General features: G+C 36.7%; 47 protein-coding genes and 3 tRNA genes (2 of these 50 running past the window's edge). 30 read left to right on the forward strand and 20 right to left on the reverse strand.

The window, feature by feature from the left end; genetic code table 11:
• Positions 1–535, forward strand: the 3' portion of a protein-coding gene (locus tag VUJ46_RS21245; protein ID WP_326982657.1) for an NAD(P)H-dependent flavin oxidoreductase. It extends 458 nt beyond the left edge of the window; the window shows 535 of its 993 coding nt (coding positions 459–993); the start codon falls outside the window, past its left edge; it ends in the stop codon at positions 533–535.
• Between the two features lie 11 nt (positions 536–546).
• Positions 547–1323 carry an alpha/beta fold hydrolase gene (locus VUJ46_RS21250; protein ID WP_326982658.1) on the forward strand — a complete coding sequence of 259 codons (777 nt, stop codon included), beginning with the start codon at positions 547–549 and terminating at the stop codon, positions 1321–1323.
• Positions 1324–1401: 78 nt separating this feature from the next.
• On the opposite strand, the gene VUJ46_RS21255 is transcribed toward VUJ46_RS21250, so the two are convergent.
• A complete protein-coding gene (locus VUJ46_RS21255) occupies positions 1402–2022 on the reverse strand; it encodes an HD domain-containing protein (protein WP_326982659.1) in 621 nt (206 codons plus the stop codon).
• A 28-nt stretch (positions 2023–2050) separates the two neighbouring features.
• Positions 2051–2350 carry a rhodanese-like domain-containing protein gene (locus VUJ46_RS21260; protein ID WP_267405190.1) on the reverse strand — a complete coding sequence of 100 codons (300 nt, stop codon included), beginning with the start codon at positions 2348–2350 and terminating at the stop codon, positions 2051–2053.
• Between the two features lie 121 nt (positions 2351–2471).
• Here VUJ46_RS21260 and queG point away from each other — a divergent pair, with 121 nt between their 5' ends.
• From queG to VUJ46_RS21345, 17 genes are all read left to right on the forward strand, one after another.
• Positions 2472–3431: a tRNA epoxyqueuosine(34) reductase QueG gene (gene queG, locus VUJ46_RS21265; protein ID WP_326982660.1), complete on the forward strand. Its 960-nt coding sequence runs from the start codon at positions 2472–2474 to the stop codon at positions 3429–3431.
• Positions 3432–3779: 348 nt separating this feature from the next.
• Positions 3780–4457, forward strand: coding sequence for a TIGR02117 family protein (locus tag VUJ46_RS21270; protein WP_326982661.1), 678 nt, complete (start codon positions 3780–3782; stop codon positions 4455–4457).
• A 104-nt stretch (positions 4458–4561) separates the two neighbouring features.
• Positions 4562–5020, forward strand: a complete 459-nt coding sequence (locus tag VUJ46_RS21275; protein ID WP_326982662.1) for an SRPBCC family protein — start codon at positions 4562–4564, stop codon at positions 5018–5020.
• 1 nt (position 5021) lies between these two features.
• On the forward strand, positions 5022–6317 hold the full coding sequence (locus tag VUJ46_RS21280) for a cryptochrome/photolyase family protein (protein ID WP_326982663.1): 1296 nt from the start codon (positions 5022–5024) through the stop codon (positions 6315–6317).
• A 211-nt stretch (positions 6318–6528) separates the two neighbouring features.
• The gene (locus VUJ46_RS21285) at positions 6529–6864 is read left to right on the forward strand and encodes a hypothetical protein (RefSeq protein WP_326982664.1); all 336 of its coding nucleotides are present in this window, start codon (positions 6529–6531) and stop codon (positions 6862–6864) included.
• Between the two features lie 105 nt (positions 6865–6969).
• The gene (locus VUJ46_RS21290; RefSeq protein ID WP_326982665.1) at positions 6970–8010 is read left to right on the forward strand and encodes an efflux RND transporter periplasmic adaptor subunit; all 1041 of its coding nucleotides are present in this window, start codon (positions 6970–6972) and stop codon (positions 8008–8010) included.
• 28 nt (positions 8011–8038) lie between these two features.
• The gene (locus tag VUJ46_RS21295; RefSeq protein WP_326982666.1) at positions 8039–11161 is read left to right on the forward strand and encodes an efflux RND transporter permease subunit; all 3123 of its coding nucleotides are present in this window, start codon (positions 8039–8041) and stop codon (positions 11159–11161) included.
• Positions 11142–12593 (forward strand): TolC family protein, encoded by a 1452-nt coding sequence (locus tag VUJ46_RS21300; protein ID WP_326982667.1) that lies wholly within the window; start codon positions 11142–11144, stop codon positions 12591–12593. The genes VUJ46_RS21295 and VUJ46_RS21300 overlap by 20 nt, the downstream gene beginning before the upstream one ends.
• Positions 12594–12724: 131 nt before the next feature.
• A complete protein-coding gene (locus tag VUJ46_RS21305) occupies positions 12725–13591 on the forward strand; it encodes an NAD(P)-dependent oxidoreductase (protein ID WP_326982668.1) in 867 nt (288 codons plus the stop codon).
• Between the two features lie 376 nt (positions 13592–13967).
• Entirely contained in the window at positions 13968–15308 is a 1341-nt protein-coding gene (locus VUJ46_RS21310; protein ID WP_326981209.1) for an IS5 family transposase, read from the forward strand.
• 283 nt (positions 15309–15591) lie between these two features.
• Complete coding sequence (locus VUJ46_RS21315; protein ID WP_326982669.1) at positions 15592–15876, forward strand: hypothetical protein; 285 nt, start codon at positions 15592–15594, stop codon at positions 15874–15876.
• A gap of 146 nt (positions 15877–16022) precedes the next feature.
• Entirely contained in the window at positions 16023–18341 is a 2319-nt protein-coding gene (locus VUJ46_RS21320; protein WP_326982670.1) for a TonB-dependent siderophore receptor, read from the forward strand.
• Positions 18342–18344: 3 nt separating this feature from the next.
• Complete coding sequence (locus VUJ46_RS21325; RefSeq protein WP_326982671.1) at positions 18345–19790, forward strand: ABC transporter permease; 1446 nt, start codon at positions 18345–18347, stop codon at positions 19788–19790.
• A complete protein-coding gene (locus tag VUJ46_RS21330) occupies positions 19791–21137 on the forward strand; it encodes a DUF3526 domain-containing protein (RefSeq protein WP_326982672.1) in 1347 nt (448 codons plus the stop codon).
• Positions 21131–21826, forward strand: coding sequence for an ABC transporter ATP-binding protein (locus tag VUJ46_RS21335; RefSeq protein ID WP_326982673.1), 696 nt, complete (start codon positions 21131–21133; stop codon positions 21824–21826). Before VUJ46_RS21330 ends, VUJ46_RS21335 begins: the two co-directional genes overlap by 7 nt.
• Before the next feature lie 153 nt (positions 21827–21979).
• Complete coding sequence (locus VUJ46_RS21340; RefSeq protein ID WP_326982674.1) at positions 21980–22159, forward strand: bacteriocin-like protein; 180 nt, start codon at positions 21980–21982, stop codon at positions 22157–22159.
• Between the two features lie 442 nt (positions 22160–22601).
• The gene (locus VUJ46_RS21345; protein ID WP_326982675.1) at positions 22602–24083 is read left to right on the forward strand and encodes a helix-turn-helix transcriptional regulator; all 1482 of its coding nucleotides are present in this window, start codon (positions 22602–22604) and stop codon (positions 24081–24083) included.
• Between the two features lie 290 nt (positions 24084–24373).
• Here the strand turns inward: VUJ46_RS21345 and VUJ46_RS21350 are convergent, their stop codons facing one another.
• On the reverse strand, positions 24374–24826 hold the full coding sequence (locus VUJ46_RS21350; protein WP_326982676.1) for a GAF domain-containing protein: 453 nt from the start codon (positions 24824–24826) through the stop codon (positions 24374–24376).
• Positions 24827–24841: 15 nt separating this feature from the next.
• The gene (locus VUJ46_RS21355) at positions 24842–26269 is read right to left on the reverse strand and encodes a TonB-dependent receptor (protein WP_326982677.1); all 1428 of its coding nucleotides are present in this window, start codon (positions 26267–26269) and stop codon (positions 24842–24844) included.
• 54 nt (positions 26270–26323) lie between these two features.
• Here VUJ46_RS21355 and VUJ46_RS21360 point away from each other — a divergent pair, with 54 nt between their 5' ends.
• Entirely contained in the window at positions 26324–27091 is a 768-nt protein-coding gene (locus VUJ46_RS21360) for an MBL fold metallo-hydrolase (protein ID WP_326982678.1), read from the forward strand.
• Between the two features lie 80 nt (positions 27092–27171).
• Positions 27172–27251 (forward strand) — tRNA-Leu (locus VUJ46_RS21365).
• A gap of 192 nt (positions 27252–27443) precedes the next feature.
• Here VUJ46_RS21365 and VUJ46_RS21370 read toward each other — a convergent pair.
• The 6 genes from VUJ46_RS21370 to VUJ46_RS21395 form a co-directional block, all read right to left on the reverse strand.
• Complete coding sequence (locus VUJ46_RS21370) at positions 27444–28382, reverse strand: ISAon1 family transposase (protein ID WP_442784961.1); 939 nt, start codon at positions 28380–28382, stop codon at positions 27444–27446.
• A gap of 1326 nt (positions 28383–29708) precedes the next feature.
• Positions 29709–29843 (reverse strand): hypothetical protein, encoded by a 135-nt coding sequence (locus tag VUJ46_RS21375; protein WP_326982679.1) that lies wholly within the window; start codon positions 29841–29843, stop codon positions 29709–29711.
• Positions 29844–29970: 127 nt separating this feature from the next.
• Positions 29971–30043: transfer RNA gene (locus tag VUJ46_RS21380), tRNA-Phe, on the reverse strand.
• Between the two features lie 118 nt (positions 30044–30161).
• Positions 30162–30234, reverse strand: a tRNA-Phe gene (locus VUJ46_RS21385).
• 97 nt (positions 30235–30331) lie between these two features.
• Positions 30332–32173, reverse strand: a complete 1842-nt coding sequence (locus tag VUJ46_RS21390) for a lysophospholipid acyltransferase family protein (RefSeq protein ID WP_326982680.1) — start codon at positions 32171–32173, stop codon at positions 30332–30334.
• 22 nt (positions 32174–32195) lie between these two features.
• Positions 32196–33434, reverse strand: coding sequence for an aspartate kinase (locus tag VUJ46_RS21395; RefSeq protein WP_326982681.1), 1239 nt, complete (start codon positions 33432–33434; stop codon positions 32196–32198).
• Positions 33435–33748: 314 nt separating this feature from the next.
• Between VUJ46_RS21395 and fbp the strand changes: the two genes are divergently transcribed.
• The 5 genes from fbp to VUJ46_RS21420 all read left to right on the forward strand — a co-directional run bounded on the left by fbp (position 33749) and on the right by VUJ46_RS21420 (position 41981).
• Positions 33749–34765 carry a class 1 fructose-bisphosphatase gene (gene fbp / locus VUJ46_RS21400; RefSeq protein ID WP_267406472.1) on the forward strand — a complete coding sequence of 339 codons (1017 nt, stop codon included), beginning with the start codon at positions 33749–33751 and terminating at the stop codon, positions 34763–34765.
• The gene (locus tag VUJ46_RS21405) at positions 34766–35770 is read left to right on the forward strand and encodes an o-succinylbenzoate synthase (protein WP_326982682.1); all 1005 of its coding nucleotides are present in this window, start codon (positions 34766–34768) and stop codon (positions 35768–35770) included. It begins immediately after the preceding gene.
• Between the two features lie 778 nt (positions 35771–36548).
• Complete coding sequence (locus tag VUJ46_RS21410) at positions 36549–38222, forward strand: glutamine--tRNA ligase/YqeY domain fusion protein (protein ID WP_326982683.1); 1674 nt, start codon at positions 36549–36551, stop codon at positions 38220–38222.
• Between the two features lie 169 nt (positions 38223–38391).
• Positions 38392–39618 (forward strand): MFS transporter, encoded by a 1227-nt coding sequence (locus tag VUJ46_RS21415; protein WP_326982684.1) that lies wholly within the window; start codon positions 38392–38394, stop codon positions 39616–39618.
• A gap of 332 nt (positions 39619–39950) precedes the next feature.
• Positions 39951–41981, forward strand: a complete 2031-nt coding sequence (locus VUJ46_RS21420; RefSeq protein WP_326982685.1) for a TonB-dependent receptor — start codon at positions 39951–39953, stop codon at positions 41979–41981.
• A 1-nt stretch (position 41982) separates the two neighbouring features.
• Here VUJ46_RS21420 and VUJ46_RS21425 read toward each other — a convergent pair whose 3' ends face one another.
• Positions 41983–42945 carry a YpdA family putative bacillithiol disulfide reductase gene (locus VUJ46_RS21425; protein WP_326982686.1) on the reverse strand — a complete coding sequence of 321 codons (963 nt, stop codon included), beginning with the start codon at positions 42943–42945 and terminating at the stop codon, positions 41983–41985.
• Positions 42946–43161: 216 nt separating this feature from the next.
• Here VUJ46_RS21425 and VUJ46_RS21430 point away from each other — a divergent pair, with 216 nt between their 5' ends.
• Together VUJ46_RS21430 and VUJ46_RS21435 are read left to right on the forward strand one after the other, a co-directional pair.
• A complete protein-coding gene (locus VUJ46_RS21430; RefSeq protein WP_326982687.1) occupies positions 43162–43797 on the forward strand; it encodes a hypothetical protein in 636 nt (211 codons plus the stop codon).
• Between the two features lie 608 nt (positions 43798–44405).
• Entirely contained in the window at positions 44406–45746 is a 1341-nt protein-coding gene (locus VUJ46_RS21435) for an IS5 family transposase (protein ID WP_326981209.1), read from the forward strand.
• A gap of 202 nt (positions 45747–45948) precedes the next feature.
• Here VUJ46_RS21435 and VUJ46_RS21440 read toward each other — a convergent pair whose 3' ends face one another.
• From VUJ46_RS21440 to VUJ46_RS21480, 9 genes are all read right to left on the reverse strand, one after another.
• A complete protein-coding gene (locus VUJ46_RS21440) occupies positions 45949–47253 on the reverse strand; it encodes a glycosyl transferase family 1 (RefSeq protein WP_326982688.1) in 1305 nt (434 codons plus the stop codon).
• 99 nt (positions 47254–47352) lie between these two features.
• Positions 47353–47760: a GxxExxY protein gene (locus VUJ46_RS21445; RefSeq protein WP_326982689.1), complete on the reverse strand. Its 408-nt coding sequence runs from the start codon at positions 47758–47760 to the stop codon at positions 47353–47355.
• Positions 47761–47791: 31 nt separating this feature from the next.
• Positions 47792–50326, reverse strand: a complete 2535-nt coding sequence (locus VUJ46_RS21450; protein ID WP_326982690.1) for a YfhO family protein — start codon at positions 50324–50326, stop codon at positions 47792–47794.
• A 33-nt stretch (positions 50327–50359) separates the two neighbouring features.
• Positions 50360–50587 (reverse strand): hypothetical protein, encoded by a 228-nt coding sequence (locus VUJ46_RS21455; protein WP_326982691.1) that lies wholly within the window; start codon positions 50585–50587, stop codon positions 50360–50362.
• A 157-nt stretch (positions 50588–50744) separates the two neighbouring features.
• Positions 50745–51794 (reverse strand): DUF6263 family protein, encoded by a 1050-nt coding sequence (locus tag VUJ46_RS21460; protein ID WP_326982692.1) that lies wholly within the window; start codon positions 51792–51794, stop codon positions 50745–50747.
• 55 nt (positions 51795–51849) lie between these two features.
• Entirely contained in the window at positions 51850–52599 is a 750-nt protein-coding gene (gene rlmB / locus VUJ46_RS21465; protein WP_326982693.1) for a 23S rRNA (guanosine(2251)-2'-O)-methyltransferase RlmB, read from the reverse strand.
• Between the two features lie 44 nt (positions 52600–52643).
• Positions 52644–53036 (reverse strand): four helix bundle protein, encoded by a 393-nt coding sequence (locus VUJ46_RS21470; RefSeq protein WP_326982694.1) that lies wholly within the window; start codon positions 53034–53036, stop codon positions 52644–52646.
• Between the two features lie 21 nt (positions 53037–53057).
• A complete protein-coding gene (locus VUJ46_RS21475; protein WP_326982695.1) occupies positions 53058–53528 on the reverse strand; it encodes a DinB family protein in 471 nt (156 codons plus the stop codon).
• A 277-nt stretch (positions 53529–53805) separates the two neighbouring features.
• Positions 53806–55143, reverse strand: coding sequence for a peptide-N-glycosidase F-related protein (locus tag VUJ46_RS21480; protein ID WP_326982696.1), 1338 nt, complete (start codon positions 55141–55143; stop codon positions 53806–53808).
• Positions 55144–55383: 240 nt separating this feature from the next.
• Between VUJ46_RS21480 and VUJ46_RS21485 the strand changes: the two genes are divergently transcribed.
• Together VUJ46_RS21485 and VUJ46_RS21490 are read left to right on the forward strand one after the other, a co-directional pair.
• A complete protein-coding gene (locus VUJ46_RS21485) occupies positions 55384–56676 on the forward strand; it encodes a hypothetical protein (protein WP_326982697.1) in 1293 nt (430 codons plus the stop codon).
• A 341-nt stretch (positions 56677–57017) separates the two neighbouring features.
• Positions 57018–57671, forward strand: the 5' portion of a protein-coding gene (locus VUJ46_RS21490; RefSeq protein ID WP_326982698.1) for an AAA family ATPase. 351 nt of this gene lie beyond the right edge of the window; 654 of the gene's 1005 nt are visible here — the first part of the coding sequence; it begins with the start codon at positions 57018–57020; its stop codon lies off the right edge, out of view.

Here is a 57671-nt window from a genome sequence, read left to right on the forward strand (position 1 = left end):
TGCGGAAGGTTTTGAAGCAGGCGGTCATAACGGAAGAGACGAAACAACAACTTTTTGTTTGATTCCAAATGTAAGAAAGCATATCTCTAAACCATTAATCGCAGCTGGCGGAATTGCTTTAGGTTCTCAGATGAAAGCTGCAATGATTTTGGGTGCAGACGGCGTTCAGATCGGTTCCCGTTTTGCAGCAACAACAGAAGCCAGTGCACATGATAATTGGAAACAAAAAATCACGGAACTTCAGGAAGGCGATACGCATTTAACTTTGAAAGAATTGGCGCCTGTAAGAATGGTTAAGAATAAGTTCTTTAACGAGCTTGAAGAAATCTATAATGTCGGAAGAAATAAAGAATCTCTAATAGCTTCTTTGGGGCGTGCAAGAGCCAAAAAGGGAATGTTCGAAGGTGACATGGAAGATGGAGAATTAGAAATAGGGCAGGTCTCTGCTTTGATTGATGATGTTCTCCCTGTGGAAACTGTTTTCCAAAATTTATTGAAAGAATTTAACGAAGCAAATAACCCCAATTTATTATAAAGTTTAAAATAATGGAAGGAAGGATTATCGATGTAAATGGTAAAAAACTTTATACAGAATATAATAATTCATTTAAAAATAAACCAACAATTGTCTTTTTACATGATTCTTTAGGTTCGACTCAACTTTGGAGGGATTTTCCTGCAAAATTGGCGGAAGCTACGGAATGTAACACTTTGGTTTATGATCGTTTAGGTTACGGAAAATCTTCCCCGATGCCAACGCATGAACGAGAAAATAATTACATGGAATCAGAAGCTGATTTGCTGAATGATCTTTTGAATGAATTAAATATAAATGATGTCATTCTTTTTGGTCACAGCGACGGCGGCACAATTGCATTAATTACAGCTTCAAAATACCCTGAAAAAATAAAGGCAACCATCTGCGAAGCCGGACATATTTTCGTGGAAGATGTAACAGTAAAAGGAGTAAAAGATGCATTAGAAGCTTACCAAACAACCAATCTTCCTGAGCGTTTACAAAAATACCATGGTGATAAAGTAGAAACAGTCGTAAAAGCTTGGACTGAAATCTGGTTAAGCGACCGATTCAGAACCTGGAATATTGAATATTTGCTGAAAAATATAATGTCTCCATTATTGTTCATTCAAGGCGAAGCTGACGAATACGGAACCTTAGATCAGGTGGAAAAAACAGTTTCGCAAGTAAGCGGAAGTGCAGAAAAATTTATCATTCCAAACATCGGGCACACACCGTACAAGGAAAATCCGGAGGTAGTTTTAGAAAGGTCAAAAGAATTTATAACTGCCGTTTTGAATTCTTAAAATATCAATAGGAGCGGACTTTAGTCCGCTTTACTTTTTGAAAACATTTATTGGCTTTAGCCCAAACTTAAAATTAATCTATAAACTTTCAATTTCAAATAAAATATTCTCTCTTGCCCTAGATTCATATTTTTCTTTAAAAACATTAGTTTTAAAAATATTTTCAAGTTCTAAAAAGTGTTTCAAAACCTTTTTTCTTCCGGGCTTGTATAATAAATCAGGATAGATAGAATATTCTTTTCGAATCTTTTTGGTGTACTCTAAATAGGTTTCCAAATCTTTTCCAAGAATCGAAAGATCTACATCCAAAAGATAATTCGTGTCTTTGTTTTCCGATTTCTGATGAGATTTTGTGGCTAAAATTTGATGATGAATTTCTGAAATATCTGCTTTATTTACGTCAAGTTGTTGAAGTCTTTTTAAAGCAAAATCGGCACTTTTTTCTTCATTAGTTTTAGATGAAGCATCATAAATAACATCATGATAAAATACAGAAAATGAAATAGTACTGAAGCTTGAAATTTGATCTTTTACAGCATCAAGCTCGACAAACATATTGTCAAGATGTTCCAGATTATGATAATGTCTGCCTTTTTCAGAATATTTCTTTTCGATTTCCTGCCATAAAAAATCAATAACATTTTGATCTTGTGTAAATGGAAAACAGGTTTGTGTAAATCTTTCTTTCAGTTCCATCATTCAGTATTTTAGATAAAAAAAGGAACTTTTAAAAAGTTCCTTGATTTGCTTCCAGATTAGCTTTAAGTTCAGCCCAGCCACCGCCGTTATAGCCGTCTTTTAAACCTTGTGAATTAAGATATTCCAATGCTTTTCCGCTTCTGTTTCCGCTTCTGCAGAACAAAATAACAGGTTTTTCGATAGATAAAATTTCTTCTTGTCTATCTTCTACTTCACCCAGCGGGATATTTTTAGCCCCTTCTATATTTCCGTCCATTTCCAGTTCCATTGGTTCACGAACATCAATTAATTCATAATTTCCTGATTTTATTACTTCTGCTAAAGACATAAATGTTATTATTTTAGAGTTAAAAATATAAAATAGATTTTTTCAAAGATGCATACCTTTGTTTAATAATCTAAAGTCTAAACAAATTTATAAAATAATCTTAGTTTTGCAATGCGAAATTATGAATTCAAGTGCCGAAAAATATTCACAGCTCATAAAAGCCAAAGCCAAAAGTTTTGGGTTTCAGAATTGTGGTATTTCAAAAGCAGATTTTTTAGAAGAAGAGGCTCCTAAACTCGAACAATGGCTAAAGAATAATTTTCATGGAGAAATGAAATACATGGAAAATCATTTCGATAAAAGATTGGATCCGAGATTATTGGTGGAGGGTTCAAAGTCTGTGATTTCGCTTTCCTATAATTATTTTCCGGAAGAAAAAATTTCTACCCTGGAGAATTTTAAGATTTCTAAATATGCCTATGCAGAAGACTATCATGAGGTTATAAAAGATATTCTCCGCGAAATGGTTTCTGAATTACAGGATGAGATCGGCGAATTCGGATTTCGTGTTTTTGTTGATTCAGCACCTGTTTTGGAGAGAAGTTGGGCCAAAAAATCAGGAATCGGCTGGGTGGGTAAAAATGCGAACCTGATTACCAAGCAAAGCGGATCGTTTTATTTTTTGGCAGAAATTATTTGTGATTTAGAACTTATTCCCGATCATCCGACGACGGATCATTGTGGTTCCTGCCGAAAATGTATTGATGCTTGTCCGACAAATGCTATTATTTCTGAAAAAATTGTGGACGGAAGCAAATGTATTTCTTACGCAACGATTGAGTTAAAAAATGAAATTCCGGATTATTTTCACGATAAAATGGATGACTGGATGTTTGGATGTGATGTTTGCCAGGATGTCTGCCCGTGGAATCGATTTTCAGCGCCCAATAAACAAAGTAAATTTCAGCCTAATGAATCATTAAAAAATTTCAAAAAGGGAGAATGGAAGGAACTTACGCAGGAACTTTTCTCAGAGATCTTTAGAAAATCTCCGGTAAAAAGAACCAAATTTGCAGGTTTGAAAAGAAATATTGAGTTCTTGGAAAAATCTTCAGATAAAAATAGGTCAGATTTTTGGTGATAATTCCTCGTTTGGAATTTTGTCTTTCCAAAGTTAAAGAGGATAATCGTCCATTCCTTAAACTTTACATTGTAAGGAGGTTAAGATTTAACTGAATAAATTTCTGTAAAAGCTTTTCTTAAAAAGAAAAATTGACTTCCATGAGAATATTTCTCCTGAAAATCAACGTCTTTTTTGTACTCTTTTTGGAGCTACTTTTACTCTAACTTTAAATCTTTTCTGGGATTTGGTATTTTTACGCATATTTGTGAATATTTCGTAACTAAATGTAGTGATTTTTTCGATTAAAACAAATACTTTTACCAAAAGTTGTAAATTAAATTTTATTCATCTTAATTAAACATGATCGTGAAAAAAATGTTCATTCTTTTAATAAAAGCAATAGGTATTATCCTTGGAATTGTTGTTGTATATTTAGCTTTAGGTTATTTTTTACCTTTTATAGAAGTCTCTGCAAAAGATGACGGACAGAAAAAAGAAATTCCTATTTATATTTATACCAACGGCGTGCACACGGACATCGTGATGCCTGTCAAAAATGATCTGGAAGATTGGAGTACGAAAATACCTTTTGCCAATACACTTTCCAAAAGAACAGATTACAATTATGTAGGCGTAGGCTGGGGTGATAAAGGTTTTTATCTGGATACGCCAACCTGGGCTGACCTTAAATTCTCGACAGCATTTAGAGCAGCATTCTGGTTGAGTGAATCTGCGATGCACTGTACTTTTTATAAGACCATGAAAGAAGGTGATGATTGTAAAAAGATCATGATCAGCCGTGAACAGTATAAAAAGTTAGTCACTTTTGTCAATGATAAATTTGATAAAGATCAAAACGGAAATTTTATTTTGATTCCTACTGATGCGGTCTATAGCGATAATGATGCATTTTATGATGCGAAGGGGAAATACAGCTTTCTCAATACCTGCAATACCTGGGCAAATGATGCTTTGAAGGCTGCCGGACAAAAGGCTGCGCTTTGGACACCAACCGATTCGGGGATATTTCTACATTATAAATAATTGATAGAAAATTTTAAATCAATTTTGAAATAAAAATAAATGAACCACCTTTAATGGTGGTTTTTTTATGGTACTTTTATTGCATAAAACTTTTCAAAAAAAGCATGATTCATCAACTGTACCGCGAGCAGCAATTAAACTGCGACATCCAAACTGCCTGGAAATTTTTTTCTTCTGCAAATAATCTTTCAGAGATTACGCCAAAAGACATGAAATTCATTGTTTTAACGAATTTTGAAAACGATGAGATTTATGAAGGAATGATCATTGATTATTTTGTTTCGCCTCTGTTCGGGATTAAAATGAAATGGCAGACGGAGATTCTCAAAGTTGATTTTCAGAAAAGCTTTATCGATTTTCAGAAAAAAGGACCTTATAAACTTTGGCATCATCATCATGAATTTATTGAAAATGAAAACGGAGTTTTAATGAAAGATACAGTAGATTATGAATTGCCTTTAGGTTTTTTGGGTGAAATTGCCCATTCTATTTTGGTGAAAAAGAAACTGGAAGATATTTTTAATTACAGATACAAAATCCTAGAAGAACGTTTTAATCATTAATATGGAGAAGATTGCTATTTTTTGGTTTCGCCGGGATTTAAGATTGAATGATACTACAGGTTTGCATCACGCTTTGAAATCCGGACTGAAAGTTTTACCGATTTTTATATTTGATACAGAAATTTTAGATCAGCTTGAAAATAAATCCGATAGGAGAGTTGATTATTTTCATCAGGCTTTGGAGGAAATTCATCAGGAATTAAATTCTCACAAAAGCGGACTTTCGACTTTTAAAGGGAAGCCTGCGGATGTTTTTAAAAAACTGATGAAAGAGTATGATATTGAAACTGTTTTCTGTAACCGGGACTATGAACCGCAGGCTATAAAACGTGATCAGGAGATCAAGGATTTGCTGACTGAAAATAATATTAACTTTAAAGATTATAAAGATCAGGTCATTTTTGAAAAAGGCGAGGTCGTAAAGAATGACGGGAATCCTTATACTGTTTTTACACCTTATTCTAAAAAATGGCTTGAAAATTTTCATCAAAATAAAATTCAGATTTTCACGACAGATTTTTCTCAATTTTTACAGTATTCAGCACCGAAATTTCTTACGTTAAAAGATATCGGCTTCGAAAAAACGGATGTCGAATTCAAAAAGCCAACGCTGGAAAAGAAAATTATTAATAATTATGATCAATTCAGAGATTTTCCTGCATTGGATCATACCACGCATTTAGGGGTTGCTCTTCGTTTCGGAACTATTTCTGTTTGGGAATGTGTAAAATTCGCTTCAGAACATAATCAGGTTTGGCTGAAAGAGCTGATCTGGAGAGAATTTTTCATGCAGATCTTATATCATTTTCCAAAAGTAGTTCATCATTCTTTTAAGGAAAAATACGAAAATATCGAATGGCGAAATAGTGAAAAGGAATTTAAAAAATGGTGTGAAGGAAAAACGGGGTATCCCATTGTGGATGCCGGAATGCGTCAACTGAACGAAACCGGATTCATGCACAACAGAGTACGAATGGTTGTTGCCAGCTTTCTTACCAAGCATCTTTTGATCGACTGGCGTTGGGGAGAAGCTTATTTTGCTGAAAAACTACTGGACTACGAATTGTCTTCCAACAACGGAAACTGGCAGTGGGCAGCAGGTTGCGGATGTGATGCAGCTCCTTATTTCAGAGTCTTTAATCCTTCAGAACAAACTAAAAAATTTGATAAAGATTTAAAATATATCAAAACTTGGCTCTCTCAGGATGAAATCAATAATCCCAATCCAATCGTTGAACATACTTTCGCAAGAAAAAGAGCGTTGGAGGTATATGGCAAAGCTGTAAAGGAACAGTAAGTCAAATTATGGTTGATCGTTTTTTTGTTGATGGTTTTTAGTTGATAGATGATTGAGCGGAATTATATCCATTAACTGGAAACGATCAACCAATAACAAATATCAAGTTTAAGTTTTTTTAACATAAATTGTTAAGCCTTCTCCTCTAAAAATCCTTATTTTTGCGCTATTCACAGTTTTTTATTCGAAAACGAAAATGTTCTGATTTGGCATGGCAAGTCTGAGATCATATATCTTTTTTTATTTTATGTTGGTTTTTACCCTTTTCAACTCGAAATGGGCAGAAAAATCATTAAATAAATTACCTTGCTTACCGCCAATCACGAATATCTGCACTCTGGATGTCTTTGAACAGGCAGACATGAATGCAAAGGCGATTCCTGCTTCGTCAAAAATTTCAAAATATTCAGTTCAGAAAAAAGAGGAAGTAGAGGAAGTAGCTACCTTCCGAACGATTGATTTCGTTCATAAAATCAGTCTTCCCGTTATTTCCATGACGATTGTCTGTGGAGTAAAATCTTTCCTGCATCTCCTCCAGCTTTATTAGCTAAGTTATTTAAATTCAGTTTATTTTAACCAAATTTTATAACTTAATATACCTAAGATGTACTTAAAAAATATAATAATTTGCTGTACGGCAATATTATTCGCTGTGTCATGCAGTAAAGCGGAAAAAACAAATGATAAGCAGATAAAGGATGTTCCTGTCCTTAAAGTAAAGGTGAAAGATACGCTGGTCAGCAATCAGTTTGTAACCGATATTCAGGCAAAGAAAAATGTAGAGATCCGTTCCCGGATTGTGGGAATTATTCAGAAAATGTATGTGAATGAAGGGCAGTTTGTGAAAAAGGGTCAGCCTTTATTTAAAATTAATGATTCTGAACTTCAAATGGATCTTTTAAAAGCAAATGCAGCTCTAAAACAGGCCGATGCCGATGTACGCATTGCAGAAGTAGAATTGAAACAGATCGAAAGTTTACACGCTAAAAAATTTGTTGCCAATAACGAATTGGAGATGGTGAAAGCAAGACTTTCTTCGGCAAAAGCAAAGCGCGCTTATGCAGATGCGGAAAAGAAAACAGTACTTCAAAAGATAGGTTTTACCAATCTGGTAGCTCCTTTTGACGGAGTGATCGATGTTATTCCTTTTAAAGACGGAAGTCTGGTGGAAAACGGTTCACTTTTAACCACGCTTTCTCAGCTGGATGAAGTGTATGCTTATTTCTCGATTCCTGAAAACTTATATTTCGAAATGTTGGCGAATGACAAGTTGGGAAAACAGCAAAATATTGCGCTTACTCTTCCGAATGGAGCTCATTATCAATATAATGGAACTTTAAAAACTGCTGACGGAGATATCGACAGAGCCACAGGTTCAATTCAGTATAAAGTAGCTTTTCCGAATCCGAAACATTTAATAAAGCACGGAACATCCGGAAAATTGATTATTTCTGAAAATCAACCGGATGCTATTTTAATTCCGCAAAAATCTACGTTCTCCATTCAGGATAAAACGTATGTTTTTACCGTGGATGATAAAAATAAAGTAAAAATGACCAATATTCAGATTGCAAGCACTTTAAGAGATTCTTATCTGGTGGATGGCGGTCTGAAGAATGGCGATTTGATCATTTATGAAGGAACACAGTCTTTGAAAGACGGTGATATGGTTAACATTAAAAAGAAGCTTTAATCTTTCATAAAATTTAAATCAAATAGCGATGGTAGAAATGTTTATAAGGCGAAAGGTTCTTTCGCTGGTTATTTCCATATTTTTTATTTTGATGGGAATCATGGCGTTGATGAAGATGCCGATTACTCAATTTCCCGATATTGTACCGCCTTCCGTAACGGTAACAGCGAAATATACAGGGGCGAATGCTGAGGTTTCGGCAAATGCAGTGGCGCTTCCTTTAGAACGGGCAATAAACGGGGTTCCCGGAATGACCTATATGTCGACGGTAACTTCCAATGATGGTTTAACACTGATTCAGGTTTTCTTTGAAGTAGGTGTTGATCCCGATGTTGCTGCGGTAAACGTTCAGAACAGGGTGACAACTATTTTGGATGAATTGCCGGAAGAGGTAATTCGAGCCGGTGTTACTACAGAAAAAGAGGTGAACAGTATGCTGATGTATCTGAATATCACCAGTACAGACCCGAGCCAGGATGAGCAGTTTATTTACAACTTTACCGATATTAATGTTCTTCAGGAGCTGAAACGTATCGATGGAGTAGGACGTGCCGAGATCATGGGACAGAAAGAATATTCGATGAGAGTGTGGCTGGATCCTCAGAAGATGGCAGCTTACCGTATTTCGGCAGATGAAGTCATTGCTTCTCTACAAAAGCAGAATATTTCGGCAGCTCCCGGAAAAGTAGGAGAAACTTCTGGGAAAACCTCAAGCCAGCTTCAATATGTTGTTAAATATAAAGGTAAATTTTATGAGCCTAAACAATATGAAGAAGTTCCGATTCGAGCTGATGAAAACGGAACTATTTTAAAGCTTAAAGATATTGCAAAAGTTGAATTTGGTGCCATGAACTACGGAATGGTTTCCAAAACCGACGGAAGACCTTCTGCATCGATTATGATGAAGCAGCGCCCCGGTTCCAATGCATCTGAAGTAATCGAAAGCGTAAAGGCTAAAATGGAAGAATTGAAGGTGTCTTCTTTTCCTCCCGGCATGGAATACAATATGGCGTATGACGTCTCTCGATTTTTAGATGCGTCGATCAGTGCGGTACTAACAACGCTTGTTGAAGCCTTCATTCTGGTGGGAATTGTGGTGTTTATTTTCCTTCAGGACTGGCGTTCCACCTTAATTCCGGTTCTGGCAGTTCCGGTAGCATTGGTGGGAACTTTTGCTTTTATGAATATGCTTGATTTCTCCGTAAATCTATTGACTTTATTTGCTTTGGTTTTGGCCATAGGTATTGTGGTGGATAATGCGATTGTCGTCGTCGAGGCCGTTCACGTAAAGATGGAAGAAGGTATGCAGCCTTTGGAAGCCACCATTAGTGCTACAAAAGAGATTGCGGGAGCTGTTGTCGCTATTACGATTGTAATGTCTGCAGTATTTATTCCGGTGGCGTTTCTGGATGGTCCGGTTGGAGTTTTTTACCGACAGTTTTCTTTAACACTGGCGATCAGTATTGTGATTTCGGGGGTGAATGCCTTAACGCTGACTCCGGCTTTGTGTGCTATTATTTTAAAACCTCACAATCATGATAAAAAGAAAAATATTGTTGATAAATTCTTCGAAAGTTTTAACAGAGGTTTTGATAAATTAACCAACCGATATGTAAGCATTTTATCCAAATTTGCGACAAGAACTGTGGTTACTTTTGGATTATTATTCCTGTTTATTGTATTAACTGCGCTTACCAGTAGATTTTTACCGACAGGATTTATCCCGATGGAAGATCAGGGTATGGCTTATGTAAGTGTTACTACTCCTCAGGGAGCAACGGTGGAAAGAACCGAAAAGGTATTGGATGAGGTGACCACCATTGCCAAAAAGATCAAAGGGGTGGAAAACGTGACCACTTTGGCAGGATATAGTATTGTGACAGAAATTGCAGGCTCTTCCTACGGAATGGCAATGATTAACCTTAAAGACTGGAAACAAAGGGATATTTCTGTGAATGATTTTATTGCAGAGCTTTCAGAAAAAACAAAAGGAATTTCGGATGCTCAGATTGAAATTTTTGCGCCGCCAACGGTTCCTGGATTCGGTAATACCAGTGGTTTTGAACTAAGATTATTGGACAGAACCGGCGGAACAGTAGAAAATACAGATAAGATCACAAAAGATTTCGTTAAAAAACTAAATGAATCACCTGAGCTTAAAAACAACTTTACCAGTTTTGATGCTACTTTCCCGCAGTATATGATTAATATTGATTATGATATGGCAGCGAAGAAAGGGGTTTCAGTAGATAATGCGATGTCGACCCTTCAAACGATGTTAGGTTCTTATTATGCGACCAATTTTATTCGTTTCAGTCAGATGTATAAGGTGATGGTGCAGGCCAGTCCGGAACATCGCGATACACCGGGAAGTATTCTGAATTTATATCTGAAAAACGACAAAGGAGAAATGGTTCCTTTTTCAACATTTATTACCATTGAAAAAGTATATGGCCCAGAAGTATTAACGAGATATAATATGTATATGTCTGCGATGATTAATGGTGAAGCTGCTCCCGGATACAGTTCGGGAGATGCCATCGCAGCCGTAGAAAGGATCGCGAAAGAAACTCTTCCTAAAGGTTTCGATATTGAATGGTCGGGAATGACAAGGGAAGAAATTCTGTCGGGAAATCAGACCATCTATATTTTCATGATCTGTCTTCTTTTTGTGTACCTTCTTTTGGCGGCACAATATGAGAGTTTCCTTCTTCCGATGCCTGTTTTACTGAGTTTGCCAACCGGAATTTTCGGATCATACATTGCGTTGGTTTTGGCAGGTTTAGATAATAATATTTATGCGCAGGTCGCTTTGGTAATGTTGATCGGACTTTTAGCTAAAAATGCGATCTTGATCGTGGAATTTGCCGTTGCCCGAAATAAAGAAGGCTATGATATTATTCCTGCTGCTATTGAAGGGGCAAAACAGCGTCTTCGTCCGATTTTAATGACTTCGTTTGCTTTTGTCGCGGGATTAATTCCTTTATGTATCGCTTCTGGAGCCGGAGCGGTGGGAAACCGTTCCATTGGTACGGCTGCCGCGGGAGGAATGCTGATCGGAACCGTTTTCGGATTGGTCATCATTCCGGGATTGTACATATTTTTTGCAAAACTTGAAAATAAAAAGAAAGATGAAAAGGTTAAATCATAGGAATATCATATTGGGAATCGCAGCTTTCAGTTTAGTTTCATGTGCGGTTCCAAAAGTTACGGAATTAAAGAAATCAAAAGAATTACCTGAACATATTGTTAATAAAGAAAATGCTTCCGAAAATTCAGATTTTCAGCAGATTAATTTAAAAGAATATTTTAAAGATGAACAGTTGCTGGCTCTTTTTGATAAAGTAGTTCGTGAAAATCCGGATTTTCAAATCGCACAGCAGCGTGTGGATATTGCCAATAGTTTTCTGCAACGTTCCAAGATGGATTTGCTACCGTCTTTAGAGATCGGAGCTACAGCTTCAGGCGACCGTTACGGAAAATATACGATGGATGGAGTGGGAAATTACGATACCAATCTTTCACAAAATATTACAGAAGATCAGAAAATCAACCGTGATTTTACCCCTAATTACTGGTTGGGAGCAAGAAGCAGCTGGGAAGTCGATGCCTGGGGAAAGCTGAAAAATAAAAAGCTTGCCGCTCAAAAAAAATATCTGGCTTCGGCAGAAGGTTTGAGGCTTTTACAGGTTGAATTATTCACCGATATTGCCAATTTGTATTATCAATTGGTGACTTTAGATAACCGATTGGCTATTTATCAGAAAAACTATAATCTTCAGCAGAGAGCTTTCGAGATTGTTTTGGCTCAAAGAGAAGTCGGGAAAGCAACAGAGTTGGCGGTTCAGCAGTTTAAAGCTCAGAATAACAACTGGCTTGCAGAAATTGAACATATTAAGGTTGAAATTGTCACGGTAGAACAGGCGATAACGACCTTAACGGGAAGTTATGGCGGCGAAATCAAGCGCGGAAACGTCCTGATGCCCACCAACATGGAAATTTTAAATAAAAACATCAATGTTGAAAAGGTGATTCATTCCAGACCGGATGTGGCATCCAATTATTATGTTTTGGAAGCTTCTCAGGCAGATGCAAAAGCGGCAAGAGCGGCATTTTATCCGAAGATCGATCTAGGGGCAAGTTTTGGTCTGAATTCATTTTCTGCAGGAACATTCTTCAATCCGAGTTCGCTTGCCGGGCAATTATTGGGAGGTTTAATGGTTCCGGTTTTTAATAAAGGCCAGTTGAAATATGAATTCAATGTGGCAAGTAAAGAGCAGGAAATTGCTTTTTTAACTTATCAGAAAAGTGTAACTACAGCATTCAATGAACTTCAGTCGATTTTAAAGCAGACGAAAATCTATGAAAGGGTTTTACAATTAAAATCTGAAGAAGTTGGCTTTCTCGACCGTGGTGTTGAGGTTTCCAATGATTTGTATGTAACGGGTTATGCCAATTATTTTGAGTTGATCAATTCCCAGAAGAGCAAGCTGCAGGCAGAATTGGATCTGCTGCAGTTCAGACATCAGAATACAAGAAATAATGTTCTGCTGTTTAAAGCGTTGGGCGGGAAGTTAGATTAATATTTTTGTCAAATTTTTTAAGTCACCATTTTTGGTGGCTTTTTTTGTGGAATGATAAATGATTTTTAGAATGGTTTAAATCCTTTTTCAGAAATACTTTAATACCTTTGATCAAAATCAGAAAAAGCAGAATGAAAGCAAAATCAGTGATAGGATTATTATTCCCCGGAGATATGGGATTGGCGATTGGAAATGTGCTGTTGAACAATAATTTTGAGGTGATTACCGCTGGCAAAGGGAGATCTGCGAAGACACTGCAAAATATCGAAAACTCTCAGATAAAAGATGTTGGATCTCTATCGTTTGTGGTGGAGCAAAGTGATATCATTCTGTCTGTGAATAGTCCTAACAGCAGTGTTCACATCGCTGAACAGATTACCGAGTTGATGTCAGATGAAAAAAGAGGTCAGATCTATGTGGATCTTAATTCCAATACCCCACAATCGGTGAAGCAAATTGAAGAACTCATTCATTCTAAAAATGGAATCTTCATCAATGGAGCTGTCATGGGAGTTGCAAAAAGTGTGGGAAATGATGCGGTGATGGTTGTTAGCGGAAGAGAAAGAGGTTTGCTGATGAATGTCTTCGACGGAATATTTAAACTAAAAGATGCCGGAGAAAAAATTGAGTCTGCTTCGGCGTATAAATTACTTTTTTCGATGGTGAATAAGGGGATCAATGCAGTTTTCTTTGAAGCCATGATGGGCGCTTCCCATTACGGTATTTTGGAGGAGATGAATGAAAGCCTGCAGGTTTTTTTACCGGGAACCTATGCTGATCTGCAAAAAATGACGCCTACTTATCCCGATCATATTGCCAGAAGAATTGACGAGATGAAAGGACTTTCGGAAATGCAGGAACTGGATGATCTTTCAAATCATATTTCTCTCGCTACTGCAAAAACTTTTCAAATAATTGATCAAAAAAAAATTTTTCTAAATGAAACTCCGAAGGATGTAAAGGATACATTTTTACTTTTCAGGAATGGTGAGTTTTGATTTTTAGAGTTCGAAAATCAAACGATCAACAGACAGCTAAAAAAATAATCAGTCACTTGATCCAGGATAGGTGCACTAAAATATTAAACGCAAAGGTTTGATCAATCTTGTATCTTATTTGGGAAGTAAAGAAAAATGACAAAACCACTAATGAGGCTGTAAGGCAACTGCGATCGCTTCATCCAATCAACTTGTTGATTCCTCTTTGCCCCTTAAATATTCAATGATTTAAAATAAAACTTTGTATTAAAATAAATAGTCATTCCTTAAAAACCAAGTAATATTTTGATTATCAGTTTTATGCACTTATATTTCGTAAAAAATCGTTGTAAAAAATTGCAATAAATTGTATTTTTAGGATATAAAAAGTGGCAAAATGTTAGGCAAAATAAGAGAGGATTTACAGCAGAATTTATTCAAGACCAGGCTTACGGAGCTTATTAATATGGAGCATCCGGTGGTAAAATTAGCTGGGGAGATTTCCTGGGATAAAATGGAGTCAGAGTTTGAGAAATTATTTTCAGAAAACGGAAGACCTTCTATTGCTATCCGTAAAATAGCAGGAATGCTTTTGCTCAAGGAAATGTTTAAAGAAAGTGATGAAAGTGTAATAGAGAGATGGATTGAGAATGCGTATTGGCAATATTTTACCGGAGAAACCTTTTTCCAGACAGAGCAGCCTTTCGATCCGAGCAATTTTGTACACTTCAGAAAAAGAATTGGAGATAAGGGTTTGGAATTTCTTTTGGGACAAAGCGTTTCTCTCCATCCCAAAGCCAAAACAGAAGATGAAGTTCAGGTAGATACGACGGTTCAGGAGAAGAACATTACCTTTCCTACCGATGCCAAATTAGCAAAAAAAGTAATCGACAATTGTAGAAAAATAGCAGAAAAAGAGAGCGTTGTACAAAGACAAAGCTACAGAAGAGTGAGCAAACAATTATTGCGGGACGCTTTTTTTGGACATCATCCCAGAAGACAGAAGAAGGCAAAAATGGCGAGGAAAAAGCTCAGGACGATTGGTAAAAGAGTTCTTCGGGAATTGGAAAGAAAACTTCCTAAAGATGTTTTGAAAGGCTACGAAGACGTTTTTAAAATTTACCTTAAAGCACTCACCCAAGAACGTACCACGAAAGATAAAATTTACAGTCTTCACGAGCCACAAGTTGCGTGTATTGCGAAAGGAAAATCGGGAAAAGCATACGAGTTTGGGACAAAAGTAGCAGTAGTAAGAGGTCGGAAAACAGGGATCATCAGCTCGGTAAAGAGATTTTCTGGCAATCCTCACGATAGTAAAACTCTTGAAGAATCATTGGCACAGAGTGAGAGGGTAAGAAAATCCGTTGGCGGAACAAGACCTACGAAAGCCACTACAGACAGAGGATTTAAAGGAATCAAAGAAGTGGAAGGAACAGCAATTTTGCTTCCCGCAAAAAAAGAAAAAACAAAATATGGGCAACAAGTAGCCAGATTAAGATTCCGGGCAAGAGCAGCCATAGAACCTTGTATCTCTCATTTAAAAAGAAACCACTCCTTAGGATTAAACTTCCTGAAAGGAGTGGCTGGAGATATTAATAATGCATTATTAGCAGGGATTGGATACAATTTGAAGATGAGATTGAATCAAATCAAACAACAAATTCTTCTTTGGCTCGAACTTGTTCTCCGAATCTTTTTAGGCAAATATAATTTTCAAAGTCAAAAAACAGCTTTTTAAGGAGCGACTAAATAGTAAGAACAATTAATACAGCTTAGTTAAGTTCTTTATTTTCAATTAAATTTTGATTAAATCCAGGCAGTCGCAACTTCATTGAAAACTGACTATAATCTATTTCTATTGAAAATATTAATTAGAATAATCCGTCATTTCATGCTTTCGCCCAATTTCTGAACCGCCTTTTAAAAAATATATTGTACTTTTGTGCCTTCTTATGCATAAATCTCTTAAAAACTTTTTTGTTTTTTCAATGCTGATGGTGTTCCTGTACAATGTCAGTGGGATGAGTGTGTGCTTTGATCATGCAAAACACGCTAAAAGTTTTGCGGCTAAATTAAAAGACTCCAAAACTCAAAAAGGACCTACCATCGCTCAGGATGATGACTGCCAGTGCGCCCTGCATCTTCAGATGAATCACGTTCTGTTACCGGAATCTTTAGCTATTGAATTTCCTGTCAGTACACTGATAAATAATGAAACGCCTCATCCGAAAGCGATGACGTATCGTTGCTTACTCGACTATTTCAGCTCCCGGGCACCGCCATTTTCTTTCGCTGCGGTAGCATAATATTATTATTTTACCTCTAATTATTACAGACAGATTTTTCTGATCTGCAAGGCAATATCTATGGATTTTTTTGTATTAAATCAGTACAGAAGCTCCTTTTATTAATTGTTGACATGAGTACGATGTCAGTATCATTCTATTTTTAAATGACAACCAGTTATTGTTATAATTTGGGAATAATTCAGTTTATATCCAATAAAAGATCCAGGCTTTCTGTGGCCGGACTTATTTTTTCATCTTCGTTTTTTTATGCACAACAAACGGAAAAAGATTCCACTGAAACAACGATCCAAACCGTTGAAATTATCGGCCGTAAATCCAAAGATTATACATCAGATTATTCTTTTGCCGCTACCAAAATAGCCATGAAGAATAAAGATCTTCCTCTAACGCTGAACACCGTTACCAAAGAGCTGATGAATGACCGACAGGCATTTCAGCTGGGTGATGTGATGAAAAATGTGAGTGGTGTTTCGCCTTCAAGCTATTATAATCAGTATAATATTCGGGGAATCAGTCAAAATGAAGAAGGGCAGATTATCAATGGTTTAAGAACGAGGCAGTATTATTTCCTACAGCCCATGACTTCCAATATTGAGCGTGTTGAGGTTTTTAAAGGTCCGGCTAGCATTACGATGTCGAGTGTTGATCCGGGAGGAACGATCAATATGGTGACTAAAAAGCCGTTGGCTAATGACCGCCATGAAGTAAGTTTTTCGGGCGGAAGTTTTGATACCTATCGCGCAACAACGGATCTTACAGGCCCTTTAAATAAAAGTAAAACTTTATTGTACCGCTTTAACGGAGCGTATCAAAATGCAAAATCTTTCCGGGATCATGTCAATAACAATGGTTTTTTACTATCGCCATCCATCACCTATATTCCTAATGAAAAAACCTCTGTAAATGTTGAACTGATTTATAATGATCTTTATGGAAATCTGGATCGTGGACAGCCTATTTTCGGAGCCGTAGCAGGAAAAACAGATCTTAACAGCACGCCAAAAAGTCTGAATTTAGGCTCCCCTAATGACTATTTTAAAACAAAAGAACTGATTATAATGGGGGCTTTTGCCCATCATTTCAGCAAGCAGATTAGTTTCAATGCTTCTTATATGAAACAGTTTTGGCGTGAAAATCTTGAGGAACACCGCACCACAAATGCCTTCGCCCCTGATATTGATAATCAGCCGATTTCAAGTCTTGCGATGATGCAGTTTATTCAGCGAAAGCAGAAATGGGAGGTGGATAATGTAAATGCCTATTTCAATTTTAATTTTAAAACGGGATCGGTAGAACATCAGACTTTAGTGGGCTATGACGCCCAAATCTGGGAAAAGCATGATGGCGGACAGCAAAATGCAGCCAGAGGATTTATGCTGAAAGACGGCTCGGCGGTTTCTTCTTATAATCCGGCATTGGCCAGTCAGTATGAGACGATTAATTATAACGGAATTACATTGCCAAAACCCAATGTTTCTCCTTTTGATCTCACTCCCGGAGCCCAGAATTATCAGGGACGGGATTTTTCTGTCATGAATATAATGACGGCTTTGCCTTCTGCGCTTACAACCACTCATGCAGCGTATATTCAGCATCTTTTTACATGGAAAAAATTCAAAGTATTGTCTGGAATTCGTCAGGAATGGTTTCGTGATATCACTCATTTTAATAAACTGAATGAAAGTTCATTCAATAATTCCAAGCTGCTTTACCGATTAGGAATTACCTACAGCATTACCGATCATATTAATCTTTACGGAACTTATCTTACAGGATATCAGCCACAATCGAATACGGTCACATTGATGCCGAACACCAGAAGCTTTACAGGTTCCGAATCTGCGGCGAGATTTAAGCCCTTAACGTCAGATTTAAAAGAGTTTGGGATTAAAGGGCGCTTGTTTGGTAAATTTTCGGTGAGTATGGCGGTATACGAAATCAATCAGAGGAATATTTTAATTAATGCCAATAACCCTGCTGAACCTGATGAATTGGTACAGCGCGGAGCCGACAGAAGTCGAGGTTTTGAGGCTGAATTTACAGGCTATATTCTCCCGCAATGGCATATCTACGGTGGCTACAGCTATATCGATGCTACAATTGTAAATGATACTAATCCTGAATTAATAGGGAAGAGGAAAGAGAATACATCCAAGAACTCAATCAATCTGTGGACTCGGTATAATTTCTCAAATATCAATGCGCTGAGAAACCTGGGAGTCGGCGTGGGAATGTTGTATCAAAGCTCAAAAGTGCCTTGGTTTACCAGAAGTTTCGAACTTCCGGCGTATGCCACACTGGACGCGGCACTTTACTATCAATTTTTTAAATCTAAATTTCAATTATCTGTTAATGTGAATAATATCACCAATACCTCTTATTGGATCGGTGCGCAGAATTACCTGAGATTGTTTCCGGGTACTCCGAGAAATTATTTAATAACAGCTGCTTATAAATTTTAAACTATGGCTGAATCATCTTTATCCCTCATCATCAGGAAAACACGGCAGGATCTGATGAGAGGAAAGCAAAACCTGCTGATCACCATTACCGTTCTGCTATTCTGTATGATAAGCATCGGGATTGGATTTACAAAATTCAGGGAGATGAATTTACAGATTCAGGAATATCGCAAGGAAGTTCGTGAGCAGTGGGAGCACAGACCTGCCAAACATCCGCACAGAATGGCTCATTACGGATACCTGGTCTTTAGAATGGGACATCCGCTGAGTATTTTCGATAACGGGCTGGATGATTATTTGGGAAATGTCATCTTTCTTGAAGCTCACAAACAAAATTCAGCCAACCTTTCTGAAGCGGGAAGCTCCGGAATTTTGGTGCGTTTCGGGGCTTTTAGCAGTGCTTTTATTCTGCAATGTCTGGTCCCGCTTATTATTTTATTTTTAGGTTTCGGGCTTGTGGCAAAGGAAAGAGAGGATGCCACATTGAAAATCCTGAATACTCAGGGAGCTTCCGGCAGAACGGTCATCTGGGGAAAGGTCTTGGGACTCTGGCAATTTTCACTATTGTTTTTACTTCCGGTTTTACCTGTAGTTTTCATGACAGCCGTGATTTCAGAAGCGGTGATATGGACGGATATTTTGTTCAGAATATTGGCGATTCTTCCGGGTTATATGGTTTATTATTTTTTTATTTCGAGCCTGACGGTCTGGGTTTCCGCCAATTCAAGAACGGCTTCATCAGCATTGGTGAGCCTTATCGGATGCTGGCTGGTTTTGATGATATTTTTACCTAAAGGGATTCAGTTTGCCGCACAGAATTTTTATCCTACACCTTCGAGAATTGCCTTTGAAACCATGTTGGAGAAAGATATTCTGAAAGCAGGCGACAGTCACAATCCTGACGATCCTCACTTTAAAAAGATAAAAGATTCACTATTGGCTCATTATAAGGTAAGTACAACCAACGAATTGCCATTTAATTACAGTGGTTTTGTAATGAAAGAAGGTGAAAAAATAAGTTCACAGATTTATGGTAAGCATCAAAATGAATTGGAAGAAGCCTATCAGAAACAACAATCTTTTTCAGATATCAGTTCTTTCATTGATCCTTTAATAGCGGTTAAAAATTTTTCTATGATTGCCTCAGGAACGGATTTTTATTCTTATACCGAATTTCAGAAGCAGGCAGAGGGGTATCGTTATCAGATGGCCCAGAAGCTTAATGATCTTCAGATCGAAAAGATAAGCAATATAAAACCCGAAAAAGGAGGTCCACCCGCCGTTATTGACGGTGATAACTGGAAAAAATTTCCTGATTTCGCCTATCAGTATACTTCATTTTCAAAAAGTATCTCCGAACAGTGGATTCCTGTTGTGGCACTTTTATTTTGGCTGGTGGTATGTATTTTTATGATTGAAATGGCGGGTAGAAACTTAAAATTAATTTAAATGAAGACGTATTTATATAAACAGTTTTATCGTAACAAAGCGTATATCACGGCATTGGTTTTTCTGCTGTTGGCGGGCTTAATGGCTATTTATACCGGAAAAAATTTTCTGGACAGAAATCAGGATGTTATTGCTAAAAGTGAGCAGTTTCAAAAGGAAAGTATTGCTAAAAACGTAAAATACCACAAGGATGATTTAGGTTTGATTTTGTATTATGTAAAATTTAATCTCATCAATGAAACGCCTAAGCTTGCTGCACTGAATATCGGAATGCGCGATCTGAAGCCGTCAATTCAGGGTGTTACCATCAGGAATTTGGAAGAACAGCGATATAATGCTGATTTCTATAATCCGGCGAATGCGGCAGTCGGCAATTTTGATTTCAGTTTCGTGTTGGTTTTTCTGTTTCCTCTAGTTATTGTAGCTTTTTGTTATAATCTGATCTCGGAAGAAGAGGAGAGTGGACGATGGAAACTGCTTTCGGTGCAAAGCAGTCATTTGGGTCAACTTTTGGATATGAAATTGTTCATCCGTTTTGCGGCAATAAGTGTGATTTATTTAGTATTGGTTGTAATAGCAGTAATTTGGATATCGATTCCTTTGGGTCAGGCTTTTTTCATTTTTATTATTTCGGGATGGGCTTATATTCTTTTTTGGTTTGTGTTGTGCCGATGGATTATTTCCTTCCGAAAATCATCTGCTCAGAATGCGTTGATTCTACTGATTGTTTGGGTCGGAATGAATTTTATTATTCCGATGAGCAGCAATCTGCTGATTCAAAAATATTATCCTGTTCAGGAATCTTTAAAAGCTGTCATGCAGCAGAGAGAAGGCTATCATAATAAATGGGATGAAGCGAAGCAGCCGACCATGCAGAAATTCTATAAAGCCTATCCACAGTTCAGTAGTGTTAAGGTGGAGGAGAATGATACTTTCACATGGACCTGGTATTATGCGATGCAACATATGGGAGACCTGGAAGCCTCATTATCATCAGAACAGTATGCCGAGAAAATGAAAAAACGAAATCGAGCGGCAGAAATATTGGGTTATTTGCTTCCAAATATTCATACGCAACTTATTGAAAGTCAATTAGCAGTAACGGATATGGATAATCAACTGGCGTATAGTTCAGCCTTACAGAAATTTCATGAGGAAAAGCGACTGTCTTTTTATCCGCTTATTTTCTCCAGTAAAAATGCAGATGCTGTCAACTGGAATCTACAGAATGTAAAACATTTTAAAGGTAGAGAGAATATTTCACTTTTGAATACCTTTTTACCTTATGCAATTCTTATCATGATCCTAATCATTCTTTCACAAAATAAATTCAGAAAATTATGCTAAAAATTACGAATCTACATAAAAAATACAATGACTTCACAGCACTTCAATCTTTGAATCTGGAAGTCGGAAAAGGTGAAATTTATGCTTTGCTTGGGCAAAATGGTGCCGGGAAAAGTACCACGATCAATATCCTGTTGGGTCTTATTAAAGCCACTTCCGGAGATGCTTTTATCAACGGAATTTCTGTAAAAGATCATCCTCAGGAAATAAAGAAACATCTGGCTTATATTCCGGAGACGGTCTTATTATATCCCAATCTCAGCGGGATCGAAAATCTGGATTTCTTTTCGCAGATTGCTGGATTTAATTATTCTAAAGATGAGTTATCTGCTTTTTTAAAGAGAACAGGGCTTCAGGAAGCTGCTCATCATAAAGAATTGGGAGGCTATTCTAAGGGGATGCGCCAAAAAGTTGGAATTGCCATTGCGCTCGCAAAAGACGCCAAAGTACTTTTATTGGATGAGCCAACCAGCGGATTGGATCCTATTGCGACCGCTGAATTTACAGAAATCGTTCGTCAGTTTGGAAAAGAAGGCAGAACTGTCTTTATGGCGACCCATGATATTTTCAATGCGGTAAGTGTGGCGACCGATATCGGAATTATGAAGCAGGGAGAATTGGTGCAAAATTTACCGTCGAAAGCATTTACTGCTGAAGAATTGCAGGAATTGTATCTCAAGACCATTTAAAATAGATTCTTAAAATACATATTGATCAAGCTTTTCATGGAGGTTGTTTAATTTAAATTTAAAATATTTCACTGATTGTTAGGGTTTTATTTAATTAAATGCTAACTTGTTGTCGTGTTTTTAACATAAAATAATCACCCAAAATCTAAAACCATGAAAAATTTGAAAAAAATTTCCAGACAAAGACTGATTGCCATCAATGGTGGAATTGAAGGATGTGTTCAAAATTGTTTTGCAGGATACCGAAAATGCTGTACCCGCGGAGTGCCATACTATTGTGCTCCTGTTGGTGAAGTTTGCAGATCGGCAGGAGATCCTGGTAATCCAATTTAAAATATTAAAAAAAATAGAATAGAGGCTCTCTTTTGGAGGGTCTCTTTTTTTATACTACGAATGTACACCGTATTTTTATTTTCCCACGGATTACATTGGCTCTTAGCGATGACGCCGTTGATTTTTTATTGATAATAGCTGTAAGCCTCCCATATTTGCCGATAATGGAAAATAAGGGAGGCAGTACAGTTAAAATTTAGAAAAATATTGAATTTATTAAACCAGGTGGGTACCGGTTTTTGCTGTCGCCAAATGTAAGGGCAAGTTTTGAATCTGAAAAGTGGTGTCAGATTTTTGTGTATTCTTGTGTAATAATGTGTATATAGCGTTTTATTTGTTTATTTTTATGACATATTGTGTTAGAAAAAATAAAAGGGTTCGTTTGAAGATATCAATGTAAAGTAAATAATTTATATATATTTGCCGCTTCAACATTAAGGAGATGTACAGGTATAGATTATTGAAAAGTGCTTTTTTATGGATTGTCGTGTCTCTGATCTCAGGGGCTGCCTTCGGGCAAACAACATATAGAAAACAAATTGACAGCATCAATAAAATTATTGATAAGAGTTATGTATACGGTATTTCCAATCCCGATCTTTTTCTTAAAAATGCTTCGATGCTCTATTACCTTTCTTATGAGGCCAAAGATTCAAAGGGTATGATTTCGGCTTTGTTTGAAGAAGCTAAAATGTATATTACAATGGGGGAGTGGGATATGGCACTCACAAAAGTTAACCAGGGAATAACGCTTGCGGATCAGGAAAATGATTATAATATGCTCACACGCTTTTTTCTTCTTCATCAAAAGCTTCTTTTAGACCTGGATCATCTAAACGCTTCAAAGATGGTTCTTGCGAAAGCCGAGGAGTATAATGAGCTGGTTGAGTCATTGGATGACCGCCGTATCAATCATGTATTTATCTTATTGGCACAGGCAGATCTCATCGTGATAAAAGATGATCATGCAGATCAGAATCAGATTATAAAAATTAAAAAAAATGCTTTGCAGGAAGCAAGAAGGGTATCTTCTGTGAATATTTATAAAAATACGGCTGAAGTTTGTGCTCTGGGCTCTCTGAGCTGGTCACTCAGCTTTTTAAAAGACCTTAGTGCCGCAAAAAAGTACACCGGAATGATGGATAAAAAAACCATGCAGTACCAAAGTGAGGCTCTTACCGTCCTTAATCTGATGACAAAGGGAAAAATACAGAATGCAGAACAGAACTATCCCCAGGCCATTGAATATCTTACGAAAGCGCTCAAAGATTCAGGGAGGGAAAAGAATTTCATCACTTTGCTGAAAATCTATCCTATGATTTCAGAATCCTATGTCGGAATGAAAGATTATGAAAATTCAACATTGTATGCGACAAAATATAAAAATTTGATTGACAGTGTTGATATCCTTAAAAAAAGATCCGGCGATATTAATTTTTTGAATAAAATAAATTATAAGATTTTCACTTTGGAAACCAGGAAAAGAAAAGCAGTCCGGTATTACCTTCCCATAGGCCTGATGGTGATACTGACTATGTTAGGACTTTTATACTACAGGAAGCGAATGATCATAAAAAGAAATGAAGATAGTATAAAAAATACAGAAAAAACTACTTTAGAAAAGCAATCAGAGACTACAAAAGTTCTGGTGCAGCTTGCTAAAGAGGATATTAAAACGTTTCACGTTGAGTTTCAAAAAGTGTATCCTACTTTCTATAAAATACTGAAGGAAAGATATCCTGATCTTAATATCTCTGATCTTAATTTCTGCTCCCTTATCAAAATGAGTTTCAGTATTAAAGAAATTTCACAGTATACCAGATGTACCATAAGAGCTGCTGAGGCCAGGAGATACCGAATTAATAAAAAACTGGATATCAACAATCAGAATGATCTGTATTATATAATATCTTTAATTAACTGACTTCCGTCGGTCGAAATATTCTTCCGTCAGAAAATAGAACTTCTGTCATTTCAACAGGCACAGGGAATTTTAGTTATATGATCGGAATACAGATGAAAGAAAAAAATCCAAATTATTTAGCCGTAAATAATTTGGATGATGATATTTTATTGAGTGTAGCAACCAATGCAGATATAGTTATATTGTTCATGGAAAAATGAACGCGATGAAAATCCTATATCATGATCTGAGAGACACAGAATGATTCTGTATTGAACCTGCTGCACTGCTATTATTTATACTCTGGAAAATTACGATATGATTTTACCGACTTCGACGCAGAGCCATTCCAACAGTTCCCGGTCTTCCGCTGTAAACGGATCGATCGTATGAGAGTCGATATCGATTTGCCCGATATTCACTCCATCTTTGAAAATAGGAACAACAATTTCAGCTTTGGTATCGATGGAACAGCTTAAATAGTTGCTCTCTTCGTGTACATCGGGAACTACAAATGTTTCATTGGACACAGCCACCTGCCCGCAAATCCCTTTTCCGTAAGGAATAATTTCATGGTCAGTGGGTGCGCCTACGTAAGGTCCCAGTTTCAGCTCATTCTTATCTCCATTTTTAAAATAAAAACCAGTCCAGTTGAAATAGAAAATTTCCTGATCAAGCAGATGGCATACTTTCTGAAGCTTTTCTTCTGTATTATGTTTAGGACTTTCAAGAATAGATGAAAGTCTTTTCTTTAATTCTGACATTTTTATTCAATATTTTTAAGAGAATTGTTTTAATGAAAGTTCTTCCTTGTACCCGAACATTCCTCGCTCCTTAATCATTTCTGCCACTCCTTCAGGAAGCTGTGTTTCCCAGCCTTTGATATTGCAGGCAATTTTCTTTAATATATCTCTTGAATAGATTTCCAGGTATTCCGGAGTATGGCTTTCAATATCCACAATCCTGTTGTTCAGCTTGAAATATTTATACAATTCTTTAAGATTTTCCTCCACTTTAAGGGTTTCAGAATTTAATAATTCATGAGTTTCAGGGTCTTTATAAGGGTAGAGGTAGACCCTCATTCCGTTTCTGAAGAATTTTCCGAATGCTTCAAGTATTCCTCCTGAAAGGTTTTTATAATATTTTTCGTCGAAGACCATCAAAAGATTATTTACTCCCATCGCTACACCAATATTCCCACTTGTATAAGACGCAAAATAATCAATCAGTCGGTAGTATTCCGAGTAATTGGAGATAATAACCGTATAGCCTAATCTGCCCAGAACGTCTACGCGGTCTAAGAAATCTCTTTCATCAATATCACCATCCGCCCGGAGGTTGGAAATGGTAATCTCAATCAGAACTTCTGTTTCTTCGTGTGTGCAGGCTGCATCCTTCAGGAACATGTCCATCCCGTTTTTCAGCATGTCAATATTCACTTTTGTTACGGGTCTGAAGCTTCCCCTCACCGCGAAAATATTTTTTTTGTATAAAACATCTGCCGGAAGCATATTATTTCCTTCAGAATTAAAAATTACAGCATCTGTCATTCCGTTTTTTACCAGCTGTAAAGACATCAGCCTGTTATCAACATAGGAAAATGCCGGTCCGCTGAAGTCGATCATATCAATTTCAAGATTGTCTTTCGCCACATCATCATAGAGAGATTCAATAAGCCTCCTCGGATTGTCAAAATAAGTGAAAGCCCCAAAGATAAGATTCACCCCAAGATTACCCAGCGTTTCCTGCTGAAGGGTGGCATCATTTTCCTTGAATTTGACGTGGATCACGATTTCATTATAATCCTCATTTTCTTTTACCTGAAAACGAATTCCTACCCAACCATGGCCTCTTACCGTTTTGTCGAAATTAATGGTAGTTACCGTATTAGCGTAAGAAAAAAACTTTCTGTTTGGATTGTTTTCTCTGGAAATTCTTTCTTCAATTAAAGCCACTTCATAGCGAAGCATTTTACGAAGTCTGTTTTGGGTAACATACCTGTTTTTTACTTCCTTTCCGTAGATCGCATCACTAAAATCTTTGTCATAAGCAGACATCGCTTTAGCAATTGTACCTGAAGCGCCCCCTGCTCTAAAAAAGTGTCGGACGGTCTCCTGCCCTGCTCCAATTTCTGCGAAAGTACCATAAATAGTAGGATCTAGATTAATTGTTAATGCTTTTTGTTTAGGAGTTAGTTTCTGATACATTAGGACATTAAATTTTTCGTAAATTTACCAAAATTAAACCAACCTCAAAAGAAAATGAAGTTGAAATTTTTAGGAACCGGAACTTCGCAGGGTGTACCCGTTATAGGCTGCACTTGTGAAGTATGTATTTCTGATAATCCAAAGGATAAACGTCTTCGCTCTTCCGCTATGATTACCACCGATCAGCATAAAAAGATCCTGATCGACTGTGGTCCTGATTTTAGGCAGCAGATGCTTGTAAACAAAGAAGATACGGTAGATGTTGCTCTTATTACTCATGAGCATAATGATCATGTTATAGGTCTTGATGATATGCGTCCGCTGATTTTTAAAACCGGAAAAAATATGCCTCTCTACTGTTACCAAAGGGTAGGAGCAGAGGTGAAAAAAAGATTTCCCTACGCTTTTGCTGATATACGCTATCCGGGAGCGCCTGCTTTTGACCTGCATGAAATAGAAAATGCTCCTTTTACTGTACTGGATACAGAGATCACACCCGTAGAAGTTATTCATTATAAAATTACAGCGTTCGGATATAAATGTAAGAACCTCGCATACATTACAGATGCGGGTTTTATTTTAGATGCGGAAAAGGAAAAATTAAGAAATCTTGATGTTTTAATTTTAAACTGTATCAGGAAATTTGATCCACATCCGGCGCATTTTATCCTTCCAGATGTAATAAAATTGTTTGAAGAGCTACAACCTAAAAAATTATTTTTAACTCACATCAGTCATCATTTAGGGTTGCATGATATTGAAGATAAACAACTTCCATCCGGAATGCATCTTGCCTACGATGGTTTGGAGATAAATTTCTGAAAATTTTTCTTAAAAAACATTTGGACTATAAAGAAAAGTTCCTATATTTGCACACCAATTAGAAACAAGGTGACACATCAGCCCAGGTGGCGGAATTGGTAGACGCGCTGGTCTCAAACACCAGTTCTTAGGAGTACCGGTTCGATCCCGGTCCTGGGTACAAAAAACCTCTGAAATCATTTGATTTTCAGAGGTTTTTGATTTTTAGGGTGGCTAAATATTTATATATTTATGGATCAAGTACAAAAGTTGGGGACTAGGCAAAAAGTTTAGAGAATGTAAGATGAAATTTTTTGCTCTCGCAGATTTTGCGAATGACGCAGATTCTTTGGATCAGGCGCAAAATTTGGGGCTAAGCAAAAAGTTTGGTTAATCTGAATATAAAGAAGTTTCTATCTTTGACTCCTCTGAGTTGCATTCTGAAGTTTTTTATCTTGGCATTGAAAGATTCAGCGGCAGCATTAGTACTTCTTTTATCAAAAAAATTTAGGATATCTCTATAATGGTGTATGATTGTCTTTCTTAAGGTTGAAAATGATTTAAAGTCTGCTTCTTCAATATTCTTGAACCAATGTGCCAGCTTAGTCATTGCTACAGATTTTATAATGTTTTGATTATAAATCTTTCTAAGCCCATCGACCAGATGATAAGCTTTTTCTAGATCAGGATATTGAGAGAAAAGAATAGAGGCTCTTTGCTTTTGGGATTCACTCCACTTCTTTTGACTTTTATAAAGTAAATAGCTGCTTCTTGCCAAAAGCTGTTTCCGGGTATCTCCATTTGTGAAAGCTTCTTCTTTAATAGAGTTATTTTCCATTTCAAGGGCTTCCCAGCGGTGTTTTATCCTTATTTCCTGCAGGGCTTCTATGGCTAATTTTTGAACATGAAAACGGTCTATTACCTGTGAAGCATTAGGAAAACACTTTTTAGCAATAAGTTTCATTGAGCCAGCCATATCCAAAGTGAGCTCTTTTACCATTATTCGAAGCTTTCTGCTTATTTTTAAAAGATGTTCTATAACAACTTCACTCCGGGTTCCTTTAATTATTGCTACAATGCTACCTTTTGCCTTCTTGGAAGTGAGAACAGTATAAAGTTCTCCATCAGAGAGAGCTACTTCATCTAAAGATAATGAATCTGAGAGGTTCTCAGGATAAAGAACCCAGTGGTGGGCATGAGATTTGTGCTCCCAATTCACGTATTCACTGAGCTTATTTTTATATTGTCTTTGAAAAGTCTTCCCATTTACACTAAAGAGCTCTGCAATGACCTTCAGGGGGAGAGCTTTAATATCGGCTAATTTTTTTTAAGAAACTTGCAAAGTCCTGAGTCATACGTGTTCCTTTCGCTACAAGATGCCAATTTCTCTGAAGAATTTCACCTGATGACTTATCTGGGATCCGTTTCAAAACTTGGGGAGAAACTGTTCAGGTGTATTTTTTTTGCCACGGATGCACGAATTTTTTATTTCCGATAGATTGATAGGGTTTTCGTGGGTGGGGCTGTTTCTGTTGGTTTTTCGCAAAGTCGCAAAGATATTTTTTAATGCTTTATGTTTTTAAGGCGCAAGGATTTTATCAAAGATAAAATGGAGGGATGCATATTATGGCCACGAATGCCCGAATTTTATTTCCAAAAGATCGCGCAGATTTTTACAGATGTCGCTCTCCTTCTTGGTTTTTCGCAAAGGCGCAAAGATATTTTTAATGCCTGATGTTTTTAAGACGCAAGGATTTTATCTTTGATAAAATTGAGGGCTGCATATTGTGGCCACGAATGCCCGAATTTTATTTCCCGCAGATCGCCTTTAGATTTTCCACAGATAAATCGTTGATTTTCTTTGTTTAACCTTTGCGATCTTTTATAGGGAGAACAGTCTAGTGAGATTTAAAACGGGAGTTGTCAAAAAACTTGGGTTGGCTTCGTGTTCAATATGTAAAGTGTAAGGAAAAGAATCTGCATCATCTGCAAAATCTGCGAGAGCAAAAAATCTCACCTTACATTATCTAAACTCTTTGCCTTGTCCCCAACTTTTGTAGGATCAGTTTCAAAACTTGGGGAGAAATTGTTTAGATGTATTTTTTTGTCACGAATGCACGAATATTTTTATTCCCCACAGATCCTGCTCTATTTGTTGGTTTTTCGCAAAGGCGCAAATATATTTTTTAATACTTTATGTTTTTAAGACGCAAGGATTTTATCAAAGATAAAATTGAGGGCTGCATATTATCGCCACGGATACTCGAATATTTTTATTTCCTACAGATCGCATAGATTTTCCACAGATGGTATCGTTGATTTTCTTTGTTTAACCTTTGCGGTCTTTTATAGGTAGAAAGGTTTGGTGAGACTTAAAACGGGAGTTGTCAAAAAACTTGGCGGGGCTTCGTGTTCAATATGTAAAGTGTAAGGAAAAGAATCTGCATCATCTGCAAAATCTGCGAGAGCAAAAAATCTCACCTTATAGTATCTAAACGGATCAATCGCAAAACTTGGGGAGAAATTGTTTAGATGTATTTTTTGCCACAAATGCACCAATATTTTTATTTCCCAAAGATATTACGGATTTTCACAGATGATGCTGTCGATATTTTTTTTGCTTAATCTTTGTGATCTTTTATAAGTAGAACGGCTTGGTGATACTTAAAACGGGAGTTGTCGAAAAACTTGGTGAGGCTTTGTGTTCACGATGTAAAGTGTAAGGAAAAGAATCTGCATCATTCGCAAAATCTGCGAGAGCAAAAAATTTCATCTTACATTATCTAAACTTTTTTGCCTAGCCCCCAACTTTTGTACCTGATCCCTAGTCTCCAAGTTTTGATACTGATGCGAGATTGTTATATAAAACAAAAAATCCATCTCAATGAGATGGATTTAAGTGGTTTCTCCAGGAATCGAACCAGGGACACATGGATTTTCAATCCATTGCTCTACCAACTGAGCTAAGAAACCTTTTGGTTTGTACTTCGTTTTGAAGTGGTGCAAAAGTAATAATAATTATTGACTCTCGCAAATTTTATTTTAAAACTTTTTTGAAGAAGAAACCACCTTTTGATCGGTGGTTTCTTAGTGGTTTCTCCAGGAATCGAACCAGGGACACATGGATTTTCAATCCATTGCTCTACCAACTGAGCTAAGAAACCATTCTGTTACTTCGTTGTTTTAAAGTGATGCAAAAGTAGTAAGTTTTGATATATGAAGCAAGTATTAACCGTACTTTTTTTAACAAAACTTAAAAAACTATTGATTCTCAGCTGAATTATTTTCCTGTTCCTTTCTTATCTGCTCGCTCATTTCCTCTAATACGGGCTTGATCGTGCTTTCCGGAAGGTCACTAATTCTGATATACATCAACCCATCAATGGCATCATTGAAGTTTGGGTCTACATTAAAGGCAATTACTTTCGCATTTTGCTTGATATATTTTTTAATCAAAACGGGCAATCTTAGCTCCGGTTCAAGGTCGTCAATGATCTTATCCAATTTATTAAGATCAGATTCCATTTCATCAAAGAAAAGGTTTTTATCCCTGTCGCGAAGTTTTACTTTATATTCATTTCTAGGAGTAATGTACTGAGCCACTGCAGAATCATAATAATTTGAACGCATAAACTCGATCATCAGCGATTTTGAGAACTCAGAAAATTTATTTGAAATACTTACACCACCCATTAGAAATTTATGATCGGGATTTCTTAAGCAAACATGCACAATCCCTCTCCATAAAAGAAAAAGTGGAAGTGGCTTTTGCTGATATTCCTGACAGATATAAGCACGGCCCATTTCAATCACTTTTTTAAAGAATGGATGGATGTCCTGTTCAAATTCAAACAATGAACTCGTATAAAATCCCTTGATACCGAATTTTTTCATCACCTCCTTACCTAAAGCCATTCTGTAGGCTCCAACCAGTTTTTCGGCAGCATTGTCCCAAAGGAAAAGATGATGATAATGTTTGTCGTATTCATCCAGATCGAACGGAAGATTACTTCCTTCACCAACGGCACGGAAAGTAAGCTCTCTCTGACGCCCGATTTCCCGCATTACGGAAGGAATTTCCTCATAAGCAGTAAAGTACACCTCGTAATTACCGTTACTGAAAAACATTTTATCCGTCCCCCTCAGTTTACTGATGTCTTTGATGATGTCTTCCTTCGGAGTTTCGTCGATGATATTCTGAACAATATTTTCTTCTTTAAGCAAAGGAAATTTTACCGATAAATTCTGAAGATTGATGCTTTGAGCCAGCGATTTTCTCTTTTCATAGTAAGATTTCATCATGTACACCTTACGTTTCAGAAATTCGCCCAATTCTTCAACGGTCTCCATTTCATCCATTGCTTTTACGGTAATAGGTCGCCCAATTCTAATGCGGATTGGCTTTTCTCTATTATTCATCATTTCTGCCGGAAGCATCAATGTCTGTAAATTAGGGTGTATTTTTGCCACCTGATAAAACAAGCGACTGTTTTTAGCATGGAAATACATCGGAACTACCGGAACTTTAGCCATTCGGATCAGCTTTAATGCCGGTTTTTCCCATTCTTTATCTAAAATTTCCCCGTAAGGATTATTTTTATTGGAAACTTCTCCTGCGGGGAAAATACCTACACAGCCTCCGTTTTGCAGATGTTTCAGCGTTTCACGCATTCCGGATGAACTGCTGTATGCTTCTTTTCTGCCTTCAAAAGGATTTACAGAAATTACATAAGGCTCCATCGGCTTGATCTTTTCCAGAAGAAAATTACCCATTACCTTGAAATCCGGACGTACTTCGGACAGTACTTTGCACATCAAAATCCCGTCAATAGCCCCTAGAGGATGATTGCAGACCAAAATAAAAGGGCCTGTTTTAGGGATCTTTGCCAAATCTTCTTCAAATGCGATATAGCTTAAGTTTCTCTCTCTAACAAATGAGTCGAAAAAGTCTTTACCTTCCTTATCTTTGAGTTTGTTGTATAGTTTGTTGACTTCGTTTATTTTGGCAACGCTCATAATAGCAGATGCCACGGGGTTTTTCAGAAACCCTATTTTATTCAAGCCCGAAGCTTTGATAAGATCATTTTTCGAAATTAAACTCATATGTGTTTAGTCGCAGTTTATTTTATTGTGTTACCATTTGAAGAGTATTCTTGGCAATTTGCTCCAATAATACATTCTTTTCCTGATAAAATTGATCAATGTTCTCCATCCTGGCATTTCTTACCGTAAATAAAGATACATTTTTTACAACTTCTGTTTTAAATATTTTTTGCAGATCTTCATTCAATTCATCAACTGTCTCATATTTGTCTTCCAAACATAAAGCTAGTGAAATTGCTGAATTCTGCATCAAAGAAACTTTAATTTTATATTTAGATAAATAGCCGAAAATTAAACTCATATGATCTTCCGCAATGAAAGAAAAGTCTCTGGTAGAGATCTTTAATAGGGTTTGGTTTTCTTTTAAAATATAAGATTCTTCATTTTGATTGTGGTCAGAAGCACCCACTTTTGTTCCTTCCTTCGTTGGTTCTACGAAAGATTTTACATAAAAAGGAATATTTTTCTGCTGAAGCGGCTGTAAGGTCTTCGGGTGAATAACACTCGCTCCGTAGTACGCCATTTCAATAGCTTCTTCATAGGAAATATTCGAAAGAAGAGTTACATCCTTGAATTTTCTCGGATCACCTGTCATTACTCCCGGAACGTCTTTCCAAATTGTCATGGCTTCAGCGTTTAAACAATAGGCAAAAATAGCAGCAGAATAATCCGACCCTTCTCTTCCTAATGTTACCGTAAAGTTGTTGTCATCAGAACCGATGAAACCCTGCGTGACATAGCAGATTTCTTTATTTAAAGTAGAAATAAATTCTTCAGTCTTTGCCCAGTTTACAATACCTTCTCGATAAGAATTATCTGTTTTTACGTAATCTCTTGCATCCAGCCACTGATTGGTAAACTGAATTTCATTCAGATATTCGCTTACAATTTTAGTAGAGATCATTTCTCCGCAGCTTACCACCTGATCATAAACAAAACTGTAATTCGGAGATTTATTTCTTCGTAAAAAAGAATCGATATCATCAAAAAACAGATTGATCTCTGCAAAAACCGCATGGTTTTCAGGGAATAAACCTTCCGCAATCTCAATATGTTTCTGTTTTATCTTTTCAATTTCGGTTTGATAGTTTTCTTTTTTGAAATAAAGTTCAACCACTTTTTCCAATTCATTCGTCGTTTTGCCCATCGCTGAAATCACCAGCAAACATTTAGCAAACCCCTGGCTCTTTAGAACAAAGGCTACATTTTTTACACTATCGGCATCTCTTACTGATGCTCCACCAAACTTGAAAATTTTCATTAAATTGTTAATAATAAAATTGTTAGATAAAATTTACACGAGTTTTTTACGGGCATCAAAATTATAAATTTACATCGAGATATGAAATAGCCTAGTCACCCGATAGGCTTAAGATTTTATTAAAATCAGTGTTTGCACCAATTTTAGTGGGATTGACTTAATATAACGGGAGTTTTTTTAGACCAAATAGAGAAAGTTTTTTGAGAATTTTAATACGTATAGTATTGAAATACAGGCTATAATGTCTTTTGTTAATAATTTTTTTTAAATGTGATAAATTTTACGAAATTTGAGGGAATCGTAAAAAGAAAAATATGTCAGATCAGCCATTGCAAACGTTAGGAGAATTTCTCATTGAAAAACAGGAGGATTTCCAGTATTCGACAGGTGAATTTTCCCGTCTTCTAAGTGCAATTAGACTCGCTTCGAAAGTAGTCAACAGAGAAGTAAATAAAGCAGGAATTGTAGATATTTCAGGTGCCGCAGGAAACCAGAATATTCAGGGAGAAGAACAACAGAAACTGGATGTCATTGCCAATGAGATTTTTATTACCGCTCTGTCCCAAAGAGAAGTGGTCTGCGGAATTGCTTCCGAGGAAAATGATGATTTTATTGACATTAAATGCGGTGAAAACGGTCATTTAAGTAAATATGTTGTATTGATTGATCCTCTTGACGGGTCTTCCAATATAGACGTTAACGTTTCTGTAGGAACCATATTCTCAATTTACAGAAGAGTGACCGAACCGGGAACTCCTGTTCAGCTGGAAGATTTTTTACAGAAGGGGATTAACCAGATTGCTGCGGGATATGTGGTGTACGGTTCTTCAACAATGATTGTTTATACCACAGGAAATGGGGTGAACGGATTTACACTTGATCCTTCTTTAGGAACGTATTATCTTTCTCACCCGAATATGCAGTTTCCGAAAACAGGTAAAATTTATTCAATCAACGAAGGAAATTATATCAAATTCCCTCAAGGGGTTAAAAATTATCTTAAATACTGCCAGATGGAAGAAGGTGACAGGCCTTATACTTCCAGATACATCGGTTCTTTAGTGGCTGATTTCCATAGAAATATGCTGAAAGGCGGGATTTATATTTATCCTTCTTATTCACAGGCTCCTAACGGAAAATTGAGATTATTATACGAATGTAATCCAATGGCATTCTTAGCGGAGCAGGCTGGCGGAAAGGCAACCGACGGTTTCAGAAGGATTCTGGAAATTGAACCTACTGAGCTTCACCAGAGAATACCTTTTTTCTGCGGAAGCATCAACATGGTGGAGAAAGCGGAAGAGTTTATGCGAATTGACAGTGTAAAATAAATGAAAGCACAATATTCTAAATATGTATTACAGTTTAAACGCCCGAGTGGAACATCTCGCGGCGTTTTGCTTGAAAAGGAAACCTTTATTCTTGAAATTTCTCAAAATGAAAAAAAAGGGATAGGCGAGTGCGCAGTCTTCAGAGGATTAAGCTTTGATGACCGACCTGATTATGAAGAAAAGCTACAGTGGCTTTGTGAAAATATTCAACAGGACCCTGAATTTTTAAAGGAAGAATTGATAGCTTTTCCCTCTATTTGGTTCGGATATGAACAGGCGATGCTGAATCTTAAACATGGCGATCATCTTTATTTTCCAAGTGATTTTACAAAAGGAGAGACTCCAATTATCATCAACGGGCTGATCTGGATGGGAGACGTACAATATATGGAAGAGCAGATTCAGGATAAACTGAACAATGGCTTTCACTGTATTAAACTGAAAATAGGGGTCGACTGGAAATCAGAGCATGAAGTTCTTCAGAAGCTGAGAGAAAAGTTCTCTAAGGAAATGTTGGAATTGCGCGTCGATGCCAATGGGGGATTTAATAAAGAGGAAGCAAAAGTGGTTTTACAGCAATTGGCAGATTTAGATATTCATTCCATCGAACAGCCGATTAAAGCCGGAAACTGGAAGGATATGGCAGAATTGTGCGCGGAGACCCCAACACCGATTGCTCTGGATGAGGAACTAATCGGAATTACAGATTTTAGCGAAAAGAAAAAATTATTGGAAGTAATAAAACCGCAATATATTATTCTGAAACCTTCTTTGGTAGGAGGGGTTTCTGGCTCCGATGACTGGATTTCTATTGCTGAAAAACAGGATATCGGCTGGTGGATCACCTCCGCACTGGAAAGCAATATCGGGTTGAACGCAATTGCGCAATACACCTTTACAAAAAACAGCGAAATGCCTCAAGGTTTAGGAACCGGAGGTTTATTTACAAATAACTTTGATAGTTATTTACAGCTGAAAGGGGAGAATTTGTTTTTTAAAGGATAATGTGGTGTTATAAGTTCGAATAATTTTGTGTGTTTTTAATTTTTTAACTTCAGTTTAAATTACGTCTTTAATGAAAATAGCCTTCTTTATGTATTCAACAAAGTAAGAAAACCTCTTTTTTAGCTTCTTCATAATAAAATTTTTAGCATTTTGTCAATCGGGTGAAAATTTGCAATCTTTATGCCATTGTTTGGTGAATTTTAATTTTAATTAATACTTTTTTCATTACCGTCAATTTTAAGATGCTGTTAAGAAATAATGTTGAATATATTTGCGTTATTATCTCTTGCCTAAAACGATAAAATCTCTGTTTCGAATCTGAAAAAACTGAACTGTGGATGAGGCGATCAGCGACCCCTAAGGTATTTCCTTTTTTCAAAGAATTGAGTGTCTTCTTTTTCATTGGATCAGAGATTCGGAAAAAAGTTGATGGTCATGAAAATAAGAATGGGTACAGTCTTTATTCTTTGGGGCTGAAGTAGTAAATATCTTATAATCTTCAAAAACATATTTTCCTGCTCCGGACTCGGCAAAGGAGTATCTTTCAGTGGGAAAAGAATTTGTTTTTTCTCCTTGCCAACTGAGGGTTTTGCGAATGCTTATGGGATAAACAGCCATGTTGGGTTCTAATTTGAGTAACGGTTTTTAGCATGACTAATTTAAATAAAAATTCTCAATGATCATCAATTTATCCATCGAAATTATAACTTTCGTAAACCCTTAAATTTTCTTAAATTTGCAAATTGTCGTAGTACACGGCATTTTAAAGCGAAATTTAATGGAAGAAGAAAAAAAATCACTCAATTTTATTGAGCAAATTATCGAAGATGATTTGGCAAACGGTCTGAAAAAAGAGCAGATCCGTTTCCGTTTTCCGCCCGAACCAAACGGTTATCTGCATGTAGGTCACACCAAAGCGATCTGCATCAACTTCGGTTTGGGTGAAAAATACAATGCTCCCGTAAACCTTCGTTTCGACGATACGAACCCTGAAAAAGAAGAGCAGGAATTCGTAGATTCTATTATGAAAGACGTTGAATGGTTAGGTTTCAAGTGGGATAAAGTTTTGTATGCCTCCGATTACTTCCAGCAGCTTTACGATTGGGCAGTTCAGTTAATTAAAGAAGGAAAAGCTTATGTTGATGAGCAACCGTCTGAATTGATTACCGAACAAAGAAAAAATCCAGCGGAACCGGGAATTGAATCTCCATACAGAAATCGTCCTGTTGAAGAGTCTTTAGACTTATTCGAAAGGATGAAAAACGGGGAATTTGAAAGTGGATCAATGTCTCTTCGTGCAAAAATCGACATGGTATCACCCAATATGAATATGCGTGACCCTGTTATGTATAGAATTTTGAATAAACCTCACCACAGAACGGGTACAGCGTGGAAAATATATCCGATGTACGACTGGGCTCACGGTGAATCTGATTATATTGAGCAGGTTTCGCATTCTTTATGTTCTTTAGAATTTGAAAATCACAGACCGTTGTATGACTGGTATTTAGATCAGGTTTATGATGCGGATAAAGTGAGAAACAAGCAACGGGAATTTGCCAGAATGAATGTTTCTTATATGATTACTTCCAAAAGAAAACTACAAAGGCTGATTGCTGAAAATGTAGTGGACGGTTGGGATGATCCGAGAATGCCTACGATTTCCGGGATGAGAAGAAAGGGGTTCACCCCGACTTCAATCAGAAATTTCATCGAGAAAGTAGGAGTTGCCAAAAGAGAAAACTTAATTGAAATTCAATTACTGGAATTCTGCGTCCGTGAAGACCTTAATAAAGTGGCAAAACGTGTCATGACGGTAGTTGATCCTATTAAATTAGTCATTGAAAATTATCCTGAAGGACAGGAAGAATGGTTGGAAACTGAAAATAATCCTGAACAGGAAAATGCAGGAACCAGAGAAATTCCGTTCTCAAGAGAGTTGTATATTGAGCGTGAAGACTTTAAGGAAGAAGCTAATAATAAGTTCTTTAGGCTAAAATTGGGTGGTGAAGTTCGTTTAAAATCTGCTTATATTATTAAAGGGGAAAGGGTGGAGAAAGACGAAAATGGTGAGATCACAACCATTTATGCATCTTATGATGAAAAATCAAAATCAGGAAGCGGAACTGAGGAAAGTTTAAGAAAAGTAAAAGGAACGATTCACTGGGTGTCCGCAAAGCACGCGATTCCTGTGCAAGTAAGAAATTATGATAAATTATTCACAGTAGAACAGCCTGATGCTGAGAAAGATGTAGACTTCCTAAACTTTATCAATCCTGAATCTGTAACTACTGTTCAAGGATTTGCCGAACCGAGCCTAAAAGATGTGGCAGTGGGAGAACCTCTTCAATTCCAGAGAATTGGCTATTTTACGAAGGATCAGGATTCCACGGACACCAATTTTGTGTTCAATAGAACTGTGACGTTAAAGGACTCTTATAAGCCGGAGTAAAAATTTGTTTATACCATATAAATGAGACAGGGCTTAATTTTTTTAAGTCCTGTTTTTTTTTTTCGTCATTGCGAGGAATAAGGTGACGAGGTAATTTCAAATTAAAAAGAGTCCCGAAGGGACGATTTAAAATAGGATAGGATGGAAATCCTATCAAAAAAAATAAAATATGAAATTAATCAATATATACACCAACTCATTCAAAGGGCTTTCTCAGGAAAGCTGGATGCTTGCGCTGGTAATGCTCATCAACCGTGCAGGTTCGATGGTACTTCCGTTTTTGGGAGTTTATATGACGGATCATCTGCATTTCAGCATAGAAAATACAGGAATCGTTCTGAGCTTTTTCGGAATAGGATCTGTGTTAGGCTCATGGCTGGGCGGGATGATCACCGATAAAATAGGAGAATACAAAGTGCAGTATCTCAGTTTATTGCTGAGTGTACCGTTATTCTGTTTAATTCCGATTTTTAAGACGGAAATTGGAGTGGCGAGTATTATTCTGATCCAAAGTATTGTCAGCGAGACTTTTCGTCCTGCAAATTCCGTGGCAATTACAAAATATGCCAAACCGGAAAATATCACCAGAGCCTTTTCACTAAATCGGATGGCAGTGAATCTGGGATTCTCCATCGGTCCGGCTTTGGGCGGGATTTTATCGGCTATTTCATATGAATTTTTATTCTTCAGTAACGCGTTGGCGGCTTTATTGGCGGGATTGATGTATATCTGGTTCTTTGCCAAAAGAAATAAATTAGCCAAAGCCAAAGCTAAAAAAGTAAAAGAAGCGATAGAAGTAAAAAAAGAAAACTCGCCTTACCGCGATCGTAAATTTTTGATTTACTGTGCTTTTTGTATGCTGTTTTCGATCTGCTTTTTCCAGCTTTTCAGTACGTTAACGATCTTCTACAAAGATACTGCTAAGCTCAGCCAGCAAAATATAGGGTATATTTTAGGCTACAGCGGATTCCTGATTGTATTGCTCGAAATGGGATTCGTGCAAATTGCAGAGAAATATTTTAGCCTTGCCGTTACCATGCTTCTGGGTACTTTCATTTGCGGATTTTCTTATGCCATGATGGCGTTTGACCACAGTATGATCACTTTGGTTGTCGCAATGACCTTATTATGTATCGGGGAAATCTGGACGTTGCCTTTTATGTCAACCATCACGGCTTTGCGTTCAGGAGCCAATAATAAAGGAGCTTACATGGGACTGAACGGGATTTCATTTTCCATCGCATTCATTGTGACGCCTTATATCGGAACTCTTTTGGCTGAAAAATTTGGCTTCAATGCTTTATGGATCGGAACCGGGGTGCTGGCAACCCTTATCGCGGTAGCATTTTACTTCATCGTTCCCTGGCTGATTGGGGATAAGAAAAAAGCGGACTAGTTATGTAGGGGCGTGCCCCTTCGTTGGCCAAAGCTTAAACCTCATAGGTTTTTAAAAACCTATGAGGTTTTCCTTTCCAAAACTTCGGGTCGGGCTTCTCTGGGGTTCGCTTCGCTTCCGTACTCGTTCGTTCCTCACTCGCACCGGCTCCTTTGTCGCCGCCCGACGCATCCCTCACGCGAGGCTCGTCATAGAGACAAAGAAAGTTTTGTTTAACGAGAAGCCTCAGGAAACCGTGTCAAGGTTCAAAACCTTGACACGGTTTTTTCATAAACACAAATTTTAATCATCAATACAAAGGAAAAAGAATAGTTTTTGCTATGGTGTAGTCAATGAAAAAACTATATTTTCTACTTTCTTTATTTTCCGCATCCATATTATTCTCTCAGCAAAGAGATTCTGCAACGTTGATTTCAGAAGTACAAATAGATGCCTATAAAAAACCGACCGCATTTGTTTCATCCACAAAATCAGTATCCGTTATTGCAGAAGATCTGCTGAACCAGAATACGCCCGAAAGACTATTGGAATCATTCAACCAGATTGCAGGTGCAAGAATGGAAGAACGTTCACCGGGAAGCTACCGGATTTCCCTTCGCGGAAGCACGCTGAGATCGCCTTTTGGAGTTCGGAACGTGAAAGTCTATCTCGATGATTTTATTTTGTCAGATGCCTCCGGAAATACGTATTTCAATATCATTTCCCCGGAATTGATTAATAGAATGGAAGTGTATAAAGGTCCCGAAAGTGGAGATTACGGAGCTGTAACAGGAGGAACTGTTTTACTTCAGACCCGGAATTCGGATCAAATTTCAGCAAATCTTTCTACAGGAAGCTACGGAATGTTCAATCAGAGTTTTAATGTTTCAAAAAAGATAGGAAGACATTTCTTTGAGGTCTTTCAAAATTATTATCAGACCGATTCTTATCGGGAGCAGTCGAAAATTCAGCGAAAGCAGATTTTTCTTAAAGATTATTTTCAGTATTCTGAAAAAGGATTGTTAAAGGCAATGATGCTGTATTCCGATTTACATTACCAGATACCGGGAGGCTTAACGCTGGAGCAGATGCAGCTTAACAGAAAGCAGGCAAGACCATCTACAGCAATGATGCCTGGTGCGAAAGATCAAAATGCAGGAATTCGTAATAAAATGATCCTCGCAGGGCTTTCACATGAGTTTCATTTTAATCAGGATTTTTCTCATTTCATTTTGGTTCAGGGTTCTTATGTAGATTTTGAAAACCCTTTTATCACCAATTTTGAAAATCGTTTTGAGAGTAATTGGGAAATCCGGACTCATTTTAATTATGAAAAAAAGTTCAATGCCATTTCTTTGGCCTACCGACTGGGTTTTGAAGGCGGAATAAATAATATAATCGTTAAAAACTTTGATAATAATCGGGGAGTAGCCGGGAATCCACAAAATTTCGATCACCTTAAAAATATTTCAGGATTTTATTTCTTTTCACAAAAGCTGAATGTAGGTGAAAAATTGTTTACAGATATTTCAATCAGCTTAAATTCCAATTCTTATGATTGGGAAAGGACATATCCGCGAACGGAAAACGGCAATGTCCATTTTAAAAATCAGTGGCTTCCGAATGTCGGACTGACCTATCTTTTCGCCAAAGGGTTTTCACTTCGGGGCAAACTCGGAAAGGGAAATTCAGCACCAACTAATGAAGAAATCCGTTCTTCCAATCAGCAGTTTAATGCCAGTCTTCGTCCTGAATATGGCTGGAATAAGGAAATTGGAGTACGTAAACAATTGGGAAATTCTATTTTTTTAGAAGCAGCTTATTTTGATTTCAGAATGAAAGACGCCATCGTCAGAAGGCAAAATGAAGCAGGGCAGGAGTATTTTGTAAATTCAGGAGAAACCGCTCAAAAAGGGGTAGAGGTATTATTAGAATCTAAAATATTCACCCTTAAAAATGATATTTTCAGCAGTTTTAAGTTTAGGTTTTCGGGAAGCTTTTATGATTTTAAATTCAGAAATTATCAGCAAAATGAAAATGACTTTTCCGGAAACAATCTGACCGGAGTTCCGAAAACAACCATCAACAGTTTACTGAACTTTACTTTCTTCAGGAAACTGGCGGTTGATTATTCCCATTTTTATACTTCAAAATTTCCGTTAAATGATGGAAATTCGGTGTGGTCAGATCCCAGTTGCGTAGGGAATATCCAGTTCCGGTTTCCTGTTGACCTTGATAAAACGAGGCTGAATCTATCATTGCAGATTCAAAATCTTTATAATACGGATTATGTATCGGGATTTGATATCAATGCTTTTGGAAACAGATACTATAATCCTGCTGCAAAACGGAATTTTATATTGGGTGTCAGGGTTGATTTTTAAATCATTTCGAAAGAATATTTCCGATAATCATCCTCGCATGAATTCTCGAGTTTTCTATAAACCACAAATGAGTATCTTTTCCACCACAAACTACACCCGCTAAGTACAAATTCTGAATATTGGTTTCCATGGTTTCCGGATGATAAACCGGATTTAGGCAATCTCCCTGCAGGTCAATTCCGGAGTTCGTTAGGAAATTAAAATCGGGTAAATAACCTGTCATGGCTAAGACAAAATCATTCTCAATTTCTTGGATTTCTCCATTTTCATTTTTAAAAATAACAGACTCTTCTTTAATTTCAATGATTTCTGAATTAAAATGAGCTTTGATGCTTCCTTCAGAAATACGATTTTCAATATCAGGTTTTACCCAATATTTCACATTGTTGGAAATCTCGGAATGACGTACGATCATCGTTACATCCGCTCCTTTTCTATAGGTTTCCAAGGCTGCATCCACGGAAGAGTTACTGGATCCCACCACTACAATTTTCTGCTGCGCATAAGGGTAGGGTTCCGTATAATAATGCTTTACTTTAGATAAATGCTCTCCGGGAATATTCATCATATTTGGAATGTCGTAGAATCCTGTAGAGATAATCACATGTTTAGCGTAATATTTTCCTTTAGAAGTTGTCACCTCGAAAATATCATTTTCTTTCGCAACTTTTTCTACCTTTTCGTAAAGATTGATATTGATATTTCGCTGTCTTGCAATGCCCTGATAATATTCTAAAGCTTCCTGCCTGCCGGGTTTCGGAGCTGTCGAAATAAATGGAATATCATCAATTTCCAGTTTTTCGGCTGTTGAGAAAAACCTCATATACAAAGGATAATGATACAAAGAATTGACAATAGTTCCTTTTTCTATGATTAAGTAGGTCAGATTATTTTTTTTTGCTTCCAGTGCACAATTCAGCCCGATAGGCCCTCCGCCGATAATAAGAATATCCAGAATTTCCATGGCACAAAAGTACAAAAAACCGACAATCTAAGGGCTTTCCGGCAAATGCAAAAAACTATAAGTCCCATAAGTAAACTCTATTTCTTCTCCAAAAATTCACTTCTCTACTCCAAAACGCTCTACCCCTAAAAAACTCAAACCCTCCGATTATCAAATGCGATCTCCCTCAAACGTGGCATTGGATTTGGTGAATTATTATCTTAGAAATTGTAAAATATGAAAAAAATAATTGTATCTCTACTCATTCTCAGTGTGGTTGCCTGTAAGAAAAACCCGGATAAGTTTTTGGATGATAAAACAGATTCAACTTTGGTAAAAACAGATAGTACGGCCACGGTTTCAACAATTGCCAATAAAGAAGCGGCTTTAAAACAGATCAATGGTGATGTTGTACAAAGTTTAAAAGACAAAGATTATAAAAGATTTGCAGATTTTATTCATCCGGAAAAAGGGGTTCGGTTTTCGATGTATGCGTTTGTAGATCCAAAAGAAGATAAACAGCTTTCAAAAGCCGATTTTATAAAATATCAACCGACCAAAACACTTTTTACCTGGGGCGCCATGGATGGTTCCGGAGATCCTTATAAAGCAACGATTAACGATTATCTTACCAAATGGGTCTATTCAAAAGATTTTGTGACGGGGCAGGTTTCGTTTAATGAATTCCAGGGAGGGGGGAATTCTCTGAATAATTTAAAGCAAATATATCCAAAAGCCGATTTTACCGAAAACTTCATCAAAGGTTCCGAAGCCAACTCTGAAATGGACTGGAAATGCTTACGTTTTGTCTTCGAAGAATTTGAAGGGAAATATTATCTGGTTGCCGTAATCAATGATCAGTGGACGATTTAGTAAATATTGAAATTCAAAGGATGGGAGCCGGAAGCTTGAAGTGGGAAGTTTTTTTCAGCATTACGAATGATGAACATCATTAATGACAGGAAATAATACCGTTTAATTTTGAAATTTCCATTATATTATTTACCCCTTTCAGGATGGTAACATCATTGAATACGTATACATCGGGTTTCAACCGACGCTACTCATATTTAACCCCTTCGGGGGTTTTTAAACCTGAGTTCGATCCATAAAATATTAGACCAGATCAAGAGGGACGGGCTTCAGCCCGTCTAAAAAAGATGACACTCCTGGAGGCTTTAGCCGAAATCGATAATCAATTTGTATCAAAGTCTCTATTTGATTTAGGATTTTATCATTGGGCTGAAGACATGCTATTGGCTTATGTGTTAACGATTTTAAAATCAATATTTTAAATTATTTATTTCAATCGAACTCAGGTTTTAAGGTAAATTCAAAAAGAAAACAGTATAATTATTAATTAGTCATTCCTTAAAAACCAAGTAATATTTTGATTATCAGTTTTATGCACTTATATTTCGTAAAAAATCGTTGTAAAAAATTGCAATAAATTGTATTTTTAGGATATAAAAAGTGGCAAAATGTTAGGCAAAATAAGAGAGGATTTACAGCAGAATTTATTCAAGACCAGGCTTACGGAGCTTATTAATATGGAGCATCCGGTGGTAAAATTAGCTGGGGAGATTTCCTGGGATAAAATGGAGTCAGAGTTTGAGAAATTATTTTCAGAAAACGGAAGACCTTCTATTGCTATCCGTAAAATAGCAGGAATGCTTTTGCTCAAGGAAATGTTTAAAGAAAGTGATGAAAGTGTAATAGAGAGATGGATTGAGAATGCGTATTGGCAATATTTTACCGGAGAAACCTTTTTCCAGACAGAGCAGCCTTTCGATCCGAGCAATTTTGTACACTTCAGAAAAAGAATTGGAGATAAGGGTTTGGAATTTCTTTTGGGACAAAGCGTTTCTCTCCATCCCAAAGCCAAAACAGAAGATGAAGTTCAGGTAGATACGACGGTTCAGGAGAAGAACATTACCTTTCCTACCGATGCCAAATTAGCAAAAAAAGTAATCGACAATTGTAGAAAAATAGCAGAAAAAGAGAGCGTTGTACAAAGACAAAGCTACAGAAGAGTGAGCAAACAATTATTGCGGGACGCTTTTTTTGGACATCATCCCAGAAGACAGAAGAAGGCAAAAATGGCGAGGAAAAAGCTCAGGACGATTGGTAAAAGAGTTCTTCGGGAATTGGAAAGAAAACTTCCTAAAGATGTTTTGAAAGGCTACGAAGACGTTTTTAAAATTTACCTTAAAGCACTCACCCAAGAACGTACCACGAAAGATAAAATTTACAGTCTTCACGAGCCACAAGTTGCGTGTATTGCGAAAGGAAAATCGGGAAAAGCATACGAGTTTGGGACAAAAGTAGCAGTAGTAAGAGGTCGGAAAACAGGGATCATCAGCTCGGTAAAGAGATTTTCTGGCAATCCTCACGATAGTAAAACTCTTGAAGAATCATTGGCACAGAGTGAGAGGGTAAGAAAATCCGTTGGCGGAACAAGACCTACGAAAGCCACTACAGACAGAGGATTTAAAGGAATCAAAGAAGTGGAAGGAACAGCAATTTTGCTTCCCGCAAAAAAAGAAAAAACAAAATATGGGCAACAAGTAGCCAGATTAAGATTCCGGGCAAGAGCAGCCATAGAACCTTGTATCTCTCATTTAAAAAGAAACCACTCCTTAGGATTAAACTTCCTGAAAGGAGTGGCTGGAGATATTAATAATGCATTATTAGCAGGGATTGGATACAATTTGAAGATGAGATTGAATCAAATCAAACAACAAATTCTTCTTTGGCTCGAACTTGTTCTCCGAATCTTTTTAGGCAAATATAATTTTCAAAGTCAAAAAACAGCTTTTTAAGGAGCGACTAATTATTACTAGCAACGTCTATCTATCTATCTATCTATCTATCTATCTATCTATCTATGGCGTTTAGCTCAAATAATAAAACACTTCGACAGGCTCAGTATGGCAGTCCTAATACTAAACATTCAGTATTAAAATTGTCAGGCTGAGCTTGTCGAAGTCTTTTTTAATGCAAAATATTTGATTTTAAAGTTAATTAACCTAAAACTTCAACCAACTTTTTAGTTAAATTCCTCCTTGAAAACTGATCAATATTCTCTGTGTTTTCCGAAAGATTACCACTCTTCCACAGATCAAATTTTTCTAAAATAAACTCTTTTATGTTTTCAGAATCTGTATAAGAAAAATGCTTTCCGGAATTCGTTTCATCTAAAATTTTAGAAACATCCGCCTGATCCGGACCGAAGGAGATAATTTGTTTCCCCGTTGCCAGATATTCAAATATTTTTCCGGGAATAATTCCTTTGGAAGATTCATTAGGGAAATTGGTGATCAGTAAAAGTGAAGAGTTTGCCATTTCGTCAATGGCTTTGTCATGAGATAAATATCCTAAATTGACAATATTGTTTTTTACACTTGAACTCTCAATTTCTCGTAAAATTTTATCATCAATTCTTCCAACAAATTTTAAACTGAAATTATCGGCAAAATCAGTGTTTGTTTTTACTAAATCATTTAGTGCTTTCCAAAGATTTTCAGGATTTCTCAATTGCTCTAGAACTCCGATATAACTTAGAGTGAACTTGGGTTTGAGGGTTTGAGGGGTTGAGGTTTTTAGAGTTTTTGTGTTTGCGTCTGTTTCGTCAAAACCGTTGGTGATGCAAATGGCATTTGCTCCGTTTTTACGGAAATTTTCTGCATCGGTATAGCTTGTCGCTAAAGTAATATCTGCAGTTTTGAAAACATCACTTTCAAGCTGACGATGTTTTTTATCTGAACTTTTAGTGAGTTTTAAATGTTTATAATAAGAAATTTCTGTCCATGGATCACGGAAATCGGCAATCCATTTTAAATTCGGAAGTTTCTTTTTTAAATGTAAACCAATCAGATGCAAAGAATGCGGCGGCCCTGAAGTAACCACAACATCAATTTTATTTTCCTGCAAATATTTTTCTAAAAACTGAGTGGAAGGTTTTACCCAAAAAACTCGCGCATCGGGAATAAAAAAGTTGCCTCTTACCCAAATCGAAAGTTTAGATTTCCAATTTTGATTTTTCCCAACATCAAACTGTCCCGCTTTAAACTTTTTATTACTTTTATTAAGTTTTTCAGCCAGTTGATAAGGTTCCCAAATCTTGGTTTTTACTATTTCAAGATCTTTAGGAACATCTTTCATCAGGCTTTCATCCAACAAAGGATAGCTCGGATTTTCTGGGGTAAAAATGATCGGTTTCCAGCCGAACTCAGGTAAATATTTTGCAAACTTCAACCACCTTTGAACACCAGGACCTCCCGCAGGAGGCCAGTAATAGGTGATGATTAAGATTTTTCTTTGTTCCATTATTTTTTTTAGCCGCAAAAGAAGCAAAAGATTATTGTTTGTTTTTAGTTTTTCAAAAGAAAGTAATATAGTGTAGTTATTTATTAACTATTTAAAAACTTAATCATATTGATCAAAATATTTATTTATAAAAGTTTCCTGCCCAAAATGATAAATGTTTTTTACATTAAAATTCACTAAAATACCTTTAGGAACTTTTAGTACATTCATATAATTAAGGATTTGAGATTTGTGAATTTCTAAAAGATAAGAGACTGATTTTATTTCGAGAACAATTAAATTTTCAATTAAGAAATCACATTTAAAATCACAATGTAAATATTCATCTTTATAAATAACTGGTATTACAAATTCAGATTTATATTCAAAATTTCTTAATTTAAATTCTTTTTCTAAAGCTTTATGATATACTATTTCAGATAAACCAGTACCTAAAATTTTATGGACTTCAATGCAAGCACCATTTATTTTATAGGTAAGATCTGTAATATATTTTTGAGTAATCATTTAAACAAAGCTTTTTTTAACTTTTGAATTACTAAATATTCTCTGCTTTACTTTTGTCTCTTTTGCGGTAAAGAAAATAAATTCCAAAGCCGCTTAACGCAATGAATAAACCGAAGCAAAGAAGCGAGATCCATTTTCCTTTTTCAATCACTTCCGGTTCAAAGATCATTCTGATACTGTGATTTCCAGCAGGAACGTGAACGGCACGAAGCAAATAATCTGCTTTGATGTAAGGAACTTCTTTTTCATCCACAAACATTTTCCAGCCATGAGGATAATAAATCTCTGAAAATACAGCCAATTGCGGAGTTTTAGATTGAGATTTAAATTCTAATTCGTTCGGTTGGTATTTCGTTAAATTAATGAAAGCGGTAGAATCTGCCTGCACCGTCTTTCCATTGAAATATTCTTTGTCTGCAGCGGAAATCACCGCTGTTTTTTTATTATCAATATCGCCAATCGCCTTAATTTCCTGATTGGGAGTTTCTACAAATTTCAGGTCGCTTACAAACCATGCATTTCCGTTGGCTTTAGGATTGGGAACAACCTGTGGCTGCTCCGGTCCACCGAAGATCATGTATTTTGTATTTAACAAATTTAGGATTTTCGGAGTTTTCACACTATCCATACTGGAAAGGTATTCATTCAGTAAATCGTCGTATCTTCTCAGTTTCACCGCGTGATAACCACCAATCGAAGCTTTGAAATAAGAGGTATTGGTTTCGCTTGTCGTTCCTAAAGTCTGGTTGTAGATTCTGTAGTGCTTTTTATCTTTATCGGCGATGGTTTCCAAAGTTTTATTAATGTTTACCGTCGATAGAATAGATTCTAAATTGGGGTTACCCTGAACTTTTTCAACCAATAATTCTGAACTTTCCGTTTGAAAAGGATTTTCAGCAAAGATCTTGTCTACATAATTATCATCATTCAGATACCGTTTATTTACCGTCCATAAATCAAATAAACTTACCACTCCGATAATGACTAAAGCGATGTTCTGACTTAATTTCTGTTTTAAAACCATAAATAAAGCTGCCGCTGCAATCGCAACGTAAATAAATGCTTTAATAGCATCTATTCTAAACAGTTTGAATCTTTCATCCACTAAATAATCCAGCAGGAAAGGAGGGAAGTATGTTTTTTCGTTTTCTGTGTGGAAACCTAGTAAAGATTTCCCTAAAACTAAAAGAATTAATAATAAACCTAATGTTCCACCGCTAACATATATCAGGATTTTCTGCTTGTATTCCTGAGTCAGTTTTTCATCGGTGAAAAACCGGTAAAGCCCCACTATCGCGATTAATGGGAATAATAATTCCACAACTACCAATATCGAAGAGGGTGCTCTGAATTTGTTATAAAAAGGGACGAAATCAATAAAGAAATCCGATAAAGGCATAAAGTTGCTACCCCAAGCCAGCAAAATGGTCAAAATAGACGCTCCTAAAACCCAGTAACGGTATTTTTTCCAGGCAAAAAAGAATCCTAAAAGTGCTAAGAAACAAACAATGGCTCCCTGATAAGCAGGTCCGGAAGTTCCCGGCTGATCGCCCCAATAGGTTACTCCACTGAATCCTTTAGAGATCCTGTCCATCTCAGCCTGCGAACCTACATTTTCCTGAACGAGTTCCTGAACTCTGTTCATCATCTCTTTACCTTCAGGTTCCTGACTTCCGCCACCCATTAATCTCGGAATGAACAGGTTTAGTGTTTCCAACTGTCCGTAGCTCCACATCAGCATACTTTCTTTATCCATCCCGGAATTTCCTTCTGTATGACTGTCGTTGGTTAAAATTTGCTTTCCACGAACGGTTTCTTTTACATATTCAGAATTGGCCATGATCCTCTGAGAATTCATACCAACTCCGATGATAGCTGAAGCAGCGATAATTCCTGAAGAAATTAAAAAATGCTTCATTGGTGTTTTTTTCTGAATCGCTCTGATCAGTTCAGATAAGAATAAAAATCCTAAAGCGATGAAAAGATAGTAGGTCATCTGCGGATGGTTGGCCGCAATCTGAAGCCCCATAAATAGAGTGGTGACAATAAATCCCCAGATATAACTTTTCCTGATATACACCAGTAAAATTCCGGCTAAAAGTGGTGCGAAATACTCAATGGTATTTACTTTTCCGTTGTGTCCCGCTGCAATAATAATGTAAAAATAAGTGGAAAGCCCGAAAAAGGTTGCTCCGAGAAGCGCATATTTCCAGTTTCTGACTGCCACCATTCCCAAAAGGAAGAACCCGGCAAAAAGTAAAAAAAGATAATTAACCGGTCTTGGAAGAAAGTTCAGGTAGCTGTCGACCTGCTTGATGATATCGCCCTCGAAGCGGCTTCCCATCTGATAAGTGGGCATTCCCCCAAACATGGAATCACTCCAGTAGGTTTCTTTTCCGTAGTTTGCTCTATAATCTAAAAGCTCTTTGGCACCCCCTCTGTACTGAACGATGTCGTGCTGGAAAAGCTGTTTTCCTGAAAAAACAGGAGTGGAATATAAAAATGCTAAAACTATAAATACAACTAATGAAATTGCAATATATATTAAGTTTTTATTTTTCGCCATGTTAATGGTTATTATCTTTTTATTTTTCTGGTTTTACCTTTTGTCTTTGGTTTCTTTTACCTCTTCATAGTCCACAGTTTCTGCGTCCCACTTTAAATTTTGATTGGTACTCTTGTTCGAGTGTATATCCTGCTGACTGTTATTCTGATTGTTGTTATTAAACCTGTAACTGTAAAAGGTTTTAAAGAAAATTCTTTTCAGAATATTCCACACAAAAAAAATAATAATCGCGGTAAGTACCAACTCAAGAATGTACTTCATAATTTTTTATTTTGTTTAAAGTTGAGGGAATCTGGTTTTTAGTTGCTGGTTTATAGTTGATAGTTGTTGGTTTTTAGTTTAATATAAACATACAAACTCTAAAACCCTCAGACTCTCAAACCCAATAACCTCTTCACTCAAAAACCTCCCTTTTCTCTTATTTTCCTGACGGATTTACCATGACAGAAGAATTAGAAACACTTTTCATGGACTGAGATTGTTTTCCGTCTGAAATGGTTTCAATCTGCGTTGTTTTTACGCTGATGTTCTGATTGGTGATCCATCCTGTATTTTCGTCAAATTTAATGGTTCCGTTTTGTGCCAGTTCGCTACTCAGACTGTGCGTAATCCCTCCATCGGTTTTCTTTTCAGTCTTTTTAGGAATCCCCCCTGTCACAGAAATTTCAGCCACGCCGTTTCCTAGGCTTTTCAAAACATAGTTTGAAGTTACCTTTACAGAACCGCTCGGGTCTGCATTTTCAGAGTTAGACCATTTTTCACCCACTTTTACTCCTTTTTTAGGAATAATCGTCAGATTTTTGCTGAATTGATCTTTTAGTACTTTTTCGTTAAAGCTTTCTTTAAGACTGGCAACTACGCTTTCTCTCTGGTTTTTATCTTTTACCACTGCGCTCAGAGACTTAGAAACTTTTGCATAAACGGCATCAAAACCTGTGATCGAAATTACATTTCCTTTCGTATCCATTTTCATGTCCAGCTTATTTCCTGTAAGAGCTTTGTTGATGTTCCAGATCATTTTAAGATCATCTTCCTTCGGTTCAGGCAATTTCGTATCAACAATAAGCGTTTTTCCCTGTGCAGATTGAGAATTTCTTTTTCCGACAAGATTTAAGGTCATGTCATATACATTTCCTTTGATATCATTTACAGTGAAAGACATTTCGTCTGTTGCTTCACTTGTTCCGTTCATGGTTTTTCCCTGAGGATCCGTCATTGTTTTGGTATCTCTCTGATACGTTGTTAAAGGATAGGTTTTTCCTTTTTCCAATTTAAAACTTTGAGTAATCACACCCGCTGAATCCTTGATCGCAGGATTGGCCTCTACTTTTGCTACAGAATCAGCCGGAACTTCTACGGTTACCGTTTTTCCTGTTTTCGGATCTACTTTTGTTACTTTTGCCGTTTCTTTTTTACAAGAAACCAAAGCCATTGTTGAGATAAGTGCTACCGCTGCAATATTTTTCATTTGAATTTTTTTAATTTTATTTTTACTACTTTTTCTTAATAGGTTTTCTGCAATATTATGGATTCGGAGCTGCAGTTATTTTCTGTCTTACTGCTTCATATAAAATCGCTCCACATGCTACAGAAACGTTCAGAGACTGAGTTTTACCTTCAATCGGAAGTTTTATTTTTTCATCCGCATGATGAAGGACTTCTTTAGAAATTCCCGTTTCCTCGTTACCCATTACAATGGCGCAAGGCTCTTTGAAATCAACATCATAAATCATTTTTTGAGCCTTTTCACTGGCTGCAAATACAGAAATTCCGCTTTGCTGAAGAAAATCAACCACGTGAGCCAGATTCGGTTCTTTACATATTTTAATATTATAAAGGGCTCCTGCTGAAGTTTTTATAGCATCAGAATTAATTGGGGCTCCTCCTTTCTCAGGAATAATGACGGCATCTACTCCTACGCATTCTGCAGTTCTGCAAATCGCTCCGAAGTTTCTAACGTCTGTTAATCTGTCCAGGATCAATAAAAACGGAGTTTTTCCTTCTTCAAATAATTGCGGTACAATATCTTCGATCTTGTGAAAAGGAACATCCGAAATAAATGCAACGACACCCTGGTGATTTTTTCTTGTAAAACGGTTCAGTTTTTCAACCGGAACATAGTTGGGACGGATTTTATTTTTGGCTAGAATGGTCTTCAATTCTGCATAAATATCCCCCTGTAATGCATTCTGCACGAAAACCTTGTCGATTGTTTTTCCTGCTTCAATAGCTTCAATTACGGGACGGAGCCCGAAAATAAAATCGTCTTTCATTGAGTAAGTTTTATATTTAAGGTTCAAAGTTTAATGTTTCAAGCTTAAGGCTTGTACTTTGTTCCTTTTAAATCTGTTATATTTAAATATTTAATAAATGAAGCAATTTTCTTGCTTAATAATTCTGTTTTTTCTTTTAAAGCTTCAAATTTTTCCTCTGAAATAAAATTCCTGCCAAAAACCCGATATAGTTGTGATCTTGTTTCTCCGCAAGATGCTTTGGCAATTGATAAAAATTGAATAAATTCTCTGTTGCCGTTTCTTTCAAATCCCTCCGCGATGTTGTCCATAGTTGATCCCGAAGAACTATCTATTTGATTACAAAGTTTAAAATTATTTTTGAGATTGGTAAATTGTATGATTTGATAGATTTCATTACACAATTCACGTGATAATTTCCATATTTCTAAATCTTCACATCTATTGATTGTTGCCATAAACCTTGAATTTTAAACAAACTAATATTTTTCCCCTAAAATCGCTCTTTTCTGTGCCATTGCATAGCCATAATGCAGGCTTTCATGCATGTTGTTGAAGATAATCGCATCCTGAATACTTTTAAGATCCATTCCAAAACTTGTGGTGTAGGGGGTGTAATCTGAAAAGAAATCGCTGTCATAATCCTTCATTAATATCTTTGAGGTTTCTGTCAGTAAAAACTCAAGATCTTCCACTTCTGACTTCTGAACATCCAAATTAGGAAGAGTTCCTTTTTTGTAAGTCTCAATCCAGTATTTATCAATTCTGAACGGGTTCCCGCTCAGGTAATAGTGCAAAAGCTGCTGAGTGGCAACCGTATGGGCGATATTCCAGTAAATATTATTATTAAAACCGTCCGGAATCAGCAGAAGATCTTCATGTGAAGTGTTCTGTAAAATTTCCAAAAGGTTTCTTCTTACTTGTCTGTGAGCTTGAAAATGATAATTCATTTTGCAAAATTTTTAATCACCAAAAATAGTTTAATAAACTGGAAATGACAATTTTTTAGGCCTGAGATTGGTGTGGAAATTATTCACCACAGTATTTTTCAAAGAGATAAATGTTAAAGAAACTTTTCCCGATTCCTATCTTTAGGCAGGAAATTTTGTTAAAATGAATACGATACAAATTTTAAATAAATTTTACTTAAAACACGGTGAAATAAAAATACCTCCCTTGAATTGTGTTCAAAAAGAGGTATTTGATTATTTGAGGATATTCTTTTCCTTATTTTTTAACGATCTTATGTTTAAAAGAAGTTCCGTCTTTCAGTGCAATATCCAGAATATAGATTCCTGCGTTAAAGGCAGAAATATCAATTTTATTTTCTTTGTAACTTTCAGACACTTTTCTTCCGTCAATGCTGTACACTGCTATTGATGCTACATCCACTGCTGATTTTATGTTTACGTAATCAGAGGTCGGGTTAGGATAAATACTTACATCCACCGTCTTTATATCTTTAACATTCAGGTTGGTGCTGCTTTTGCCCTGCATGTATACTGATAGGTATACTTCTCCTTGCTGCTGGTTGAACACAGCAGTCGGAATTGTATGTTTTAAAGTGTGATTTCCGGCAGTCATATTAGCTACTGTAAATTCTCTTACAGGAACGGAATTTCCAGGGCACCAGTTGTTCCAGGCGGTCCAGCTTGCAAAAGACTGCGGGGTGGTTCCGTAGATGCCGTTACCTTGTGTGTTGTACACACGGTATGGTTCACAGGAGATTCCTCCCGGTTTATAAGTCAGCACCTGTATATCATCAATATAAGTGTAATTCTGTCTTCTCACATATTCTTCACCACCACTGTTGGCTCCGTGAGGAGTGGAGATAAGTGAAAAACGTGCATCGGTTACAGCCGCGGGTAAATTGAAGGTTATCAGTCTTACCGTTTCGCCAGGCGAGTCGGTACTGTCGTAATTATTAACTCTGTTATAGCTAAGTAAAGGGGTAAGATGGTTATAATCAGTGGGAGTTGCTCCTACGTCCGTTGAGAAGAAGTTAAGTGTTCCCGAGAAAACATCATTTCTTCCTGAACATCCGCTTACCTGTGTATTGGCTGCATACGGAACGCCAAAAACATCAAGTTCCATGTACATATCATATGTACTGCGAAGTGCTGTATCATGGAAAATACTGTATAAATTGCTTAAATTATAAGTAAACGGTACTTCCAGCGGAGCACGGTTTTTATTCATGAATGGGGTAATGTATCGGGCTACTTCAATTCTTTTTACATTGGCGTCATCCATCGTGTAGCTTGCTTGGTTCTTAGGAACTAATGCTAAAAAAACTTCTCCTAGTCGGTCGTAATTATCACAGAGTGCACCGATGGTAACTCTCATGGCAATTTTCGCTTTAAAAGAATCCAGTTCAGCGTCTGCAAGTTTCCTTGCATATCTTGTGTTTCCCAATCTTATCAACCCGGGAGGAACCGGAGTAGATACCGTTGCTGCATAACCATCATAATAAGTTGCCTGCGACATAAGGTTTAATGCTGTCGTGGTTTGTGATTGGAAAAGTCCTGCAGATAACAGACTCAGAAAAAGTATTTTTTTATACATGCTATTGGTATTTGTTTGCAAATGTATTGAAATATGTATTTAAATTCAATATTTAATATTTATTTTTCAATAAAAATAATTTTTTAATGATTATTGTTTAAATTCGTCCGATATTTTTACTCTTTTATTTTTGAAATATTAATAATGTTTAATACTTTTGGAGGAATTATTATGATTTCCTCTTAAAATATAAAATTTAATGCTAAATTATTAATATATCCCCTATTGAATTTATTAACTATGAAAAGATCTTTACTTTTATTATTACTACTGACATCGCTTGCATTGTGTGCTCAGATTAATCTTAACATTACGAGTACCGCTGTCGGAACAGCTCCGGTAAGTAGTTTTTTTTCTTACTCCTATGTACAGCAAATCTATACCCGACAGGAGATTAATGCTAATGCTGCTGGAGATATTACAGGTTTAACGTTTTATGTAGATCCGTCGGTCACTCTTAATGATTCCTCTAACTGGACGGTTTATCTGGGTCATACCTCAAAAATTTCTTTTACATCGGGTACAGACTGGGTTCCTTCTACTCAGCTGACTCAGGTCTTTTCAGGTAATGTGACGAGGAATAATAATAAAGTGGAAGTTAGTTTTACAGTGCCTTTTGCATATAATAATACAGATAATTTACTGATTGCGGCAAAAGAGAATGCTCCGAGCATTGATATCAATAATTTTGATGAAGTCTTTAAAGTGTATTCGCATATTCCGTATTCTACGCTTTTCTATAAAGGTGATCAGGCTGTGGTGGATGTTGCTTCCCCACCGGGAGGGATCAGGGCAGATTATAAATCAGCCGTTACTTTTGCGGGATTAACATCAAATACTACGCCTGCTTGTGCAAGTATTTATTATCCGATAAGTGTAACGCAATTGTATTCTTTGTCTCCAAACATTAAGTGGGCGCCAGAGTACGGAGCAAATTCTTATAAAATTTCAGTAGGAACGACTCCTGGAGGAACGGATGTTATCAATCAGCAGTCATTAACGGGAACAAATTATACCCTGCCAAATGCTCTGAATCGCGGAACGACTTATTATATTAAAGTTTCCTCTGTATCTAATGGAATTGAATCTTCTGGTTGTACAGAGTTGGTATTGGCTATTCCGCCGGCTCCGGTAAATGACGCTTGTTCCGGTGCGTTACTAGCTTCCACTTTCCCTTATTCATATACACAGAATGATGCGATATCTGCAACCAATAATTCCGGAAATATCGCGGTTTGTGCGGATGCTATGAATGATGGGCTTTGGTTTAAACTCATCGGGGATGGCAGTCAGTATAAGATCACGGTTATCATGCCGGCCGACAGCCCTTTTGATCCTCAGCTGGATGTGTATGCAGGTACCTGTTCCAGTCTTTCATGTGTGGCAAATGTTGATAACTACGGTGCTGCAACAGCGGAAACAGCGACTATAACAACTACTGCCGGGGTGGAATATTATATCAATGTGGGATCTTATGAAGAAACTGTTGATGTACCGGAAAGTTTATTTAATATTACCATTAACAAGCTGTAATAAGTACTTTAAAAGAATTAATTCTCTGTTTTTATTGAAATAAAATACTGAGGATTAGTCTATTATATTTTCTCTATTTTCTTTCATTTACTTAGTTTAAGAAATAAATAAATTGAACGCTACGAAATTTCGTAGCGTTTTTTTTTGTTGTGTAAACTGAGCTTTTTTATAGCTCTGATTCTTTTATAAAATGTGATTGTTGAAACAGCCATTCAGCTTAGCGGTTCTGAATCTCGCATCAAACTCGAAATATTTAACAAACTTTAACTCAAAAATAGCATTCATTGTGTTGATTAATGCAAGTATTTATTGGAAATTTACCCATCATTTTAAATTAAGCTATGTCAGAGATCAATCAAGCTGAAGATATCCGTCAATTGACGGAACAGGTAAAAGAAGCAAATTACTTTTTTTCTCTTCTGAGACAGGAAATCAATAAGGTTATTATTGGGCAGGAATATATGATAGACCGCCTATTGGTAGGGCTTTTAGGGAATGGTCACGTTCTTTTGGAAGGCGTTCCCGGCTTGGCTAAAACCTTGGCGATCAAAACTCTGGCAGACGCTGTTCATGGTGAGTTTTCAAGAATTCAGTTTACGCCCGATTTGCTTCCTGCTGATGTTGTAGGAACAATGATCTATAATGTAAAAGACAACGATTTTTCGATAAAAAAAGGTCCTGTTTTTGCCAATTTCGTATTGGCGGATGAGATCAACCGTGCGCCTGCAAAAGTGCAATCTGCTCTGTTAGAAGTAATGCAAGAAAAGCAAGTAACCATCGGTGATGAAACAATGAAACTTCCTAAACCATTTTTGGTATTGGCAACTCAAAACCCAATCGATCAGGAAGGTACTTATCTGTTACCGGAAGCGCAAAGTGACCGTTTTATGCTGAAATGCACGATCGATTATCCAAAATTTGAGGATGAAAGAGCCGTAATGAGAATGGTTTCAACATCACATCAGCCGACTGTAAAACCAGTGATTTCACTTGAG

Source organism: Chryseobacterium sp. MYb264 (genome assembly GCF_035974275.1).
In the GTDB taxonomy this organism is placed as follows: domain Bacteria; phylum Bacteroidota; class Bacteroidia; order Flavobacteriales; family Weeksellaceae; genus Chryseobacterium.

Excerpts from the sequence above, each read along its gene's own strand:
- VUJ46_RS21250 (WP_326982658.1), top strand. The coding sequence starts at position 547 with ATGGAAGGAAGGATTATCGATGTAAATGGTAAAAAACTTTATACAGAA.
- VUJ46_RS21255 (WP_326982659.1), bottom strand. The coding sequence starts at position 2,022 with ATGATGGAACTGAAAGAAAGATTTACACAAACCTGTTTTCCATTTACA.
- VUJ46_RS21260 (WP_267405190.1), bottom strand. The coding sequence starts at position 2,350 with ATGTCTTTAGCAGAAGTAATAAAATCAGGAAATTATGAATTAATTGAT.
- queG (WP_326982660.1), top strand. The coding sequence starts at position 2,472 with ATGAATTCAAGTGCCGAAAAATATTCACAGCTCATAAAAGCCAAAGCC.
- VUJ46_RS21275 (WP_326982662.1), top strand. The coding sequence starts at position 4,562 with ATGATTCATCAACTGTACCGCGAGCAGCAATTAAACTGCGACATCCAA.
- VUJ46_RS21280 (WP_326982663.1), top strand. The coding sequence starts at position 5,022 with ATGGAGAAGATTGCTATTTTTTGGTTTCGCCGGGATTTAAGATTGAAT.
- VUJ46_RS21285 (WP_326982664.1), top strand. The coding sequence starts at position 6,529 with ATGGCAAGTCTGAGATCATATATCTTTTTTTATTTTATGTTGGTTTTT.
- VUJ46_RS21295 (WP_326982666.1), top strand. The coding sequence starts at position 8,039 with ATGGTAGAAATGTTTATAAGGCGAAAGGTTCTTTCGCTGGTTATTTCC.
- VUJ46_RS21300 (WP_326982667.1), top strand. The coding sequence starts at position 11,142 with ATGAAAAGGTTAAATCATAGGAATATCATATTGGGAATCGCAGCTTTC.
- VUJ46_RS21305 (WP_326982668.1), top strand. The coding sequence starts at position 12,725 with ATGAAAGCAAAATCAGTGATAGGATTATTATTCCCCGGAGATATGGGA.
- VUJ46_RS21310 (WP_326981209.1), top strand. The coding sequence starts at position 13,968 with ATGTTAGGCAAAATAAGAGAGGATTTACAGCAGAATTTATTCAAGACC.
- VUJ46_RS21315 (WP_326982669.1), top strand. The coding sequence starts at position 15,592 with ATGAGTGTGTGCTTTGATCATGCAAAACACGCTAAAAGTTTTGCGGCT.
- VUJ46_RS21320 (WP_326982670.1), top strand. The coding sequence starts at position 16,023 with ATGACAACCAGTTATTGTTATAATTTGGGAATAATTCAGTTTATATCC.
- VUJ46_RS21325 (WP_326982671.1), top strand. The coding sequence starts at position 18,345 with ATGGCTGAATCATCTTTATCCCTCATCATCAGGAAAACACGGCAGGAT.
- VUJ46_RS21330 (WP_326982672.1), top strand. The coding sequence starts at position 19,791 with ATGAAGACGTATTTATATAAACAGTTTTATCGTAACAAAGCGTATATC.
- VUJ46_RS21335 (WP_326982673.1), top strand. The coding sequence starts at position 21,131 with ATGCTAAAAATTACGAATCTACATAAAAAATACAATGACTTCACAGCA.
- VUJ46_RS21340 (WP_326982674.1), top strand. The coding sequence starts at position 21,980 with ATGAAAAATTTGAAAAAAATTTCCAGACAAAGACTGATTGCCATCAAT.
- VUJ46_RS21345 (WP_326982675.1), top strand. The coding sequence starts at position 22,602 with ATGTACAGGTATAGATTATTGAAAAGTGCTTTTTTATGGATTGTCGTG.
- VUJ46_RS21350 (WP_326982676.1), bottom strand. The coding sequence starts at position 24,826 with ATGTCAGAATTAAAGAAAAGACTTTCATCTATTCTTGAAAGTCCTAAA.
- VUJ46_RS21355 (WP_326982677.1), bottom strand. The coding sequence starts at position 26,269 with ATGTATCAGAAACTAACTCCTAAACAAAAAGCATTAACAATTAATCTA.
- VUJ46_RS21360 (WP_326982678.1), top strand. The coding sequence starts at position 26,324 with ATGAAGTTGAAATTTTTAGGAACCGGAACTTCGCAGGGTGTACCCGTT.
- VUJ46_RS21375 (WP_326982679.1), bottom strand. The coding sequence starts at position 29,843 with ATGAAATTTTTTGCTCTCGCAGATTTTGCGAATGATGCAGATTCTTTT.
- VUJ46_RS21390 (WP_326982680.1), bottom strand. The coding sequence starts at position 32,173 with ATGAGTTTAATTTCGAAAAATGATCTTATCAAAGCTTCGGGCTTGAAT.
- VUJ46_RS21395 (WP_326982681.1), bottom strand. The coding sequence starts at position 33,434 with ATGAAAATTTTCAAGTTTGGTGGAGCATCAGTAAGAGATGCCGATAGT.
- fbp (WP_267406472.1), top strand. The coding sequence starts at position 33,749 with ATGTCAGATCAGCCATTGCAAACGTTAGGAGAATTTCTCATTGAAAAA.
- VUJ46_RS21405 (WP_326982682.1), top strand. The coding sequence starts at position 34,766 with ATGAAAGCACAATATTCTAAATATGTATTACAGTTTAAACGCCCGAGT.
- VUJ46_RS21410 (WP_326982683.1), top strand. The coding sequence starts at position 36,549 with ATGGAAGAAGAAAAAAAATCACTCAATTTTATTGAGCAAATTATCGAA.
- VUJ46_RS21415 (WP_326982684.1), top strand. The coding sequence starts at position 38,392 with ATGAAATTAATCAATATATACACCAACTCATTCAAAGGGCTTTCTCAG.
- VUJ46_RS21420 (WP_326982685.1), top strand. The coding sequence starts at position 39,951 with ATGAAAAAACTATATTTTCTACTTTCTTTATTTTCCGCATCCATATTA.
- VUJ46_RS21425 (WP_326982686.1), bottom strand. The coding sequence starts at position 42,945 with ATGGAAATTCTGGATATTCTTATTATCGGCGGAGGGCCTATCGGGCTG.
- VUJ46_RS21430 (WP_326982687.1), top strand. The coding sequence starts at position 43,162 with ATGAAAAAAATAATTGTATCTCTACTCATTCTCAGTGTGGTTGCCTGT.
- VUJ46_RS21435 (WP_326981209.1), top strand. The coding sequence starts at position 44,406 with ATGTTAGGCAAAATAAGAGAGGATTTACAGCAGAATTTATTCAAGACC.
- VUJ46_RS21440 (WP_326982688.1), bottom strand. The coding sequence starts at position 47,253 with ATGGAACAAAGAAAAATCTTAATCATCACCTATTACTGGCCTCCTGCG.
- VUJ46_RS21445 (WP_326982689.1), bottom strand. The coding sequence starts at position 47,760 with ATGATTACTCAAAAATATATTACAGATCTTACCTATAAAATAAATGGT.
- VUJ46_RS21450 (WP_326982690.1), bottom strand. The coding sequence starts at position 50,326 with ATGGCGAAAAATAAAAACTTAATATATATTGCAATTTCATTAGTTGTA.
- VUJ46_RS21455 (WP_326982691.1), bottom strand. The coding sequence starts at position 50,587 with ATGAAGTACATTCTTGAGTTGGTACTTACCGCGATTATTATTTTTTTT.
- VUJ46_RS21460 (WP_326982692.1), bottom strand. The coding sequence starts at position 51,794 with ATGAAAAATATTGCAGCGGTAGCACTTATCTCAACAATGGCTTTGGTT.
- rlmB (WP_326982693.1), bottom strand. The coding sequence starts at position 52,599 with ATGAAAGACGATTTTATTTTCGGGCTCCGTCCCGTAATTGAAGCTATT.
- VUJ46_RS21470 (WP_326982694.1), bottom strand. The coding sequence starts at position 53,036 with ATGGCAACAATCAATAGATGTGAAGATTTAGAAATATGGAAATTATCA.
- VUJ46_RS21475 (WP_326982695.1), bottom strand. The coding sequence starts at position 53,528 with ATGAATTATCATTTTCAAGCTCACAGACAAGTAAGAAGAAACCTTTTG.
- VUJ46_RS21480 (WP_326982696.1), bottom strand. The coding sequence starts at position 55,143 with ATGTATAAAAAAATACTTTTTCTGAGTCTGTTATCTGCAGGACTTTTC.
- VUJ46_RS21485 (WP_326982697.1), top strand. The coding sequence starts at position 55,384 with ATGAAAAGATCTTTACTTTTATTATTACTACTGACATCGCTTGCATTG.